Genomic DNA, 57,671 nt, shown 5'->3' on the forward strand with positions numbered 1-57,671 from the left:
GATCTCCAGCTTAAGGATATTTGTCTGAAAATTACCGGTAATTCGGTTGCGAACCTGACCGGATCGGCCAAGTACGGTACGTTGATCGCCACTTCCAAATCGAAGGTGAATGCCCGTCCGCTCACGTGTCAGGATGTACGTGTCGAGGCTACTTCCGGCGCCGAGGTGTATGTCAAGGCCGTCGAACGTATCCAGATCGTTGCGAACACCGGAGGGGCCGTCTATTATCAGGGCGAGCCCGAGATTTTCCGCAGTGCGACGAAAATGATGGGTACGGTCAACAACATCGGTAAATAGCGCTTTTCTCCGGTTTTCTTGCCTCTGTATCGATAGGCTGCATGGTGAATATTGGCCCGACCGGGGGAAGTGTGCGGGAAAATCTAAAGAAAGATCGGGCTGATTCGGAGTGTGTAGGATTGATGCCGATTCCATTTTGGCCGGCGGCGGGGATAAACGGGCTCCGGACCGTAGACGGTTAGCACGGTGGACGGCCCTGCAGCGGGCGATTTATAAAGGAGGGTTATGCGCAGTTTTATCGACGAAGTGGTTTCGTCTTTGTACGGGCGTTACGGCGATGATATTTCATCGCTGAACCTGGTTTTTCCGAGTCGTCGCGCCCGCCTCTTTTTTTCCGACGCCCTTTCGCGTGTTACGCTCCGTCCCGTGTGGCAGCCCCGTTTCGTGGATATCAACGACCTGATGCAGCAAATCTCGGGAATTGCCTGTGGCGATCGCATCGAATTGGTGACCGAACTTTACAAGGTTTACAGCCGGCACCACGACGAAAGTTTCGACGAATTTTATTTTTGGGGCGACATGCTCCTTTCCGACTTCGACCAGATCGATAAATACCTGATCGATGCGGATGTTCTTTTTACCAATATCGGCGATCTGCATGCGCTCGAGGACCATCTTGCCTACCTGACTCCCGAGCAGATCGGCATTGTGTCGCGTTTTTGGCAAAGTTTCGGTGCGGAGAGTAATTTCTCGGACGAAAAAGCACGGTTTATGTCGATCTGGCGCACGTTGGGGACAATCTACCACGAATATCGGGCGGCCCTGTCCGTTCAGGGATTGGCTTACGAGGGGATGGTGCACCGTATCGCGGCCGAACGGATCGCTGCCGACGACCTGCCCGATGAATTTCCCGCGCCCGAGAGCCGTTACGTAATCGTCGGTTTCAACGCGTTGTCCGCTTGCGAGAAGCGCCTGTTTACTTGGTTGCGCAACAGCGGACGGGCCGAATTCTGGTGGGATTACGACGATTATTATGTCGGTAATGCCGATCATGAGGCGGGTTTGTTCCTGCGTTCCAATATCCGGGAATATCCTGCACCGCTGGATACCGGGCCGCACGGCCGTTTCGTACAGGCGAAAGAGGTCTCGGTAGTTTCGGCCCCGTCGGACAGCCTGCAGTGCAAGTATGTGTATACGTTTCTCGAAGGATTGTTGCGACGCGGTCTTAAACCGGACAAAGAGACGGCGATCGTACTGACCGACGAGAGCCTGCTGCTCCCGGTGCTTTATTCTATTCCCGATGAGATCGGTGCGGTCAATGTGACGATGGGTTATCCGTTGCGGCAGACCACGGCCTATTCGTTCGTCGAGCGGCTGTTGGAGTTGCAACGCCGCAAGCGCCGGAAGAAAGACGGCACGCTCCAGTTCTACCACAGCGATGTCGTGGGCATTCTTAACCATCCTTACATACTGGAACAGGATAGTGTCCGCTCCGGGGAGCTGATCGCCGATATCCAACGCAGCCAGCGGGTCTATGTGGAAGCCGGGCGGATTGCCGTTCCCGGGGTTACCGACCGTATTTTTTCCGCTGCGGACGGATGGACGGAGCTTGCCGATTATTTGCAACGGGTACTTGCCTGTATCGGCGGATTGCCGTCAGCCGAAGACGGTCCGCGCCGGCGCGAGTTCTTTTCGGTGATTATCGATAATCTCTGCCAGGTCGGTACGTCGCTTCGGGACAGTGGCCTGGAGGTTACGGTGCCGGTCTTTTCATCGTTGCTGAGAAAAATCCTGCAAGGCGTCCGCATCCCCTACGAAGGGGAACCGCTCAGCGGAATACAGGTGATGGGGATACTCGAAACCCGTAACCTCGATTTCGAGAATGTGCTGATCCTTTCGGCCAACGACGATACGTTCCCGGGCAATTTGGCCGCCGGGGCGTCGTTTATCCCGCATAACCTGCGGCTTGCCTACGGGTTGCCTACGCCGATGCACCATGAAGGAGTTTATGCCTATTACTTTTACCGGTTGTTGCAGCGCGCTTCGGTCGTACACATCGCTTACTGTTCCCGCAGCGACGACAAGCACACTGGCGAACCGAGCCGCTATATCTATCAACTGGATTACGAGTCGCCGCACGATGTGGTGCGGACTCAGGTGCCGCTCAGCGTAAGCCTCGCCCCGCAACACCCGCTCGCAGTGCCCAAAACTGGCGAGGTGGCGGAACGGCTGCATGCATTCCTGGACGGCGGGGGACGTACTTTTTCGCCTACGTCGTTCTATGCCTATATCGAATGTCCCCTCAAATTCTGTTTCCGCAGTATTGAACGGCTCCGGCCCGAGGAGGAGGTCGCCGAGGAGATCGATCTGCCGATGTTCGGGACGATCTTGCACAAAGCGATGGAACTGCTTTACACGCCGCTGTTGAATATTCCGGAACCCGGGCGGCAAATCCGTGCACTGATCGGATCTGCGGCGGTTGCCGATGCGGTTACCCGGGCGGTTAGCGGCGAGTACCTGCGTGATCCGTCGCTCGGCAGCGACGAATACGGCGGGAATGTCTTGCTGGTGCGAGATATCGTCGTACGTTATATCGATCGTTGCATCCTGCCCTATGACGCCGCTCATCCAGGCTTTCGGATTGAAGGTTTGGAACAGTCGGTCACGGCCCCGGTCTCCTTCTGTTGGGGTAGTGAAACACATACCGTGACCTTTGCGGGTACGTCCGACCGGCTCGACCGGTTGACGGACGGACGTGTTCGTGTGGTGGATTACAAAACGGGAGCGCCGAAAACCGAATTTCGGGATCTCGACGCGCTTTTTTCGGCCGACAGCCGGCAGCGCAATGCTGCCGCTTTGCAGACACTGCTCTATTCGATGATGGTAAGCCGCACGACCGGCAGTGACGTACAACCGGCGCTTTACTATGTTCGCCGGATGAACGATCCCGATTACTCGCCGTTGCTGGTCGAAGGTAAGCGGGAAGTATTTTCGTTCGCTCCGTACCGGGATCCCTTGCAGGCGTATTTGCAGACGACGCTCGCTTCGCTGTTCGATTTCTCGGAACCGTTCCGCCAGTGCGACGATCGCTCGGTTTGCGAATACTGCGATTTCCGCGAAATCTGCCGGAGATAGCTTTTAAGTACACCGGATTTCCCTATTGGTATTTGATTCTGTTCGTATTTAAACTTGCAGATTTATAGGTGATAATAAGGATTGTCAGTGCCGTAGACTGTTGATTCCGTGTCCGCTTTGGATTGCCGTTTCCGCGTATCTGCAAGCAAACCGATTGTGTTATTGGCGAGCAGGATGCCGAACGGGTAGGAGAAACAGATCCGGACGTTGTTCAGAAATGTTTTTCGGTTAGCGGGTACTCGATGGCTAGATGCGGAAAAAACGGAGCGGACCCAATCGGGTCCGCTCCGTTTCAAGAGTTTGTATCGGTCGTTAGTTGATCGACATCATTTCCCGGTATTTCGGCAACGGCCACAGTTCGTCGTCGACGATCAGTTCCAGTTTGTCGATATCCTGCCGGATGACCGACATGATCGGACGTACCACGTCCCAGTAACCGTTGGCCCGTTCGATGATATTCTCCGTATTGTTGTATTTCTTGCGTGCGTCGATCATCTGGCGGTTGTGTTCGCGGATCGACTTGACGTATTTCGCGATCTTGGTGATCGCACGAATCTCTTCCGAAGCGAGTTCCATGTATTCGTCTGGCATGATATCTTTGAGCCCCTGCACGTTTTGGATCAGCACATTTTGGTACTTGATCGCCGTCGGCACGATGTGGTTCGCAGCCATATCGGCCAGTACGCGCGATTCGATCTGGATCTTTTTGATCAGAATCTCCAGGTTGATTTCGTACCGTGCGCAGATTTCCGATTCGCTGTAAACGCCGTGTTTCGTCAGCAGTTCTTTGTATTGCGGACGGTTGAACACCGTGAATGCTTCCGGAATGCTGCCGATGCTTTCCAGTCCGCGTTTACCGGCCTCGTCGAGCCATGCCTGACTGTAACCGTTGCCTTCGAAACGGATTTTTTTCGATGCGATAATGTATTTGCGGATTACCTGCAGGATAGCTTCATCCTTTTTGACTCCTTTATCGATCAGTGCATCGACCTCTTTTTTGAATTGGATCAGCTCTTCGGCGATAGCCGTATTGATGACCGTCAGCGGCGCCGCGCAAGTGTGCGACGATCCCGTGGCGCGGAATTCGAACCGGTTGCCGGTAAAGGCGAACGGCGAGGTGCGGTTGCGGTCGGTGTTGTCGAGCAGGATGTCGGGAATTTTACCGATGTCGAGCTTGATGTCGGTCTTTTCATCGGGCGTCATCTTCTTGTCGCTGACCCTCTCTTCGATCGAGTCGAGCATGTCCGACAGGGTCGAACCGGCGAAAACCGACATCACGGCCGGTGGTGCTTCGTGTGCGCCGAGGCGGTGCGAATTGGACTGGGTGGCGATCGAGGCCATAAACAGCGTGCCGTAGTCGTGTGCGGCCTTGATCGCGTTGACGAAGAAGGTGAGGAACTGGATGTTGTTCTTCGGGGTTTTGCCCGGGGCCAATAGGTTCACACCCGTGTCGGTCATCATCGACCAGTTGCAGTGTTTGCCCGATCCGTTCACCCCGGCGAACGGCTTTTCGTGAAACAGCACCCGCAGTTTGTGTTTCAGCGCCACTTTGCGCATAACGGTCATCAGCAGCGTGTTGTGGTCGACCGCGATGTTGGCCTCTTCGAACATCGGAGCACATTCGAACTGGTTGGGTGCCACTTCGTTGTGGCGGGTTTTGATCGGAATGCCGAGCCGGTAAGCCTGTTCTTCGAACTCCTTCATATATTCCAGTACGCGGCTCGGGATCGCTCCGAAATAGTGGTCGTCGAGCTGCTGGTCTTTTGCCGCGATGTGCCCCATCAGCGTCCTTCCGGTTTGCATCAGGTCGGGACGTGCGAGGAAGAGCGCTTCGTCTACCAGAAAGTACTCCTGCTCCCAGCCCAGCGTGACGTTCACCTTTTTGACATCTTTGTCGAAATACTGGCAGACATCCTCTGCGGCTTTGCAAACCACTTGCAGCGATTTGAGCAGCGGGGTCTTGAAGTCGAGCGCTTCGCCCGTATAAGCGATAAAAATGCTTGGGATGCAGAGGGTTTTGTCGATGATAAAGGCCGGAGACGACGGATCCCAGGCTGAATAGCCGCGCGCTTCGAACGTGTTGCGCAATCCTCCGTTGGGAAAACTCGACGCGTCGGGTTCCTGCTGTACGAGCAGTTCGCCTTTGAAGGTTTCGAACGAACCACCGCCCTGCATCGGTTCGAAGAAAGCGTCGTGTTTTTCTGCGGTCGAGTCGTTCAGCGGCTGGAACCAATGCGAGTAGTGCGTTGCTCCGCGTTCCATCGCCCAGGTTTTCATACCCTGTGCGATCTGGTTTGCGAATTTGCGGTCGATGCGCCGCCCTTCGTCGATCGCATTGCAGAGGCTTTCGTAAGCATCTTTGGCGATATATTGCCGCATGGTTTCGCGGTCGAACACGTCGGCCCCGAAATAACCCGATATTTTTTGATCCGATAGTTTGGTCTCGATCAATTCCCTCCGGGAGATCTCGTCCAGTGCCTTGAAACGGAGTGTAGCCATGAATGGAATGTTAGTTTGACGGTTTCAGTGGCAAAAGTAGATAAAAAACGATATAAAAGACGATCCGGCCCCCTGTTTTTTGGGGGCCGGAATAAAAAAACACCTGTTTTTACTGAAATTAGTCGAACGATTGCATACCGCTCTGGGCGATGCGGATGATTTTGCGGTAATCCTTGTAGTCGAGTTCCATAAAGAAGTAGTGTACCGGATCGATCCGCATGCCGTTATGGATAATTTCGTAGTGCAGGTGCGGGGCGAGCGACAGGCCGCTGTTGCCCGACTGGGCGATGATATCGCCGCGCCGGACGCTTTGGCCCTGTTTGACATAGATTTTGCCCAGGTGGCTGTATGAAGTTTCATACCCGTTGCCGTGATTGATGATTACGGTGTTTCCCGACGAGGTGCGCTGCGTGATGACACGGCTGACCCGTCCGTCGGCGGTGGCGAATACGCGGGACCCTTCGCTGACGGTGTAATCGACGCCCTGATGTGCGGTCAGGGTTTTGTAGAACGGATGGATGCGCATGCCATAAGAAGCGGTCAATAGTGTCAGATCTTTATTGATGACGGGCTGAATGGCCGGAATATAGTTGAGACCGTCTTTGAGAGAATCGGCGTGCTGTTCCATTTCGGCGATCAGGTAGAGCTGGTCGCTGGCTTTCTTTTCAAGGGTATTGAGCTTGCTGAAGAACAGGTCCCCCAGTTCCCGGTTTGTCTTCGACAACAACTCTTCGTGGGCCGCCAGTTCCTTCTCTCCGTAATCGTTGTCGAAACTGTAAGGATCGGATTCGAACAATGTCCGGAAAATGTGCCGGTCGCGCTCGACCACATTGTCTAAGATCCTTTGTATCGTGTCGTAACGCTTGTCCAGTTTCTTGTATTCGTTGCGTAGCAGTCTCGTCGAGGATTTCATCCGGTATTCGACCGGTGTGTCGAAAAAGAACGAGAAGGCTATATAATAAAGGATAGCCATCCCGGTCCATGCGAACACATGGATGACTGCACGCCAGAACTTTTTCCTGAACGCGACCTGCTGTTCGTGCCGGTGCGGCACGAGCTCTTTGAAGCGGATGAGTCGGGGTTTGTCCATGGGTTATTCCGTTTCGTATGTAGTGGCCTGTGCCGACTCGACGATTTTGGCGAACTCTTCTTCGCTCATGTCTCGGCTGAAGTAGTTGAGCGGATCGACGTGCAGCCCGCGGTAGATCACTTCGTAATGGAGATGCGGTCCCGTCGAGCGTCCCGTACTGCCTACTTCGCCGATCAGCTCACCGCGGCGGACATACTGGCCCGGCGCGACGAGGATTTTGCTCAAGTGCGCATAACGGGTTTTGTAACCGAAACCGTGGTTGATCAATACCTGTTTGCCGTAACCGCGTTCGCCCTCGTTATTGAAAGCTACTCGGCCGTTGCCCGTGGCATAAACGGGGTCTCCGACCCGTCCGCCCAGGTCGATTCCCTGGTGGCCGGCGATACGTCCGGTGACCGGATGGCGCCGGGTACCGAATGCACCGATGTGTCCGCGCAGGTTGCGTTTGTTGACCGGCCAGATGGCGGGAATCGCTTCGGCCATCATCTCCTTGTTTTTGCTGAGTTCCTCCAGCTCGTCGAGCGATTTGGACTCGAGGTACAGCAGTCGGCTCATTCCGTCCAGCTCTTTCCAGGTCGAAACCATCAGGGGCGTGTAGAGGTCGTTGTTCAGGTGTTTGTATTTGCTGTCCGGGTAGGGGGTATAGATTCCCTGCATATTCAGCGAATCGGTGCCGAACAGCGAACGATAGACGCTGTTGTCGCGGTGGCGGATCTCCTGCAGCCGGGCCGTAGCGGCGCGCAGTTTGTCGTTCAGCATGTTGTATTTGATCAGCAGTTCGTTGTTGTCACGACTGATGCGGTACATTTTGGGCGTGTAGAAAAAGAACGAAAAAAGCACGTTTACGATCGAAGCGAGGATGAATCCGATCAGCACTTTTCGCAAAGCCCGGTAGAATTTGATCCGAAAAGGGATGGTGATGACCTCGTAAGTGAGGGTCTGCGGGTTGAATTTATAGCGTTTTTTTGCCATCGGATCATTTTATGTGCGCTGGGCACAACAAAATTAGACGAATTTATGTAATTTTACAACCTCTTTTGTGATTGCATTATTAACGCTCCCCAATCGAAGGATAGTATACCTCAATTATGGATTCGAATCAAATCAGAACGACATTTCTCGAATTTTTCAAGGGCAAGGAACACCTGATCGTGCCGTCGGCCCCGATGATCGTAAAGAACGACCCTACGCTGATGTTCACCAACGCGGGGATGAACCAGTTCAAGGATCTTTTCCTCGGCAACTCGCCGGTCCGCCACAAGCGTGTGGCCGATTCGCAGAAATGCCTGCGCGTATCCGGCAAACACAACGACCTCGAGGAGGTAGGCCACGATACTTACCACCATACGATGTTCGAAATGTTGGGCAACTGGTCTTTCGGCGATTACTTCAAGAAAGAGGCGATCTCATGGGCCTGGGAACTTTTGGTTGAGGTGTACGGCCTGCCCAAGGACCGCATTTATGCCACGATATTCGAAGGTAGTCCGGAGGAGGGGATCGACCGGGACAATGAGGCTTATACCTACTGGAAGCAATTTTTGCCCGAGGATCATATCCTGCTGGGCAACAAACATGATAATTTCTGGGAGATGGGGGACACCGGTCCCTGCGGCCCTTGCAGCGAAATTCATTTCGATTTGCGTGACGACGCCGAACGGGCGAAACTCGACGGACGTGAATTGGTCAATGCCGGACACCACCTGGTGATCGAAATCTGGAACCTGGTGTTCATGCAGTTCAACCGCAAGGCTAACGGCCAGCTCGAACCGCTGCCCGCACAGCATGTCGATACCGGAATGGGCTTTGAGCGTCTCTGTATGGTGTTGCAAGGTAAGCAGAGCAACTACGATACGGATGTATTCCAGCCTACGATCCAGCGTTTGGCGGCGATGGCCGGTAAAACATACGGTAAGGATGCCAAAGCCGATATAGCTATGCGGGTAATCGCCGACCACCTGCGTGCGATCGCTTTCTCGATCGCTGACGGCCAGTTGCCGTCGAATGTCAAGGCGGGTTATGTGATCCGCCGTATCCTACGTCGCGCTGTACGATATGGTTACACCTACCTCGGTTTCAACGAGCCGTTTATCTGTAAGCTGGTCGAAGGTCTGGTGCAGCAGATGGGCGACCAGTTTCCCGAACTGAGGGCGCAGCAGGATTTGATCACCAAAGTGATTGCCGAAGAGGAGAGCGCATTCCTGCGCACGTTGGCTACCGGGATCAACCTGATGGACGGTGTGATCGCGAAAGCCAAGGAGGCCGGAAAGGATACGATCAGCGGCAGCGACGCGTTCTTGCTGTACGATACCTACGGTTTCCCGATCGACCTGATCGAGTTGATCGCGCATGAGAACGGCATGAAAGTCGACGGAGACGCTTTCAGTAAGGAGTTGCAGAAACAGAAGGAACGCTCGCGCAATGCGGCTGCCGTAGATACCGACGATTGGGTGGAACTGTTCCCGATCTCCGAGAGTAAATTCGTAGGTTACGACTCCCTGGAAGCCGATGTCCGTATTTCGCGCTACCGCCGGGTGAAGACCAAGAATAAGACCTATTACCAATTGGTATTCGATCAAACCCCGTTTTACGGGAACTCCGGCGGACAGGTAGGTGATCAGGGCATCCTCGAAAGCGACGGTGGAACGGTTCGGGTTACCGATACCCAGAAAGAGAATAACCTGACCGTGCATATCGTCGAAAACCTGCCGGAAGATATTACCGCCACTTTCCATGCCGTGGTCGACAAGCAGCTGCGCGATGCGAGCGCGAATAATCACTCAGCTACACACTTGATGCATAAAGCTTTGCGTACGGTATTGGGTACGCATGTCGAGCAGAAGGGTTCGTTGGTGACGCCCGAATACCTGCGTTTCGACTTTTCGCATTTCCAGAAGGTGACCGATGAGCAAATCCGGGAGGTAGAGCGACTCGTGAACCACGATATTCGCGCGAATTTTCCGTTGGAAGAGCGCCGCGACTGTCCGATAGACGAGGCCCGCACGCTCGGTGCGATGATGCTTTTCGGTGAAAAGTACGGCGACCGGGTGCGCGTGGTCAAATACGGCGATTCGGTCGAGCTGTGCGGGGGAACGCATGTCTCCGCCACCGGTAATATCGGGTTGTTCAAGATTGTCGGCGAAAGTGCCATCTCGGCCGGTGTCCGGCGGATCGAAGCCGTGACGGGGCTTGCGGCGGAACAGTTTGTATATGGTCTCGAAGATTTGCTCCGGGCTGTTCAGAAGCATCTGAATAATCCGTCGATCGAGCAGGCCGTCCGGCGTCTGATCGAAGAGAATGCCGAAATGAGCCACCAGATCGAGCAGGTTACCCAGGAACGTATTGCGGCATTGACACAGGCATTTGCCAAAGCGGTCGTCGAGGAGGAAGGAATGCATCTGATTGCACGTCAGATAAGCGCGAATTCCGATGTAATCAAAGGTATTGCTTTCGGTCTGCGGCCGATGTTTGCGGATTTAGTCTTTGTCGGGGGCACGACCGTCGGCGAGAAAGTATCGCTCACGGTTATGCTCGGGGAGGAAATCGTAGCCCAGGGGATCAATGCTTCGCAAGTAATCCGCGAAGCGGCCAAAGAGATCAACGGGGGCGGCGGCGGCCAACCCTTCTTTGCTACGGCGGGCGGTAAGAATGCCGACGGACTCGACAACGCGATTCTCAAGGCTGTCGAATTGATCCGGGCCGGAATATCCGCAGACGGGGAATAACCGTTTCCGGGGAGTGATCCCACGCGGGGCGTTCGTTCTGGATGAACAGAAAAACGAAATTAAACAGATAAGATTATACAAGTATGTCGAATAAAGTATTGCTGATGATTTTGGATGGCTGGGGCAAAGGCGACCACGGCCATGACGATGTAGTTTACTGCGCCCGTCCCGAATATATTATGGGATTGGAGAAAAAGTATCCCAATGCCGAGCTGCGTACCGACGGAGAGAATGTCGGACTGCCCGACGGCCAGATGGGCAATTCGGAGGTAGGACACCTCAATATCGGTGCGGGCCGCGTGGTCTATCAGGACCTCGTGAAGATCAATATCGCCTGTCGCGACAACTCGATCCTGAAGAACCCGGAGGTCGTGAAGGCATTTACTTATGCTAAGGAGAACGGCAAGCAGGTGCATTTCATGGGGCTGTTGTCGGACGGAGGGGTGCACAGCTCGCTGGACCACCTGCTCAAATTGTGCGATATCTCCAAGGAGTACGGTGTCAGTGACAAGACTTTCGTCCACTGCTTCATGGACGGCCGCGACACCGATCCGCGCAGCGGTAAGGGTTTCATCGAGAGTTTGCGGGACCATTTGAAGGTTTCCGGGGGCAAGATCGCTTCGATCATCGGCCGTTACTATGCGATGGATCGCGATAAACGCTGGGAGCGTGTCAAGGAAGCATACGACCTGTTGGTGAACGGCACGGGCGAGAAAGCGTCCGATCCGGTTGCCGCCGTGCAAAAATCCTATGACGAAGGTGTGACCGACGAGTTTATCAAGCCGATCGCCTGTGTCGGTGCGGATGACCAACCGTTGGGGCTGATTCGGCCGGATGATATGGTTATTTTCTTCAATTTCCGCAATGACCGGGCGAAAGAGCTGACGATCGTGCTGACCCAGGAGGATATGCCCGAATACGGCATGAAAAAATTGCCGCTTTACTACTGCTGTATGACGCCTTACGATGCGAAATTCCAGGGGTTGCATATTCTTTTCGACAAGGAAAATGTCAACAACACCATCGGTGAATACGTTTCGTCGAAGGGACTTAAACAATTGCGTATCGCCGAAACGGAGAAGTATGCGCACGTTACTTTCTTCCTCAATGGCGGCCGTGAAGAGAAATTCGATCATGAGGAGCGGATCCTGGTTGCATCGCCTAAGGTGGCTACCTACGACCTGAAGCCGGAGATGAGTGCCTACGAGGTGAAAGATGCCTTGGTCGCCGAACTGAACAAAGGTACGTTCGACTTCATTTGCTTGAACTTTGCCAACGGTGATATGGTGGGCCATACCGGTGTTTACGAGGCGATTGCCAAGGCTGTGAAAGCAGTGGATGCCTGTGTGCACGATGTCGTTGAGGCGGCCAAAGCCAATGGCTATGAGGTGGTGCTTATCGCAGACCACGGCAATGCGGACCATGCCGAAAATGAGGACGGTTCACCCAATACGGCCCATTCGCTCAATCCCGTTCCGATTATCGTGGTTTCGGACCGGGTGAAAAGTGTGCACAATGGCGTGTTAGCCGATGTGGCTCCTACCGTACTGAAACTGATGGGGCTTCCTCAGCCTGCCGAGATGACTGGCAAGGCATTGGCGGAACTGTAATCGGAGTTTTTTTGTTATCGGGCCGGAACAGCACAGCTGTTCCGGCCCGATTGTTTTGGACGTGTTCGGTATGTCCTAAATAAAGTCTGGATTGTTTAGCTTTTACTCTTAACGGGTAAATCTGTGTTGTCCGTTTTTGTTTTCATGAAATTGAAAATCAGGAGTAAAAATCGGAACATGCAAACAGCGGCTTGCAGAAACCCGGTCTGTCATGTTAGGGGGACAAGCGGCGTTAAAATTCGCCGATCAGGTCCCGGATTACGACCGAAGCGCAATGGCATCCGAATAGAGCCGGCATGTAGGAGATCGTGCCGACATTCGATTTTTTGTTCGTCTCCTCGCACAGGACCATCGATCCTTCGCGGACCGGTTCCGGGGAGAAAACCACTTTAAATCCTTTACGAATGCCCAGTTTGTGCAGTCTTTTGCGCAGCATGTGTGCGAGCGGACAGTGGTGCGATTTTGAAATATCCTTTATTTCCAGTAAAGTAGGGTCTGTTTTTGCTCCGGCACCCATCGAACTGACCAACGGAATGCCGCGCTCCAGGGCTCCTTTGATCAGGTTGACTTTCGGCGCGAGCGTATCGATGGCATCGATCACATAGTCGAACCGCTCCCGGTCGAGCAGGGCGTCGGTCGCATCGTCCTTGATAAATTCCCGGACCACGTCGAGTGTGATCTGCGGATTGATGTCGCACAACCGTTCCGCGAGTACTTCGGCTTTCGGCCTGCCAATCGTGCTGTGCAGGGCTACCAGTTGCCGGTTGAGGTTCGAAGGCGAAACGCAGTCGGCGTCTACGATCGTCAGTCGCCCGATTCCGCTGCGGGTGAGCATCTCGGCTGCATAAGCTCCCACGCCGCCTAAACCTACCACCAATACATGGGCCTGTCGGACCAGTGCCAGTTTCTGCCCGCCGAGTAACAATTCCGTCCGTTCGAGCCAATCGTTCGTCATATTCTGTTTTGTCATCTGTTGTGTGATTGCGTTGCCGGGTGCCCTCAGGGAGTTTTAAATAGGCGCCGGTAGTTGTCGTAAACCGTCTCTTTCCACTCTGCTACGGTTTTGCCGGTGATCGCTGCGGCCGTCGCATAGGTTGCGGCGATCGGCAATGGGCTTTCATCCGTTTCGAAGAAAACCCGGTCGACCGGTACGGCAGCCAGTGCCTGCCGTGTTTTGGGCGATGCGGCCGTTCGGTGTCCGAACGATAGGTAACCGCCGGCTTGCAACAGCCGCTCGGCCAATTCCGGCGAACCTGTAAAACCGTGGATCACCGGTGTTACGTGAGGATAGTGGCGCAGGATCGGAATCAGGTCGTTATAGGCCCGTACGCAATGGATGATTACCGGCAGGCTGCGGTCCGCTGCCAGCTCCATTTGTTGTTCGAACCAATGCCGCTGTGCCGTTCTGAGGACTGAATCTCCCGTAACTGCATAATCCAGCCCGATCTCCCCGACTGCAATGCAGCGCGGTGTGAGAGCATCGAGTAGGTCCTGTCTGTATCGGGATGTGTTGTCCGGTGTAATCCGCTGCACTTCCCACGGATGTATTCCTGCCGAGTACGGGCCTGCGGGCAGCGACCCGTCGCTACCGACCGCATAAGCGTCAATCACATAGGGGTCGTTCGAGCGGCGGTGCGTGTGAATATCGATGTAAGGAGTCGGTTGCATGCCAGAGGTTGGGAACGGTGGAGCGGTTATCGGTACAAAGGTAGCAAAACGGGTGAAAATGTCCGGTTTCCCTTTCGTTTTTCCCAAACGGATTGCTTATATTTGTTACGCTTAATTTTAACCGATAGCTTTTGAAGATAGTTATGATGAGGAAATATGTACTGCTGGCAGCTTTGGTCTGCCTGTCGGCCGGAACGGTAGTGGCCCGGAATCCGAAATCCGCAGATACTAAAACGGCTCCGCAACCTGAAAAATATGTGTTTACCGACCTGAAGACCGTGTCGGCCACTTCGGTCAAGGATCAGTCCCGCTCGGGGACCTGCTGGTGCTTTTCGGGCGTTGCGTTGCTTGAGAGCGACTTATTGCGTCGGAGCGGCGATACGGTAGACCTCTCCGAGATGTGGATCGTCCGCCATGCTTATTATGACAAGGCGCTACGGTATGCACGCATGCACGGCAAGACCAATCTCGATGCCGGCGGTATTTCCTATGACGTACCGTATATGATGAGTTTGTACGGGATCGTGCCCGACAGCGTTTACCGGGGACTGAACTACGGAACGCCCAACCATGTGCACGGCGAGCTCAATGCGGTGATAAAAGCCTATATGGACGCGGTGATCGCGGCTCCTAACAAAACGCTTTCGACAGCTTGGAAAGAGGGGCTGAACGGGATACTCGACGCATACTTCGGCCAGATGCCCGAAACCTTTACCGTTAATGGCAAGAGTTATACGCCGCAGAGTTGGATGGAGGCCCTGAAGATCGATCCGCAGGATTATGTACAACTCACCTCGTTTACGCATCATCCTTTTTACCAGTCGTTTGTGCTTGAAATTCCGGATAACTGGACTGCTTCGCAGGTATACAACATTCCCCTCGAGGAGTTGCAGATGGTGATCGACAGTTCGTTAGAGGCCGGTTATGCGGTCAACTGGGCGGCCGACGTGAGTGAGAAAGGATTTGCTTTTGACAAAGGATTTGCTATAGTTCCGGTAACCGAAGCCGAGGAGGTAAGCGGTTCGGACAGGGCCCGATGGACGAAGTTGACCGACGAAGAACTGAAGAAAATGGCTCAGTCGCCTGTCGGTCCGACTCCCGAAAAGACGATTACCCAGCAAATGCGCCAGGATGCATTCGATAATTACGAAACTACGGACGATCACGGCATGCTGATTGTGGGATTAGCGAAAGATCAGGAGGGACATCCGTTTTACAAGGTAAAAAACTCCTGGGGCGAGCGCGGAACCTATAAAGGCTATTTCTATGCTTCGGCACCCTACGTATTGTATAAAACGACCGCTATTCTGGTCAATAAGAACTCCATTCCCCAATCCGTCCGGGCCAAGCTCGGACTGTAACGGCGTTGAGCCGTACCGCTTTTTGCAGCCGTTTGTAACCGCAATATAAAACCTGTGACATGCCGAAAGTCATCAAACTGAAAAAAGGCCTCGATATTTCGCTGGTGGGCGAAGCCTTGAGCGAGTTGAACGAACTTCCGTTGCAGCGCGAATATGCGCTGGTACCCGATAATTTCCGGGGCGTCGTCCCGAAAATGCTGGTCAAGGAGGGCGAGGAGGTGAAGGCCGGAACGCCGCTGTTTTTCGATAAATATCACCCCGAAGTGCTTTTCTGTTCGCCCGTAAGCGGTACGCTCGCGGGGGTCGTCCGCGGAGCGAAGCGCAAGATACTGAAGGTCGTCGTCCAGGCCGCTCAGGAGCAGCGTTACGAGACGTTCGACCTTCCGGCATTGGAGCAGGCGGATAAAGAAGTGGTTTCAGCAGCTTTGCTTAAGGCCGGTTTTTGGCCGATGGTTCTTCAACGTCCTTATGGCATTATCGCCGATGCGCTGACTACTCCGAAGGCAATTTTCGTTTCCGGTTTCGATTCGGCGCCGTTGGCCCCGGATATGGATTATCTGTTGGCTGGCCGGCAAGATGACTTGCAAATGGGATTTCGTGTGTTGGCGAAACTGACCGACGGTAAGGTGCATTTGGGTTTGAAAAGCGGTCGGGAGGGAGTACTGGACAAGATCGAAGGCGTTGAAAAACACTATTTTTCAGGGCCGCATCCGGCGGGTAATGTCGGCGTGCAAATCCACCATATAGACCCGATCAATAAAGGTGAGCTGGTTTGGACGGTCGGGGTGCAGGAGGTGGCGATGATCGGACGCTTTTTCCGCACCGGTCGGCCCGACTATTCCAAAATAATTGCACTCACTGGTTCCGAGGTGGCTCATCCGCAATACCTTCGTGTAATTTCCGGGGCTCCGATCGGCGGGATTATTCCGGCCGAAAAATTGCGCCCGGGGGACGACGGGGCGAAACTGAGGTATATCAGCGGAAACGTGCTGACCGGTGCAGGCGTGGAACCCGACGGTTTCCTGGGCTATTACAGCAATCAGGTTACGGTGATTCCTGAAGGAGACCGCTATGAATTCCTGGGCTGGGGTATGCCGCGTCTGGGTAAATTCTCGGTGTCGCACAGCTATTTTTCGTGGTTGATGCCGCGAAAGAAGTACGTGCTCGATGCAAACATGAACGGCGGCGAGCGGGCGTTCGTCGTTACGGGCCTGTATGATAAATACCTGCCGATGGATATCTATCCGCTTTACCTGATTAAAGCGATCCTTGCAGGCGATATCGACAAGATGGAGAATCTCGGCATCTATGAGGTGATTGAGGAGGATTTGGCGCTGTGCGAATTCGTTGATCCGTCGAAGAACGAGATACAGGCGATCGTACGTAAGGGGATCGATTTGATGATTAAGGAGTTGAACTAACCAGGCTGAAATGAAAGGACTGAGAAGATTTTTAGACCGGATAAAACCCGATTTCGAACCGGGCGGCCGCTTCGGCAGGCTGCATTCGACGTTCGATGCGTTCGAGACGTTCCTTTTCGTCCCGGACAAGACTACCCACAGCGGCAGTCATATCCGCGATGCGATGGACCTCAAACGGACGATGATCATTGTCGTCTTGGCCCTGATGCCCTGTCTTTTGTTCGGGATGTATAACGTGGGATTACAGCATTTCCGCGCGATCGGGGTGGCTGATGCCGCATTGTGGAGCTGTTTCTGGTTCGGTTTCCTGAAAGTATTGCCGATCATTATCGTCTCTTATGTGGTCGGGTTGGGGATCGAATTTATTTCGGCGCAAATCCGCGGCCACGAGGTCAATGAAGGTTTCCTCGTGACAGGTATGCTGATCCCGTTGGTGATGCCGGTCGATATCCCGTTGTGGATGGTGGCTGTCGCGACCGCCTTTTCTGTCATTATCGGCAAGGAGGTATTCGGGGGGACAGGCATGAACATTTTCAACCCGGCGCTGTTGGCGCGGGCTTTTGTCTTTTTCGCTTACACGCCTTATATTTCCGGGGAGAAAGTCTGGATTGCAGGGCTGACCAAGGGCGAAGGCATTGTAGACGGATTTTCCGGTGCTACGCCGCTGGGCGATGCGGCTTCGGCGGTATTGAACCATACCAAAGAGATTATTTGGACGCAGGGAGGACCGCTCGAATGGTTTCTCGGTACGATGCCCGGTTCGATCGGCGAAACGTCGAAGCTGGCGATCCTGATCGGTGCGGTAATCCTGCTCTGGACGGGGATAGCCTCGTGGCGTATTATGCTGAGCGTCTTTGCCGGAGGTTACCTGATGGGCCTGCTGTTCAACCTGATCGGGCTGAACGCTTATATGGACATCCCGGCTTACTACCACCTGCTGATGGGTGGTTTCGCGTTCGGCGCCGTATTTATGGCCACCGACCCGGTAACCGGTAGCCAGACCAACACCGGCAAGTATATTTACGGACTGCTGATCGGCGTGATGGCCGTACTGATCCGGGTAGTCAATCCGGGTTATCCGGAGGGTATGATGCTGTCGATCCTGCTGATGAATGCAGTGGCCCCGCTGATCGACTATTATGTCGTGCAGGCCAATATCCGCAGGCGTACCCGGAGGCTCAAAACAGTAAAGTAAAAGAGACTGCCATGAATAAGAACAGCAACAGCTATATTATCCTTTATGCCTCGGTGATGGTCGTCATCGTCGCGGCTGTGCTCTCGTTCGTCTCCTTGTCACTCGGCGGTATACAGGCCGAGAACGTGCGGATCGAGAAGATGGGGGACATTCTCCGTTCGGTGGGCCAGGGCGGTGATGCGGATCATGTAGCGGATAAATCGGCTTACATTACCGAACAATATCGGAAATATATCGTTGACAGCTATGCGGTCAATGCGGCGGGCGACCGGGTCGAAGGTGCAGACGCTTTCAACCTGTTGATCAACCTGAAGGCCGAATACGACAAACCGTTGCAGGATCGTGTGTTGCCGGTTTTCGTCAGCCGGGACGATCACGGAATCGTCAGTTACGTGATTCCGGTCTGGGGTACCGGACTTTGGGGGCCTGTGTGGGGCTATATTGCTTTGGGCGACAATTGGGATACGGTGGACGGGGCGGTCTTCGACCACAAAAGCGAGACGCCCGGTCTGGGAGCAGAGATTGCTACACCGGCTTTTCAGGCACAATTCAAAGGCAAGCAGATTTTAGGCCCGCAGGGCAATGTGGTTGCGATTACCTTACAGAAGGGAGGTGCCGATCCGAACGATCCCTATGCCGTGGATGCGCTCTCGGGTGGCACGCTGACTTCGCGCGGTGTGGAGAATATGCTGAAGAACTGTCTGAGTGATTACGATGCCTATATTCGCAAGCAGCGTGCGGCAGCCGGTGATATAGCCTCTTCTTCCAGCGCGGCGGATTCAGTCTCTGCCGGTGGCATACCGGTTGGAACGGGTCATGAGGAAAGCGCTTTGCAGGACGGTACTGCAACCGGGGCAATACCCTCGGATACAACAGCCGGAACATCAACCGATAAATCCGATGGACATGAGTGATAAAAAGGAAAAAGCGCCGTTTTTTTCGGCTAAAAACCTCAAATTGCTGACCTCTCCGTTCGGTCAGAATAACCCGGTTACGGTACAGATTCTGGGTATCTGCTCGGCATTGGCCGTGACGGCGAAGCTCAAGCCCGCTTTCGTGATGGCGCTTTCGGTGATCGTCGTGACAGGCTTTTCGAGCATGATTATCTCACTGATACGCAAAGGTATTCCCGACCGTATCCGCATTATCGTACAATTGGTGGTCGTTGCCGCGCTCGTCATTCTGGTCGACCAGGTGCTAAAGGCTTTCGTTTACGATGTCAGCAAACAGCTTTCGGTATTTGTCGGGTTGATCATTACCAACTGTATCATCATGGGGCGTATCGAGGCATTCGCGTTGGGCAATAAGCCGTGGCCTTCGTTCCTGGACGGTGTCGGCAATGGTGTCGGTTACGGGATTATCCTGTTGATCCTCGGGTTTTTCCGCGAACTGTTCGGGGCCGGAACCTTGTGGGGGTATCAGGTTGTTCCTGCGAGCTGGTACATCAAAAACGGCGGTTTTTACGAGAACAACGGCCTGATGTTGCTGCCGCCGATGGCACTGATCGGGGTCGGACTGATTATCTGGGTGCAGCGCAGCCGCAACAAGAACTTGATTGAAAAATAAACCCGCATCCGCTAAAAAATCCACGATATGGAAAACATACTGAGCATATTCGTCAAGGCGATTTTTGTCGAAAACATGGTTTTCGCCTTCTTTTTCGGCATGTGCTCCTACATTGCAGTCAGCAAGAGCGTCAAGACGGCGATGGGACTCGGGATTGCCGTCACGTTCGTGATGGTGATGACCGTACCGCTGAACTACCTGCTCAACGAATATGTCCTTTCGCCCGGAGCGCTTGGTTGGGTCGATCCGAAATACGGGGTAGGTGGAAGCCAAATGATCGACCTGAGTTTCCTCAGCTTTATCGTTTTTATCGCAGTGATCGCTTCGTTCGTACAGCTCGTCGAAATGGTGGTCGAGAAATTCACGCCGACGCTCTACAACCAGCTGGGGATTTTCCTGCCGCTCATTGCCGTGAACTGTGCGATTATGGGTGGTTCGCTGTTTATGCAGGAACGCGATTACGCTACGCTGGGTGAAGCGTCTGCTTTTGCGCTCGGATCGGGTATCGGGTGGTGGCTGGCGATTATCCTGATGGCAGCCATCCGTGAGAAACTGGCCTATTCGAATGTGCCTGCGCCGCTGCGCGGTGCCGGGATCACCTTCATACTGACCGGACTGATGGGAATCGCTTTCATGACTTTCCTCGGGATCCAGTTGTAACGGGAAAAAATGTAAAATAACGCGAAAACCATAAAATAATGGGTTTGTCAATTATTGTAGCCATTGCAGCCTTTCTGGTGGTGACGCTTATTCTGGTGGCGCTGCTGCTCTATGCCAAAGCGAAACTGATGCCTTCGGGCGAAGTCCGGATCGATATTAACGAGGGGGAGAAGGTATTGACCGTTTCGCCGGGAAGCACGTTGCTCAGTACGCTCGGTAATAACGGTATTTTTTTGCCGTCGGCCTGCGGAGGCGGCGGATCGTGCGGGATGTGCAAGTGTCAGGTGCTAGACGGAGGCGGTGAGATACTTCCTACCGAGGTGAACTTTTTTACCCGGCGCCAGCAGGCTGAAAAATGGCGTTTGGGCTGTCAGGTCAAAGTGAAGGAGGACCTGAAGATCCGGGTCGGAGATGCGGTGCTTGGGGTCAAGAAGTGGGAATGCGAGGTGGTTTCGAACAATAACGTCGCGACTTTTATCAAGGAATTCGTTGTGAAACTGCCGGTGGGCGAGACACTGAAGTTCCGTTCCGGACAGTACATCCAGATCGATGTTCCGAAGTACGATGAGATCAGATTCAGCGACTTCGACATCGCGCCCGAATATCGTGAAGACTGGGACCAGATGAAAATGTGGGGACTCGTGACGCGCAATCCGGAGCCGACGTTCCGGGCCTATTCGATGGCGAACCATCCGGCCGAAGGCAATATCATTATGCTGAATATCCGTATCGCCACACCGCCCTGGGACAGGACTGCAGGGAGCTTTATGAAGGTCAATCCGGGCATTTGCTCGTCGTATATCTTCTCGCTTAAACCGGGCGACAAAGTGACTATATCAGGGCCTTACGGCGAATTTTTCGTCAAGGATACACCCAACGAAAAGATGTTTATCGGTGGCGGAGCCGGTATGGCGCCGATGCGCTCGCACATTTTCCATTTGTTCAAAACCCAAAAGGTTACCGCTCCTGTCACGTATTGGTACGGAGCGCGCTCGAAACGCGAGATTTTCTACGAATCCGATTTCGAAGAGATCGAAAAGCAGTTCCCGAACTTCCATTTCCATATCGCGCTTTCCGACCCGAAGGAAGAGGACAATTGGAGCGGCTATGTGGGCTTTATCCACAAAGTCGTATTTGAAAACTACCTCAAAAACCATGAAGCGCCCGAAGATATCGAATACTATCTTTGCGGGCCGCCGATGATGAATGCGGCGGTCAACCAGATGCTCGATGAGTTGGGCGTACCGGGAGAGAACATCATGTACGACGATTTCGGATCGTAGGTAGGAATCAGGAGAATATAAGCAGTTTTTCTGTTCCGGAGAGTTTGCTTGAAAGTCGCTTAGGACTGATTTTTTGATTAACGAAGACTTGACCTCATGAAACGATGGCTCTCCAGACGGTTGAACGAACTGTTGCAGTATCAGCGTAAATACAGGATACGCAGGCTGATCCGAAAGGGAATGATCTCCGTAGGTGATTATACTTACGGCGTCTATAATTTGAATGTCAAGGAATTCAGGGGGAATGTCGTTGACCTGGAGATAGGCAAGTTTTGTTCGATAGCCGAGAACGTCACCGTGATTACGGGTGGCATCCATCCGGTTGAATGGGTTTCTACTTTTCCGTTGAGCGAACGTTTCTTGAGCAAGAAAGAGAGGTATTTTACCCGGGAGATGCCCTCTTCGCATGGGAAGATCACCATCGGTAATGATGTATGGATAGCCTCTTCGGTGACGATTCTCAGCGGTGTGACGATCGGGGACGGTGCGATTATCGCCGCAGGGTCCATCGTTGTCAGGGATGTGCCCCCGTATGCCCTGTATGGAGGGATTCCTGCCAAGGTGATCCGGTTCCGGTTCGATCAGGAACAGATCGGTGCCTTATTGAAAATACGGTGGTGGGATTGGAGTCCGGAACGGATTCGAACGAACATTCCGTATTTGTCCTCGGCTGATATATCCGGATTTATCCACCGGACGAATGCATTTCAAAATCCCGTTGATTGATCCGTTCCGTTGGGATGAGGATGTGGCCGCCGAAGAAGAGCGTACCCGACAGTGGAATGGCCTGAGGAACGGTGATTTTCGGCAGCAAGCAACGGGGATATTCCGTTATAAAATATACGTATCGACATGAAGATTTTAACCGGGACAGCTATTCGGGAGGCAGACCGCTTTACGATTGAGCATGAACCGATCGAAAGCCTTGCGTTAATGGAACGAGCATCGGAGGCTATTGCGCAATGGATATGCAATCATATTTCGCAGGATGTGCCGTTGCTGTTCGTTGTGGGTAAGGGGAATAACGGCGGCGACGGCCTGGCTGTTGCGCGGATGTTGCACAAGGTAGGATACCTTTGTGAGGCGGTTGTGGTCTTCGGCAGGGATCAATTGTCAACGGAATGCCGGACGAACCTGGGACGTTTGCCCAAAGGGGTGCGTGTGTCTACCCGGTTTGACACTCTGCCTGATTCCGGAACCGTGATTGTGGATGCATTGCTGGGTACTGGGGTGCGGGGCGAGGTAACGGGTCTGGCCGCCGATGCGATTCGGCAGATCAATGCTTCCGGTTGCCGGGTACTGTCGATCGATGTTCCTTCGGGAATGGTGACCGAATATGGCAATCTGCCGGGCCGTTTGATCGTGCATGCCGATGTGACGCTTACTCTTGAATTTCCGAAATTATCGCTGTTGCTTCCCGAAGCGGGGGAGTGCGCCGGTGTGGTGACTGTGTTGCCGATTGGCCTGTCTGAGGCATATATGGAACAGGTCGGTACGCCGTATTTTTATGTAGATGAGGAATTAATCCGCAAAATGTTATTGCCGCGCCCTCGCTTCGGGCATAAAGGATGTTTCGGCCACGCTTTGTTGGTTTGTGGTTCGGAGGGGATGGTCGGTGCTGCGGTATTGGCTGCCGGTGCCGCGCTCCGTTCCGGATGCGGACTGGTAACCGTACACCTTCCCCGGGAAGAGCGTGTTGCACTGCAGGCCAACCATCCTGCGGCAATGGTCAGTGGGGATGAACAACCCTGTTTTTCGCATTTACCCCAACAGCCCCAGCGGTTTACAGCAATCGGTGTCGGACCGGGATTAGGGCAGCGACTCCAGACCGCTCGGGCTTTGGAAGCTCTGCTGCAATGCGGCAGGCCGATGGTGATCGATGCGGATGCACTGAATTTGTTGGCTGCCGATCCCGGTTTGCAGGAACTGGTGCCTGCCGGTTCTATATTGACGCCGCATCCGGGCGAATTACGGAGATTGGTCGGGGAGTGGGAAGATGATGCAGACCGCAACGAACGAGTACGGCAACTGGCCCGTCGGCTGTCGGCTTATGTAGTGGTGAAAGGGGCGCATACGATGGTTTGTACTCCCGAGGGAATTTGTTATTTCAATCCTACCGGCAATGCGGGTATGGCCAAAGGGGGGAGTGGCGATGTGCTCACAGGATTGATTACCGGCCTACTGGCACGCGGTTATCCTCCATTGCCGGCGGCGCTTGTCGGGGTATACCTGCACGGAAAAGCGGGAGACAAAGCGACGCAGTATTATGGACAGGAGGGAGTGAACGCGGGTGATTTGGCCGATTTTATCGGGGAAACGTGGGCCGAATGGGAAACCGGGAATACTGAAAATCCGCTTTAACCGCTCATTTTCCGATAGTTTTTACTATCTTTGTCTGCAAATCAAATTCAAATAGTTATGGCAAGTATCAGAGGCATTAAGAACGAGATAGATTATCTGGTCAGCGAAGTGATTTCGGATGGCTATATGGCGCTTTATTTCAACGTGGAGAAGCGTGATGCGATCGTATCGGTGATCGAAGAGGCCGTTGCGATGCGTAATAATTTGTACGAGAAAGTGAATAATCCGGCAGACAAGCAGAACAAAAGCCTGGTACGCAAACATTATGCGCAGATCCGCCGGGATATGATCAGCGGAACGGATGATTTGTTCCGGAAACTGAGCGATATCTGCAAATAACTTTGTTTTATTTACGGGGAAACGACGGGAGCCGGAGCGATTATCGCTCCGGCTCCCGTCGTTTTGTTGTCGAATGATTCGAAATACTACGCTCGTTTAACGTTTAATCCGCGTGCTCTTCGAGTACGGTATGCGGAACCGTGCCGTGTGAAACGATCTGGATGGGACAGTCGTAGTTGTGCAGTTGCTCGGGTGTGATGACGTTTGAGTTGTGCCGGTGCACATGCCGGTTGACACAGACGATCGATTTGACATGAGAGGTGATCGTTCCCAGATCGTGCGACACCATAATGATTGCCATCCGGTCGTTGAGTTGCCGCAGAATTGCGTACAACTCCTTTTCAAATTTATTGTCCACGAAATTTGCCGGCTCGTCGAGGATCAGCACTTTCGGGTCGGAGATCAGCGCACGGCAAAGCAACGTACGTTGCAACTGGCCGCCCGAGAGCTCTCCGATAGGGCGCCGGGCGATCGACTCGATACCGCACAGGTCAAGCAGTTGCAAAGCTTTGGCTTTATCGGCTGCGGAGTAACGGCCAAACAACCGCTTACGGGCCTGCAACCCGGAAAGCACCACTTCACAGACCGATATTGGAAAGGATTTGTCTATGTCGGATACCTGTGGCAGGTAGCCGATAGCCCTGTAACCGTCGCTACCGATCACTGGTGAGTACTGTACTTCACCGGAATAGGGGAGTGCCTTGAGGATCGTTTTTACCAATGTCGTCTTGCCACCTCCATTCGGACCGATCACACCGATAAAATCATTCGGGAGTATGTCCAGATTGACATGATCCAGTACTTTTTGCCGGTCATCATAGCCGACCGAGACATCCTTTAGAGAGATCAGACTCATGGTTGAGCAATTAGTTTGCTTATTTCTAATGTGTTATTAATCACATCCGGAGCCAATGGGTCAATTGGGACGGCAGGAATATTCAACTCTCTTGCCAGTGCATCCACCGTACTTTTGCTGAATTGCCGCTGATAAAAAAGTTTGGTCAGATTCAGGTTGCGTGCCGTGTCGATAATCCGGCGCATGTGTTCGGCCGATGGTTCCTTCCCTTCGTTTTCCAGTGCGATTTGTTGCAATCCGTAATCCCGGGCCAGATAGGTAAGTGCCGGATGATAGATGATAAAGGCATGGTGGGTATGGGGGCCGAACAGGGCGGTCAATTGGCTGTCGAGCGAATCCAGGCGTGAAATGAACCGGTGATAATTATCCTTGTATCGGGCCGAATCCGGGTATTGCCGTGCCAATGCTTCGTAAATAGTCGCAGCGATTTGCTTGACTGTCCTGGGCGAATTCCAAATGTGGGGATCGACGCCTTGGACGTGAGTATGTCCGTGCGTGGCGGCGACCTCATGATCGTGTACGATCTTTTCGCTGTTATTCTGATGATTGTGTTCGCAGTCACCGGCAATTAGTTCGACTCCTTCTGAGACGTTGATTTGTTGAACATCAGGCATATTATTCCGAATAGCCTGTTGGAGGTTTCGTTCGAAATCGATTAATCCGGTATGAATATAAAATTGGGATTGAGCGACTTGTTGCATTTGTGCCGGAGAGGGTTCATAGGTTTCCGGACTGGCACCCGAAGGAACCAAGACATTGATACGAAAATCGGAATCGGCGATCTGTTCCGTGATATATTGCAACGGCGCGATACTGACAGCAATAGAAGGCTGGTTGCTTTGCGGTTTGGTGCACATGGTTACAATCAAGCCACACAAAACTATTGTAATAAGTGGTATTCGGAGTTTCATACGATGATGTGATCGGGCATTGAATCGGATGATAAAGGTAGTCAATGCAAAGCAGAACAGCAAAAACTATGCAAACGGACCTGAGATTATAGTATTAAGGATATCCGCGTCACATTATTTAACATAATATAAATTATAATTCATTGGTTATTCGTCCGGAGTATAAGAGATGAAAGTTTTGTCCTTAAAGAAAATAATGATTCGCTCGATTCCGGATGTTTGCCGGACATCATTCATGATTCTAGTGTGATTCTGGGAGTCGCTCTGAGATTTTGACCCGGTTCCTGCTCGTGTAGTTGTACCTATTTTAGACTGTGTCGAATGATTCGGAGCAATTTCCGGAGTCTGATGTGTTGAAGGATTAGTTTCTTGAAAATCGATTTTTCCAAGGGACTGTCCATGTTGATTCATTTTATGCGATTCTCGCGGAGTTAAATTGTCGGTAAAATCAAATAACGATCCCGCCGCTTTTTGTTGATTATTTTCGGTTATCGTGGTTGTTCCCATTGAGTCTCCCGAAGATGATGCCCGATTCGTATTCGATGCATCATTCGTTTCTGTCGCAGCGGGGATGATCGTCGCCTGTGACGACGAAGTTGTGATCGGTGTGACCGTATTGTCGGAAATTGAACGGTATATGTTGCCTTTACCTAGAAGCAACCAATCTGGATTGAGTTTCGGGAAACGCTGCAGCATTTTCTCAATGAAGTCGAAGCTGGGTTTATTCCGGCCACCTAGGATGTGTGAGATGCTCGATGGTTGTACGCCCATTATTTCTGCAAAACGTGAAGGAGTCAAACCTTCCGTTTTTATGAATTTTTCCAGCCGATCTTTCATGTTTCTCGTTTTTTACAAAGTTAACATATTTATGCAAATAAATTCGAAGGTTGCATACAAAAGGAAACAAATAAAATGCGACAATGTTTGGTTACAAATGTAAATAGCAATATTTAATCCGCAGTATTGATAGCAATCAAATTGATTAAAGTGTATTATTGGTTTATGTAAATATGTTTAAATATTTGACTATTAGTATATTTGTGCGATATTAAATATGGATAAAGCCCCCGCGTATGCATTAGGTCGTATTTAAGTCAGTCGGTATATTAAATGTAAACATGATGTAATTTAAATCAATTAATTGATTATAATGCACTTAAATATAATATGTAAAATGATTTAATCGCCAGGTAAAGTAAAGCGATAAATTTCGGCAAAAGAATGTGGTTACAGATGTAATCCAGTAGCTACGCCCCCACTTTTACGTTTTCGTGGTTACAAATGTGATACATATGGGAGACCTTGCACTAACCTGAATTACAAATGTAATCCATGAATTGTGTAATTGCTGAAAAGTTAATTACATTAGACTCTGCCCTATTTCGGTGTTTGTCTGGGATTTTATATCTGTAATCCAAGCGTTTAATTATGTTAAATAAAAAAGCACCCTGTAATAGGGTGCTTTACATGGAGTGTAAGTTGTTTATTTACAATGCGATCATTGTCGATATGCGCTTGAACTCCTCCGGTGAAAGTTTTAGTTTCTCCCGATGGAAATCGACATCTTTTTCGTTATTGATTGGAATCAGGTGGATATGTGCATGTGGAACTTCCAGTCCAAGCACGACCACGGCAACTCTTTTACAAGCTATTTTCTCCCCTATTCGTTTTGCGATTCGCTTTGCAAAAAGCACCATGCCTGCCAGTGTGTCGTCGTCCAGATCGAACAGGTAGTCGGTCTCCTTTTTCGGGACGACCAGCGTATGGCCTTCGGTGAGCGGGTTGATGTCCAGAAATGCAAAATAGCGGTCGTCTTCGGCCACTTTGTAGCAGGGAATTTCACCCTGTATGATACGTGTGAATATAGAAGCCATAAATTTGTGTGAATTTTTAGTCCAGATTCAGTTCGGTCTCGAGTTCTTTTAGTCGTTTGTCCAGTTTCTGCTGCACGGCATCGAATTGTTCTTTCGACGGCAGTTTTTCACAGATGCCGAAATAGTATTTGATCTTCGGCTCTGTTCCGGAAGGCCGGATGGAGACGATCGTGTTGTTTTCGGTGGAAAATTGCAGTACGTTGGATTTCTCCATACCGATCGTCGAACGTTTTCCGTCGCGGACATCCAGTGATTCGGATGAAAGGTAATCTTTGATAGTAATAACAGGAGAACCGCCTATGGTTTTGGGCGGATTGGCCCTGTAGTCATCCATCATCTTCTTGATCTCGTCTGCACCTTCCTTGCCTTTACGGACGATGTAAACCATCGCTTCCTTGTAGAAGCCGTATTTGACATATATATCTTTAAGCAGATCGTACAGTGTCATGCCTTGGGTTCTGGCCCAAGCTGCCGCTTCGGCTGCCAGTGAGCAGGCGCTCACCGCATCTTTATCACGGACGAAATCGCCGGCCAAGAAGCCGAAACTCTCCTCGCCTCCCCCTATGTATTGCATTTTGCCTTCGTGTTCGCGGATGATTTCGGCGATGTATTTGAAGCCGGTCAGGCACTCGAAGCATTTAACTCCGAATGCTTCCGCGATTCGGTTGATCAGTCCGGTCGTTACGATGGTTTTGATGATGTATTGCTTGCCGTCGAGCCGTCCCAAATCGCTCCAGCGCTTGATCAGGTAATAGGTCAACAATGCGCAGGTTTGATTGCCGTTAAGCAGTATATACTCCCCGTTTTCATTTGGAATCGCCACTCCGATGCGGTCGGCATCGGGATCTGTTGCCAATACCAGGTCGGCTTTCTCTTTGGCAGCCAAATCGAGCGCCATCTTCATTGTGGCGCGTTCTTCCGGATTCGGCGAAACGACTGTCGGGAAGTTGCCGTCGGGAATGTTTTGCTCCTTGACCGTAATGATGTTGCGGAATCCGAATTTGCGGAGGGATGCGGGAACGAGGATAACTCCCGTGCCGTGCAGCGGCGTGTAGACGATTTTCATGTCCCGGTTCGCTGCAATGGCTTCGGGCGAAAGCGATAGGCCGTGGACGGCGTCCAGGTAGATTTCGTCGAAAGTCTCGTCCAGAATAGTAATGTTGTCTTTGCTCTGGGTGGTGAGTACTTCGTCGGGGGAAGTGATCTTCTCTACTTCTGCGATAATGTTTTTATCGTGCGGAGGGGTTACCTGCGCTCCGTCGGCCCAGTATGCCTTGTAGCCGTTGTATTCCTTGGGGTTGTGCGATGCCGTGATTACTACCCCGCTCTGGCATCCCAACCGCCGGATCGCGAAACTGAGTTCCGGGGTCGGACGTAGCGAATCGAACAGGTATACCTTGAATCCGTTGGCTGCGAAAATCGATGCGACCTGTTCGGAAAAGAGCCGGCTGTTGTTGCGGCTGTCGTGTCCGATTGCCACTTTGATGTGTTCGTGCGGAAAGGCTTTTTTCAGGTAGTTCGCCAACCCCTGGGTGGCCATTCCGACCGTGTAGACATTCATGCGGTTGGTGCCGACCCCCATGATGCCGCGCAAGCCGCCTGTGCCGAATTCCAGATCTTTATAAAAACTTTCGGTAAGCTCTTTTTTGTCGTTTTCCATCAGGTATTTAACCTGATCTTTTGTCTTTGAGTCATAGTTGCCGTCCAGCCATTTTTGGGCTTTCCCCTGCACGATTTGGTCCAGATTTTCACTCATGATTTTATGTGTTTTATTTGTAATTACGGAACATTCAGGTCGAAAAAACTTATAAACAAAAATACGAATTATTTTCTGAATACTCTATATCAAACGGTTAAATTTAGACCCTCGGAAAGCCCTTATTCTTCTATATAAATATTTGTTAAACAAACAATATGATACCCCGTTTTTTTTTCATATTGTTATTTACAATTTTGTCCTACGGAAATCAGAAATAACCCACCTTAATACGATGATCGTTAAAAATCGGACATACGGAGACGTGTGGCAAATGTGCTTGTCCCAGATAAAGGAGCAGACCTCTGACGAAGAGTTCTCCAAATGGTTCAAGCCGATCGTGCCGCTCGATTTCGACGGAACGACCCTGAAGCTGCGCGTTCCGAACGAAAGCTATGTGTATCACATTGAGAAGCACTTCATTCCGTTGTTGACCCCGATCATCCATCAGCAATTCGGGCTGAAAACCAAGTTGCGCTATGCGGTGCCCCAGGCCGAGCAGCCGGCTTCCACCGTGGTTTCCGATGCCGATATGACGGCTATCAATACGTTTGCCACGCAGACGAACACGACAAATATAAAGAATCCGTTCGTGATTCCGGGTATCCGCAAGCTGGTAATCGACCCGCAACTGAATCCGAATTATACGTTCGATACCTTCGTCGAGGGCGATTGTAATCGCTTGTGCCGTTCGGCAGGTTTTTCGGTGGCTGTCGATCCGGGTGCAACCCCTTTTAATCCTTTATATATATATGGGGATTCGGGGCTTGGCAAGACGCATATCGCGCAGGCGATCGGCATGGAAGCTAAACAACGCCGTCCGTCGATGCAGGTACTTTATGTGTCGATGAACAAATTCCAGGCCCAGTTTACCAATGCGGTGCGGTCGGGTGAGATCAATGATTTCATCCACTTCTACCAGATGCTCGACATGTTGATTATCGACGATATTCAGGAACTGGCCGGTAAGGAGAAGACGCAGAACGCTTTTTTCAATATCTTCAATCATCTGCACCTGTCGGGCAAGCAGCTCGTGCTGACGTCGGATAAGTCGCCCGTTGAACTGAAAGACATCGAGCAGCGGTTGCTGACCCGTTTCAAATGGGGGTTGTCGGCGCAGTTGCAGTTGCCGGACCTGGATACGAAGGTCAAGATTATCCGTAACAAAGCGCTTCGTCTCGGGGCCGATGTGCCGGACGAGGTGGTCGATTTCCTGGCCGATAATATCAATGCGAATGTCCGTGAGATAGAGGGAGCTCTCTCGTCGTTGGTGGCGAATGCATCGTTCCTCGGCAAAAAGATTACGGTCACGCTGGCCAAGGAGATACTGAAAGTGTACGTACAGTTTACGCAGAAGGAGATTACGATCGATCACATTCAGAAAGTGGTGTGTGAATACCTGGGATTGCCGGAGGAGAAGTTCAAGTCGCCGCGTCGTACGCGTGAGATCGCACAGGCGCGCCAGATCGCGATGTACCTGAGCAAACAGCATACGAAAGCGCCGCTGACTATTATCGGGGCTTCGATCGGCGGAAAGAACCATGCGACGGTACTCCATGCCTGCAAGGCGATTTCGAACCTGATGGAGACAGACAAAGTGTTCCGTCACCAGATCGAGGAGATCGAGAAGCGCGTGTTGGCGAAATAGTCTCTTCGGAGCCAGGTGAATGAGAAAAGGAAAGTTTTCCAGTGTTTTTCCGTTGCTGTATTTGGTCTTAGGATTATTATCGGATTGCTGCGTTAAAGAGCGTTTAACCATTGGCTCAATTCGTTAGTCCATAGGTTTTTGTATATAAAGCTGTCGCAAAACCCAAAGCTGTGTCCTCCTTGGGGGTAAATATGCAATTCGGCAGAGACCCCATGTTTCAACAATGCCGTGTAATAGGCGAGACTGTTAAGCGGTGACACGGTCTGATCATCTTCTGCCAAGACAATAAATGCAGAAGAGGTTTCTTTGGTAACATGCAGTTCAAGCGAGAGCGCCTTTTTTTCTGCTTCGGGAATATTCTCTCCTAACATTCTGCATCGCGAGGGCAAATGTGTCAGTTGGTCCGTCATGCTGATCACCGGATAAAGCAGAATCTGGAAATCGGCGCGGTCCGTTCCATGGTACAAAGTTGCAGCCGTAGCGGCAATATACCCTCCGATAGAAGCCCCCATCACTCCTACCTGTTGAATCCCCCATTCCGCGGACCGGGCGCGTATCAGGCGAATCGCTTCACGGATATCTTCCCGAATAATTTCGACATGCCCATGAGGCATACGATATTTCAATACGGCATAAGTGATCCCCTGTTGATGAAACCAATCGGCGAAAGCATATCCTTCATGATCCATAGTCACTAGATTGAAACCGCCGCCTGGACACATAATCACAGCGTTGCTACGAGTCTGGTTGGCCCGATATATTGAGAGAGTGGCGCCCTGGTCGGTACTGCCCAATGGCCATTCGGTAAAATTACGTTCCATAGTTTTATATTTTATTGGGTTGCCTTGATCATTTTTTTTACGATAGCCGGTCCCTCATAAATCAAGGAGGAGTAAATTTGTATCATGTCGGCTCCTGCATCCAGCATTGTCCGAGCATCGTGCGGAGTCATCACTCCTCCTGCCCCTACGATCAGTACATTCTTTCCGACGTGGCCCCGCAGAAATTTCACTATTCTAAACGATTTATCTCCGATACCTTTTCCACTGATGCTTCCTGTCCCAATTTTTTGCAACCGGTTGAGTGAAGCAGTCAGGTAGGTTCGGTCCATCGTCGGGCCCGTAGCGATCACACCATCTATTTTATAGTTGTCGATGCACGCTGTAACGACATTCAGCGCCTCTTCTGTAAGGTCGGCCGGTAATTTCAGCAACAATGGAACATGTTTTGTTCGTGTTGCCCGAAAAGCTGCCAGAGCAGTAAGCGCCTGTTCCATTACTTCCGTTTCCACTGAATTCCAATTGATGGTAAAGTAATCGGCTGTATCATACAATTCTCTGTATAAAGATAAGAAATCGCCTATGGCCTGTTTGCCTTCCGAGGACGGATTCTTATTAATATTAATGCCTAACACGTAGGAGTTGCGCCGTTGTGCAATCCGCAATTTTATCATGTCCAGACCGGGATTGTTGAATCCGGTACGCGAGATCAGTGAGTCACACTCAACAAGGCGGAAAATACGTGGCCGGGGATTTCCCTTCTGGGGAGAAGGGGTGACGGTTCCAATCTCGATAAATCCGAACCCTAAATCGGCAAGTTCATCAAAAGCCTCGGCCGTTTTATCAAAACCGGCCGATAACCCGATGCGGTTTTTAAAAACAAGATCATTCCATATCCATTGTTTATCGGGATAAGCGTAAAAACGACGCACCCAATACCTGCACCAGGGCAGATGCCGGTAACCTTTGAGGCAGGACACCAACAAGGAATGTGCCTTTTCGGGATCCATTAAAAATAAAAGAGGCCGGATAATTTGTTTATACATGATCTTGCTATTCTTTTGAAATGCGATATAAAAATAGAAACTTCTTTGCGGAGATGTCATTCAATCTTTTTTATCTGTTATAATCAAAAGTTATAGGCTTCCGTTTTTTGTCCTGTCGGTGCTTTTTTTGTACCATATCGGTTGTACGCTGCAAAGACCGTTACAGGGAGCCGTACAACGCTGGAGTGTATGACTCTTCCGACAAAAATAACGGGAAAATAATGCAACTCCCGTTTAAATCGGCTTTTAGCGGTCTGACAGGGAGTTCTCGTTCATAACCTTCTTTGCTTTTCTGCTTTAAATTTCACTTTTATTTCGTACCTTTAAACCGTATATTCACGAAAAGAGGCATAGTATGACCCAGTTGAAAATCGGCGATAAAGCCCCTCTGTTTACCGGTACCGATCAGGACGGTAAAAGCATTTCACTGTCGGATTTCCGAGGCAGGAAGGTGATTCTCTATTTTTACCCGAAAGACAACACCCCCGGATGTACCGCCGAGGCCTGCAGTCTGCGTGACGGCCGGGCCGAGTTGCAGCGAATGGGCTTTGAGGTAATCGGTGTGAGTCCCGACAGCGTGAAGTCGCACCAGGGCTTTATCGCAAAACATGGACTTAATTTCCCGCTGATCGCCGATGCGGATAAAAGTATTGCGGCCGCTTACGGAGTATGGGGTGAAAAGAAGTTTATGGGGCGTACCTATATGGGTATTTTGCGTACGACGTTTGTGATCGGCCCCGATGGCACGATAGAGAAGATTTTCGACAAGGTAAATACCAAGGACCACTTTACACAGATCGTGGAAGCGTATCAATAGAAAATATCACAGAGATAATTATATGGCAGACAAAACCCAGGTAAATCCCGAGAAACTGAAAGTTCTCAGCGCCGTAATGGACAAAATCGAGAAGGATTTTGGCAAAGGCGCTATTATGAAAATGAGCAGCAAGGCGGTGGAGATCGTTCCGGTTATCCGGTCAGGTTCGATTACACTCGACCAGGCGCTCGGTATCGGCGGTTATCCGAAAGGCCGCGTGATCGAAATCTACGGTCCCGAATCGTCGGGTAAAACGACCCTTGCGATCCATGCGATCGCCGAGGCGCAAAAGGCGGGCGGCATTGCCGCGTTTATCGATGCCGAACATGCGTTCGACAGCACTTATGCCCAGAAACTGGGAGTGGACATCGATGAGTTGCTGATCTCGCAGCCTGACAACGGCGAGCAGGCGCTCGAAATCGCCGATCACCTGATTCGTTCCAGTGCGATCGATATCGTGGTGATCGACTCGGTGGCAGCCCTGACACCCAAGGCCGAAATCGAAGGCGAAATGGGTGAAGCGAAAATGGGTTTGCAGGCCCGCCTGATGTCGCAGGCATTGCGTAAACTGACCGCCAGCATCAGCAAAACCGGTACCGTCTGCATCTTTATCAACCAGTTGCGCGACAAGATCGGTGTAGTGTACGGCAACCCCGAAACCACTACCGGCGGTAATGCGTTGAAGTTCTATGCCAGCGTCCGGGTCGATATCCGCAAAGCATCGGTGATCAAGGACGGCGAGGAGCAGATGGGAGCCCGTGCGAAAGTCAAGATCGTGAAGAATAAACTCGCTCCCCCATTCCGTCGCGCCGAATTCGACATTATGTACGGCGAAGGGATTTCGAAACTGGGCGAGATTATCGACCTAGGTGTCGATAACGGAATTATCAAGAAGAGCGGGTCCTGGTTCTCATACGGGGATCAGAAGCTCGGACAGGGCCGTGATGCCGTGAAGGAGGCGTTGAAAAACAACGATGCGCTCCGCGACGAGATCGAAACCAAGGTGCGCGCAGCGCTGACGGCCAATTAACACGAACGGGTTGAAGGAGTATCGGATATGGGATATAGTCCGGAAGACGAGAGGCTGATCGATACGGCGTTCGACCGCCTGATGGAGCATTGTACGAAGATTTGCAAGACTGAAAAGGATGCCGATCTGATCAAGCGTGCTTTTTTTCTGGCGAAAGAGGCCCACGAGGGTGTGCGGCGTCGTTCGGGTGAACCCTATATCCTGCATCCGTTGGCCGTGGCGATGATCGTAGTCGATGAAATCGGCCTCGGGGTCAAGTCGGTTGTGGCGGCTTTGTTGCACGATGTGGTCGAGGATACCGATTATACGGTCGATGATATCGAGTCGATGTTCGGCCCGAAAATCGCGCAGATGGTAGACGGCCTGACCAAAATGTCGGGGGTATTCAAGACCGAGACATCGGAGCAGGCCGAGAATTTCCGCAAGGTACTGCTTACCCTATCGGACGATGTACGCGTGATCTTAATAAAAATCGCCGATCGGTTGCACAACATGCGGACACTGGGCAGCATGCCGCCCCACAAGCAGATGAAAATCACAAGCGAGACGATCTATCTGTTCGCTCCGTTGGCCCATCGGCTTGGTCTGTATGCGATTAAGAGCGAGCTGGAAGATTTAACGCTCAAGTACCGTTTTCCCGAAGAATACCGCCAGATCGAGCAGAAGATTCACGAAACCGAACCGGACCGAGTCCGGTTTATCGAGAAATTCAATGCTCCGCTGATCGAAGTGCTGAAAGCGAACCGGATCGATTTCGAGATTTCGGGTCGCGTCAAGTCGGTCTATTCGATCTGGTCCAAAATGCAGCGTAAGCAGATTCCTTTTGAGGAGGTGTACGACCTGTTTGCGATCCGTATCGTGTTCAAACCTTCACCGCTGATCCCGGAAAAATCGCAGTGCTGGCATATCTATTCGTTGGTTACGGATATTTACAAACCGAAACCGGACCGGTTACGCGATTGGGTCAATATTCCGAAGGCCAACGGTTACGAGGCGCTCCACTCCACCGTTATGGGACCCGACGGCGTCTGGGTCGAGGTGCAAATCCGTTCGCAAAGGATGGAAGAGATTGCCGAGCGTGGTTTCGCTGCGCACTGGAAATATAAGAGCACCGATGCGGAGGGACGCGATGAAGGTGAATTCGACCGTTGGATCAAGCAGGTGCGCGAGGCGTTGAACAGTCCGACCGAAAATGCAGTCGAGTTTCTCGATAACTTCAAATTAAGCCTTTACACCAACGAAATCGTTGTTTTTACACCCAAAGGCGAATCCCGGACGCTGCCGCAGGGAGCGACGGCCCTGGATTTTGCCTACGACATTCATACCAATATCGGTAACAGTGCCATCGGGGCGAAGATCAACCATAAAATCGAATCGATTTTTACACCGATCCAGAGCGGCGACCAGATTGAGATTATCACTTCGCAGAATGTCAAACCGAAGACCGACTGGCTCGATCATGTGGCCACGACGAAAGCGAAGCAGTGCATCATCAGTTTTCTCAAAAAGGAGAAGATCAATAACATCAACCGGGGACGCGAGGTATTCGAGGCCCGGTTGCACGAATTCGGTATACCCCCCAGTGCCCGTGCCCGCGTATTTCGTAAAGTACTCCCTGCGTACGAGTGTACCACGAAAGATGAGTTTTACAGTAAGCTCGGCGCCGGGATTATAAACTTGGATGGCCTGGAAAAGGTGCTACGCGAGAATTCAGCTAGTAAAATATTGAAATTTTGGACACTACAGATTCCCAATCCGTTCAAATTTCTCAATGGCGACGACCGTAAAAAGGCCCAAACCCAAAACGGCGGTAAGGATTCCGGCAAAGAGACCGGAGCGCGCGAGGCGACCGATGGAGCGGATGCGGATTTCGAACAGCCGCAATTTGTGATCGCTCCGTGCTGTAACCCGATTCCGGGCGATGAAGTGGTCGGTTACAAAAATCCCGATACGCACAAGGTCGATGTGCATAAAAAAAGTTGCAACGAGCTGATCAAGCTGGCCAGCCAGCACGGCAATAACCTGACGCCGGTTGCATGGTCGAGCCATAAGGCGATGTCCTACCTGACGATTCTTGAATTGCGGGGGATCGACCGGGTGGGTATCCTGATGGAATTGTCGCAGGTGATTACCGGTGAATTGAATACCAATATCCGCGAATTGCGCCTGCAGAGCCATGACGGTATTTTCGAAGGTAGTATCAGCCTGTATGTCAAGGATCTGAAAGACCTAAAGCTGATTATGGAAAAAGTCGGTAAAATTAAGGGTGTCGAAAAAATTACCCGGGTCGAAAATCTTAAAGAGTAGAACAGGATGGAAGGATTGTTGCCGTTATTGATTGCCGTGGGAGCTTCGATCGCTCTTTCTCTGTTGAAAAAGAAGCCTGCGCCGCCGGGCGAGTCGGATCGGTTGCCCCAGGATTCTCCGTGGGACGACCTGTTGCGGGAGATTCAACGCAAAGAGACTGCCCAAGCGGAAGTGGAACCGGAGACGGTTGAAACGGATGAGGTGGAATGGAAACCGGTCCGTCCCATAATTCCTGCGACTACTGACGTGAAACCGCATCCTGATCCTGACACGCAGTTGGAGAAAGCGGCGACTTTTGCCGATTCCCGGCAGTCTGTACCGTTTTCTTACGATGACGGTGCGATTGCCGCAGCATTGGAACGGTTGGAAGATATACAAGAGGAGGATCCTCTTGCTGACATTATGTTGGCAGGTGTGGCGGACCGAGAGATTGCGGCCGGAGAATTGACGGATCCCGTTAAAACCGAGGATGTACAAGATATTTTTGCGGGAGGTTTCGATCCGCGTATGGCCATGCTCTATTCGGAGATTTTACGGCCAAAATATCAGGAGTAACCTTTAGCGGAATTACCAGAGGGCGTCCGGTTTGGGGTATGTGATAAGGTCCGGTTTCGTGCCAGGGGTACTTTGATTATTTCACTCGGATCAGATTCAGCCCGTCACGTAGGGGAAGGATGACGTTCTCTACCCTGTCGTCTTCCGTTACCATGCGGTTGAATTGTTTGATGCCTTCGGTGAAACGGTCGCCCGCAGGAGTCTGTTCCGCCACTTTCCCGTACCAGAGAATGTTGTCGGCCAACAGGTAGCTGCCGCTGTGGACGAGCGAGCGCATCGCCATTTCGTAGTATTGCGGATACTCCCGCTTGTCCCCGTCGATAAAGATCAGGTCGAATATACCTAACCCCGGCGCCAGATCGAGGGCGGAGCCGATGTGCTGAATGATCCGTCCCTGTATGTTCTGTTCCGCTTCCCGGAAATATTTGGCTGCGATCTCCTCCAACTCGTCGTCGATTTCGATTGTGTGGATTTCCCCGCCCGCTTGTAGCCCCCTGGCCATACAAATGGCCGAATAGCCTGTAAATGTGCCGATTTCGAGAATACGTTGCGGCGAGATCATTTGCACGAGCATTTTGAGCAGTTGTCCCTGCAGGTGTCCTGAGATCATCCGCGGCTGGATTACCCGCAGGTGGGTTTCACGGTCCAATGCTGTCAGCAGCGAATCTTCCGGCGGGATGTGATCGGCTATGTAGCGTTCGAGGTCGTCCATTGTCCGTTTACTTATATATCAATGTAGAGAGATTCCCACCGAACACCGTCTGGGCTACTTCGGTCAAATCGTCGAGCGAGACCTCCCGAATTTTCCGGCGGATCGAATCGATTGTCTCGACCCGGTTGTAGTATAGGTAATTGCGGGCTGCGCTGAGCATGTATCCCTCGTTGTTCTCCATGGCTATGGCCATTTGTCCGATAAACTGCTTTTTGGCCATATTCAGCAGCCGGGGACTGATTTCTCCCCGCTTTATTTTTTCCAGTTCGTTGTTGACCAGTTCGATGCACAGATCGACCTTGTCGCGGTCGGTGCCGAAATAGATTGTCGAGATACCCGTATCGCTCAGCGGCGTGAAGCCTGCTTCAATCGTATAGCTCAGTCCGTTGCGTTCGCGAACCACGAGGTTCAGCAGTGAATTGGCCGACGGACCGCCCAGCAGGTTGGTCAGCAACGACAGCGGAATGCGTTTCTCTTCCCTGAGGCTGTAAGCCTGATTGCCGATGATGCAGTGTGCCTGATGGGAACTGCGGTGCAGGGTTCTGGTCATTGGGACATAACGGTCGGTTCGGTCCCGCTCGAATGTGCGCGGATGCGAAGCCGTTTCACCGAGATAGCGGTTGCACAGTTCGGTAAAGCGTTTCTCCGATATGTTGCCGATCATCGAGAAGACCATCTGGTCGGTATTGTAGGTGCGGCCGATAAAACGAAGCAGGTCGTCGCGCGTGAATTTCATCAGCGACCCCTTCTTTCCTAAAATGTTATGCCCCAATGAAGTGCCTGCGAAAACCATATCTTCGAAGTCATCGAAGATTCGTTCCGAGGGGGTGTCTTTGTAGGAGTTGATCTCGTCGATGATAATCGTTTTTTCGCGGTCGATCTCTTTTTGCGGAAAGACCGAGTGGAATACGATATCGGCGATCAGTTCGACCGCTTTGGCCGCATCGCTTTTGAGCGTCGTGGTATGGATTACCGTCTCTTCCTTGGTCGTATAGGCATTCAGTTCCCCGCCGAGGTTTTCGAGACGGCAGTTGATGTGGTAGGATTTGCGGTGTGTCGTGCCTTTGAAAAACGAATGCTCGAGCAGGTGGGCCAAACCATATTCCGACGGCAATTCGTCGCGGCTGCCCGTATTGACTGTCAGTGCGCAATGTGCGACGGCCGAGCGCACCCGCTTGAGGATGCACCGGATGCCGTTGGGAAGCGTATATTGGATTAGGTCCATGCCGGATTATGCTTCGGATTTGGTTGTTTTGACGGTTTTCTGAGAGGGGTACTTTGTTTCGGCTGTTTGCGGTTTATTCCTCTTGGATCGTGTCCTTCCCGTATTTTCCGTCGTATTAGCCCTATTGTCAGCAGGTATTTCCGTTGTCGGCCCGGATGCTGTCGACATCTTGGATGCGACTGCCGACCCGGTTTTCCGGTCGGTGTTGAGAGCCAGAAATTTGCCGGTATAACTCTCTTTGCAATCTTTGAGCTGCGCAGGCGTACCTTCGAAAACCAGGTATCCGCCCCGGTCCCCGGCTTCCGGTCCCAGGTCGATCACCCAGTCGGCCGACTTGATGACATCCATGTTGTGCTCGACAATTACGATCGTATGTCCTTTAGACATCAACGCGTTGAACGATTTGAGCAGCTTGCGGATATCGTGGAAATGCAGGCCGGTGGTCGGCTCGTCGAAGATGAACATGATCGGTCCCTGTGCGTTCTCTTTGGTGAGGAACGATGCGAGTTTCACGCGCTGGCTCTCGCCGCCAGAGAGCGTCGAAGAGGATTGCCCCAGTTTAATATAACCGAGACCCACATCCTGCAAAGTGCTCAGTTTTTCGATGATCTTTTTGTTGACCGGGTCTTTGTCCTGGTATTTACCGAAAAATTCGATCGCATCGTCAACGGTCATCTCCAGAATGTCGTAAATCGAACGGTCGTGGTACTTCACTTCGAGTACGTCGTCTTTGAACCGTTTGCCGCCACAGGATTCGCACACCAACTCGACGTCGGCCATAAACTGCATGCTGACCTTGATCACCCCTTCGCCCTGACACTCCTCGCAGCGCCCGCCCGCGATGTTGAACGAAAAATGCGACGGATTCATGTTGTTGTGTTTCGCATAAGGCTGGTCGGCGAAAAGTTTGCGGATTTCGTCGTACGCTTTGATGTAAGTGACCGGATTCGAGCGTGACGATTTGCCGATCGGATTCTGGTCTATGATTTCGATTGATTTAAGGCGGGTGACGTCGCCCGACAGCCCGGAAAAACTGCCTGGTTTCAGTCCCGTTTCGTACAGTTCGCGCCGCACGGCCGGATAGAGGATACCCTTGACCAGCGACGATTTGCCACTGCCGCTCACTCCGGTGACGCAGGTAATCACACCGAGCGGGAACTTCACGTCAATCCCCTTGAGGTTGTTTTCCCGCGCTCCCAGCACTTCGATATAGCTGTTCCATTTGCGGTAATGCTTCGGTTCTTCGATAGTCTCCCGGCCGGTCAGGTATTTGGCCGTAAGGCTCTTTTCCGAATGGATTAGTTCATCTACAGAGCCCTGGAATACCACTTCCCCGCCCTGGTAGCCGGCCAACGGGCCGATATCGATAATCGTATCTGCTGCACGGATAATCTCTTCTTCATGTTCGACTACGATCACCGTGTTACCCAGGTCGCGCAGTTTTTTCAGAACGCCGATCAGCCGGTACGTGTCGCGCGGATGCAGTCCGATACTCGGCTCGTCGAGGATGTAGAGCGATCCCACAAGGCTGCTGCCCAGTGAAGTGGCCAGGTTTATACGCTGGCTTTCACCGCCCGATAGCGTCGATGAGAGCCGGTCGAGCGTCAGGTAACCCAACCCTACTTCGTTCAGGTATGTGAGTCGCGAAGTGATCTCGGTGAGGATACGCTCGGCCATGTGCCGTTCCCGGTCGTCGAGCGGCAGTGCGGTGAAGAAATCTTGCAGCTCATCGACCGGCATCGTGACCAGTTCGGTGATGTTTTTATCCCCGACCCGGACGTACAGCGCTTCCTTACGCAGGCGTCCCCCTTCGCAGTCGGGACAGATCGTTTTGCCCGTGTAACGCGATAGCATGACCCTGTACTGGATTTTGTAGCGTTCGCTTTCGAGGAACTTGAAAAAACGGTCGAGTCCGTGAAAATATTCGTTGCCTTTCCACAGCAGGTGCTTTTCCTGTTTGGTCAGTTCGTAATAGGGCCGGTGGATCGGAAAGTTGAATTTGGGCGCGTGCTCGATCAACTGTTCTTTCCACCATTTCATCGTTTCGCCGCGCCAGCAGGCAATGGCGCCATCATAAATGCTTTTGGCTTTATCCGGTACCACGAGGTCTTCGTCGATGCCGGTCACTTTGCCGTAACCCTCGCATCGCGGGCAGGCCCCCATCGGATTGTTGAAACTGAACATATGTTCCGAAGGATGCTCGAAGCGGATGCCGTCGAGCTCGAAGCGTGATGAAAAGTGTTCGACACGGTCGCCTTCCGGATTTTGTATGACGATATCGCACATGCCGCCTGCCGTGTTGAACGCGGTGGAGACCGAATCGCCGAGGCGGCTGAGGAGCTCCTCTTCGGCGCTGACCTTCGCACGGTCGATCACGATGCGGATATCCCGGGCTTCGTTGTAGCGTTCGGCTTGTTGCACTACATCTTCGATGAAAAGCACTTCTCCGGCGATATATACACGTTGAAAACCATCTCCCGAAAGCAGGGTAAGCTTTTCGATCAGTCCCTGTCCTTCGCCGAGGATCAGCGGAGCGGTCACGAGGATGCGCGTATGGGGAGGGAGCGCAACGATGTAGTTCACCACGTCGGCTACCGTATGCGATGTGACTTCACGCCCTGAAACAGGCGAATAAGTGTGTCCGATCCGGGCGAAAAGCAGTTTCAGGTAGTCGTAGATTTCGGTCGAGGTGCCGACCGTCGAACGCGGATTACGCGTATTGACCTTCTGTTCGATCGCAATGGCCGGGGCTATGCCGGTGATGAAATCGACCTCGGGCTTGTTGATCTTGCCGAGGAACTGCCGGGCATAGGCCGACAGGCTTTCGACATAACGCCGCTGCCCCTCCGCGAAGATGGTGTCGAAGGCGAGCGTCGATTTACCCGAACCGGAAAGGCCGGTAATCACCACCAGTTCGTTATGCGGAATTTTGACCTCGATATTTTTGAGGTTGTGTACACGGGCTCCCTTGACGTGGATCATCTGCTTGGACGGGTCGTCGACAGGAACACCCCTCCCCTCTGAGGCGGGGACGGTATATTTGGCGGAACGCGGTTTAGGCACGGTTTCTATTTGGTTATCTCGATACTGTTTTGATGCGTGATCTTCTCGCAATATTTGCACCGGAGTGAAATTTCATCGCCGTGGATGACGGTAAACGAAGTGCGCACCGGTTCCATGTTGGTGATGCATTTGGGGTTGGCGCACCGCACGAAACCTTCGATCGTCTCGGGTACTTCTACGGCCCGTTTTTCGACTACATCGTAGTTCTTGATGATGTTCACGGCGGCCATCGGCGCAACGATCGCGATGCGGTTGATCTCCTCCTGCTGGCAGAAACGTTCGTTGATCTTGATGATCGCTTTGGTTCCCATCCGCTTGCTTTCGAGGTTCATGCCGAAGGTAATGCGGTGCGTCTCGGTATCGAGACCCAGTATCTTGATGATTTTGAACAGGCTGTTGGCCGGAATGTGGTCGATCACGGTACCGTTTTCGATTGCCCGGACTTCTAATGTTCCTTCCATGGTCATACGTAACAGAAATGGTTTACTTGGTTGCCCCCAACAGGTAGCTGATGATTGCCATGCGCGTGTAAACGCCGTTTTCGGTCTGCTGGAAATAGTATGCTTTCGGATTCGAGTCCACATCCTCGGCGATTTCGCCCACCCGCGGCAGCGGATGCAGGATGCGCATATTCTCTTTGGTTCCCTCGAGCATGCTGTTTTTGAGTATGTAGACGTGTTTGACGCGTTCGTACTCCATCGGGTCGGAAAAGCGCTCGCGCTGCACGCGCGTCATGTACACGATATCGGCCTCCTTAATGCCCTCTTCGATCCGCTCGGTTTCGGTGTAGGCGATCCCTTTCTCTTTGAGGAAAAGTTTGTATTCGTCGGGCATTCTCAGCTCTTCGGGGGCGACGAATGTAAAGGTAGGGTTGAAGTGCGAGAGGGCCTGCAGCAGCGAATGCACCGTGCGTCCGTACTTCAGGTCGCCTACCATCATGATGTTGATATTGTCGAGCCGTCCCTGCGTCTTTTTGATTGAGAAGAGGTCGAGCAGCGTCTGGCTCGGGTGCTGGTTCGCGCCGTCGCCTGCATTAACGACCGGCACTTTGGAAATTTCACTTGCGTAGCGGGCCGCTCCTTCGATATAGTGGCGCATGACGATCATGTCGCAATAATTCGAAATGACCGTGATCGTGTCGTGGAATGTTTCACCTTTCGATACGCTGGTGTTCGACGTGTCCGAAAATCCGATGACGCGTCCGCCCAGGTGGTTGATCGCACTTTCGAAACTGAGCCGCGTGCGGGTGGACGGTTCAAAGAAGAGCGATGCGATAACTTTGCCGGCAAGCACCTGTTGGTGCGGATCGGCTTCGAAGCCCGCGGCAAGCTCCATGATCTTGAGTATTTCGTCGCGTGAAAAGTCGTTGATCGATACCAGGTTTTTCTTTCCCATAACCCTTATGTTGTTTTATTGATCGTCTGTTTCCAGTTCGAGGCCCTCCACCTTGGAGAGCCGGTCGAGCAACTGTGCTGCAAAGCCCTGCCGGATCGCGAGGGTCATCGTGCAGAGGTTGTCGAATTGTTGTGCGATAATCTGCGGCTGCAATTCCTTGACGATGCGCATCACATCGTTCATGGCCAGATAACTGAACCGGATCGTTGTCTGTACGTCCACCGTGCGCTGTTCGATTTCTGCATTCTCGAGCACCAGCGCTGCCGATCTCCTGTAGGCTTCGATCAGTCCCGGTACGCCCAGTTTCGTTCCGCCGAAGTAGCGTACTACCACGATCAGCGCGTCGGTCACTTCCCGCGAGAGCATCTGTCCGAGGATCGGCCGGCCGGCGGTCGACGAAGGTTCCCCGTCGTCGTTGGCCCGAAAGCTCTCTCCTTTCGGGCCGAGACGCCATGCATAGCAATGATGCGTTGCATCGTAGTAACGTTTGCGCAGCGCATCCAGCCGCCCTTTAATTTCTTCCTCGCAAGTAACCGGATAGCCGTAAGCGAGGAATTTGCTCCCTTTGTCCTTGTACAGAGCTTCGGCTTCGCCGCCCAGAGTGTAGAAGGTGTCGAAGGTCGGTTGCTCCATCTTCTGTTATTTGATCCATGTGAACATGCGGTCCCACCGGATGTTCTTCGGGAATTTTTTCTCCTTGTCGGTCGAAAACAACACGACCGATGCCTTGCCCACGATGTGGTCTTCGGGAACGAAACCCCAGAAGCGCGAGTCGGCCGAGTTGTGCCGGTTGTCCCCCATCATGAAATAGTAATCCATACCAAACGTATATTTACTGGCCGGTTTGCCGTTGATGTAGATCACGCCGTTTTTGACCTCCAGGCTATTGCCTTCGTAAATTTCGATGATGCGGCGATAAAGCGGCAGGTTTTCTTCGGTCAGTTGTACAGTAGCCCCTTTCGAGGGGATCCACAGCGGTCCGAAGTTATCCGCATTCCAGGGATAAGTACCGGGACTTTGCGGAAAAACGTTCGGATCGACCCCTTCGGCCTCGTATTTGACCACGTCGGTCACGTTGCGCATTTTGCTGATACGGGCGAGGTTGTCCTCGGTAAGCGGCATGATGTAGGTCCGTTCGGCGGCATCGTAGTTGATGTCGGCCTGTGCAATACCCATATCCTCGAGGGCTTGCGGGTTGATCATCGTACCGTCCGTCCGGATGAAATAAACATACTGTTTGTTCGGGATGCGGCTTTGCGGCTGGCCGTTCACGAATACGTCCGAATGGATCACCTGAAGCGTGTCGCCGGGCAGCGCTACTGCGCGTTTGATGTAGTTCTCCCGTTTGTCCACCGGCCTGGTGATGATTTCATGCTGTTGCAGCAGTGCTTCGCGTCCGCGGTCGGGTCCGTACCGGAGCTGGTATTGGCGCAGGATATCGTAGTAGTTTGCAGTCGGATCGTCGAGTACGACCGTATCCCCTTCCGGGAAGTTGAATACCACGGCATCGTTGCGCTGGACGTGGCCGAATCCCTTGAGCCGGTGGTAAGGCCAGCTGATCCACTCGACGAATGATTTTTTCGTCTGCGAGAAAGGCATCGTATGGTGTACGAGCGGGAACGAAAGCGGCGTATTGGGCATCGCGGGTCCGTAAGCGACTTTACTTACGTAAAGGTAATCCCCTACGAGCAGCGTTTTTTCCATCGACGAAGTCGGGATGACATACATGCCGAACAGGAATACGCGGATGATCGTCACGGCGATGACCGCGAAGAGGATCGATTCGACCCACTCCATCGTCTTTTTATAGCTTTTCGAACGTTGTTTGAGTGCCCGGTTGCGGCTCCAAACCCAGCGGTCGAGGTATTTGGAGATGTAGTAATCGTAGATGAACGGCAGGCCGATCAGCAGCCACAGATTACCCGTCCACACGACGAAAACCAGCAGGTAGATGACCGATACGGTACCGAACTTCACCCATTTGTTGCTCCAGATTTGTTTGATCTTGTTCACGTTGGTCGTTTTAATGTGATTTGGCCGCAGCGCTCCGGGGTTTCCTGTCCGTCGTTAGGCCCGCATCAGGTCCTCCATCGAATAGACGCCCTTTTTACCCCGCAGGAACTCTGCGGCGAGCACGGCTCCCAGGGCGAATCCCCGGCGACTTTTGGCCGTGTGCGTCATCGTGATTGAATCGACATCGGATTCGTAAGTGACCGTGTGCGTGCCGGGTACGATGCTCCGGCGGATTGCTGCGATTTCCAGCTCTTCGGGGACGGTCGTGGTGCCGCACACCCATTTCCGTTTGCGGCCGAGGTTGCTGAGGATACCTTCGGCCAGCGTTACGGCCGTGCCGCTCGGCGCATCTTTTTTCTGGGTGTGGTGCGTCTCTTCGATCGTCACGTCGTATTCGCCGAAACGGTTCATCAGTTCAGCGAGATAGCGGTTGATCTCAAAAAAGATGTTCACGCCGATGCTGTAGTTCGAGGCATAGAAAAAAGCGCCCTGTTTCGTTTTGCAGAGTTGTTCGACTTCGGGCAGTTTGTCGAGCCATGCCGTCGTGCCGCATACGACGGGCACGCCCGCTTCGATGCATTTGACGATGTTGCCGTAGGCGGTCTGCGGAGTGGTGAATTCGATGGCGACATCGATGTCTCTGAGGTGATCGGCGTCGAGGTCTGCCGTATTGTTAACGTCGATAATCAGGGAAATAGTGTGGCCGCGCGCGATAAGGATCTGTTCGATCTCCTTGCCCATCTTGCCGTAGCCCACGAGAGCGATCTTCATAGGATATGATATATTTGCACAAAAATAGCTTAATTTTCCTGAAATACGAAAAAAATAGCAGCCAACAGACGCGACGTTTACGGTTAATTTAGGACAAAATTTTATCTTTGTATGAAAATTGGTTTCCGTGCGCTATTTTTTGGAACTCTCCTATTCGGGCAAAGCATACAACGGGTGGCAGATACAGAATAATGCCCCTTCGGTGCAACAGACGTTGCAGGAGGCTCTCTCCACGATTTTACGGGTTCCGACGGGAGTGGTCGGTGCGGGACGGACGGATACGGGGGTGCATGCGGCTCGTTATGTGGCTCATTTCGACGCGGAATGTCCGTTGGAAGAGCCTCAGCGGTTTTGTTATCACCTCAATGCGATCCTGCCCTGGGATATTGCCGTTCAGGACGTGCGGCGCGTGCGGGACGATGCACATGCCCGTTTCGATGCCGTTGAGCGGGAGTATAAGTATTATGTTTCTCCCCGTAAAGACCCGTTCCGGCGTGACGTGGCCTACCAGTTGATTATGCCGCTTGATCTGGACCGGATGAACGAAGCGGCGGAGACACTGCTCGGGCGGCAGGACTTCACCAGCTTCAGCAAGCTACATTCCGGCAACAAAACCAATATTTGCCGGGTGACTCGGGCACAGTGGCGGGAGCAGGACGGATGTTACGTTTTTACCGTGGCGGCCGACCGTTTTTTACGCAATATGGTGCGCGCGATTGTCGGTACGTTGCTGGACGTGGGACGCGGCAAACTGTCGGTCGAAGGATTCCGTGCGGTGATCGACGGGCGCGACCGGGCACTGGCGGGAACTTCCGCTCCGCCGCAGGGGTTGTTCCTTACGCGGGTGGACTATCCGGATGACGTATATGTGAAACAGCATTAAATTTACCTACCTAAAACAGGAATAGATCATGAAAACGAAAATCCTCGAGAAATTCAAAGCATTATACGGCGACGGCGCGGTGTGCTACGCATCCCCGGGTCGTGTCAACCTGATCGGCGAACACACCGACTACAACATGGGCTTCGTGATGCCGGGCGCCATCGACAAGGCGATTTATGTGGCGGTTAAACCTAACGGCGGCAAGGTGAGCCATGTCTATTCGATCGATTACGACGAAGCTGTCGAGCTGGACATGACCGGTGACAAACCGGCCCAGCAATGGGCCAGCTATGTGTACGGCGTAGTCAAAGAGATGGAAAAACGCGGAGCGAAGGTGCCTGCTTTCGACATGACGTTCGGGGGGGATGTGCCGCTTGGAGCGGGCCTTTCATCGTCCGCCGCACTGGAAAGCGCCGTAGGTTTTGCGCTGAATGATACGTTCAACCTCGGTTTTTCGCGTGAAGAGCTGGCTAAAATCGGTCAGATGACCGAGCACAACTACATCGGTGTGCGTTGCGGGATTATGGACCAGTTCGCTTCGCTTTTCGGTGAAAAGGGTAAAATCGTCCGGCTCGACTGCCGTTCGCTCGAATACAAACTCGAGCCGTTCAATCCCGAAGCCGCCGGTTGTAAGGTCGTGCTGTTCGACACCCAGGTCAAGCATACGTTGGCGTCATCCGAATACAATGTTCGCCGTGCGCAGTGCGAGGCGGGTGTAGCCGTGGTGGCGAAGCACGAACCGGGCGTGGAATCGCTGCGGGATGTGACCATGGAGATGCTCGACAAGTACAAGGATGAGATGGATGATGTGGTATACCGCCGTTGCAGTTTCGTTATCAATGAGAATCAACGCCTGCTCGACGGATGCGCAGCACTCGAAAAAGGCGATTACGTTACTTTCGGACAGAAGGTGTTCGGTTCACACGAGGGACTCAGCAAATGGTACGAAGTGAGCTGCAAGGAACTCGATTTCCTGGTCGATATTGCCCGTAAGAATCCGGGAGTTTTGGGAGCGCGCATGATGGGCGGCGGCTTCGGCGGTTGCACGATCAATATCGTGAAAACCGAAGCATACGATGCATATGTGGCTGAAATTACCGAAAAGTTCGAGCAGGAGTTCGGGCACAAACCCCGTGTGATCGAAGTGGTGATCTCGCAGGGTGCACATAAGATCGGATAACCGGGTGGGCCCGAGTGCAAACGGTCGCTTCGTTTTGGCGATTACCGGAATGACGGCAACGAAGAGTTCCATACTTCTACCTTCTACTTTCACGCGATCGACTCAGAATGTGATTATGAAAAAGGTTTTATTCATAAGCATCATTGTGCTGCTGGGTACAGGCCTGTTTTCAGGTTGCAAGAATGACAAGGATCAAACTTACCTGTATGCCATCGGGATCGACGGGTATGCGTATGACGGTTCGACGCTGTTGGGACCGATGCTTTACTTGGAATCCCTCGGTATCGCCAAAAGTTTGTCCATTGTTTCGACAGACCAACAGGATGCCGATAAGCAGGCCATTGTCCGGTTCGATGCGGAAATGGGCAAGATCGATGCGGCTACGCTCGCGTCGTACGGCAACACGGTTTATGTCCGTTATGTCCTGCAGACTTTGGGTGAGGAACAAACGACGCTTCAGGAGAAAGAATTCGGGCAAAAATAGAGACGTTTTTTACTGCGGGAGTTCTGCATGGAAAATCAAGATGTTGTTCGATTTTCCTTGCAGAACTCCTGTAATTATTTTATATTACAAACGATAGCTTTCTTTTGAGCCATTGGTATGCCGAATTTCTTCGGCGGAATTGTATTCCGGTATCGGTGAAATCCTGGCTGAACGAATGGACAGGTAACCCGTTACAGATAAGGATAAATGGATGAGTAAATGGATCGTCATAATATCGTTGACCCTATTCTCTTTGAATTGTAGACAGGCGAACGGGAAAGAGTTGACCAGAGTTTCTATGGACAGCATTGCGGATACGGTGGGATTCCGGGCTAACGGTTCTCTGCGCTTGCTGGCTACCCGGGGATTCGAATTTACAATTTCGGACGGGAGCAAAACGCAAAAGGTGGTAGGGAAAGGATTTGATAAAAAGGACATTATCAAATGCAAATTTTCCGCAAATTGCGAACGGATAGTCGCGATTACCGGCCCGATTAGAAATCTGTTGTTTACGTCCCCCCTGAATATATCGTATAAATATCATCTTTCGGCACCTCAAGGAGATCGTGAAACGGTTGTCGTATTTACGGATTCCTTGTTACAGCTCGATATCAGCCAATGTCAATCAGTCCGGAACCTACTATGCAGGGAGTATCAATTAACAGAATTGGATGTGACACACAATCCGGATCTGGAGCAGTTAGACTGTTCGGAAAATAGGCTGCGAACTCTTGATATGAGTCAGAATAGAAATCTGCAAGTGTTGTTTTGTTCAAAAAATCAATTGAAAGATATAGATGTGATCCACAATCAAAAGCTTAGAGAGTTAGTGTGTTTTGATAACGAAAATCTATCATTGGATGTAAGTGCGAACCGGAATTTGGAATTTCTTAGTTGTGACGGTCTATTGCAAGAGCTTGATGTAACCAACAATATAGAATTAAGGACTTTGATATGCCGGTGCAAATTGACAGCACTGGATTTGAGTCAAAATAAAAAGTTAAGAAAATTACTGATCAGCGGCAATAACTTTTCAGCCGAAGAACTTAATGCCGTGTTTAAAACGCTTCCTGTTGTCGATTATTACAATGATGCTCCGCACCCGGAGCTTGAAATGTCCGATATTCCCGGAGCTGAAAATTGTGACCGTTCTCTTTTGCGCCAGAGAGGTTGGTCGCCTCCGGAAAATGGACCCCTTGATGGCGTTGGAGAATTTATGACCCCAGCTCCCCCTGAAATTAATTTTTTTACGATTGGTCATACGGATGATGGTGCTGAACTGCATGATTTGAAAGCATTGCCAATAACAGAAGAGCAATATCTTAGCTGCGATATCAATGGTCAGAAATTGCTGAAGAAGCAAATCAAAGAAGATGAAAAGAGCTATTGTTTGAATATCAACAATGTAGAGGTTGAGTTCCGAAAAGATACCGTGAAAGGATATTATCGTGGCGGAGAGTCATGGTGGGAATATGTGGGTTATTATCCTGATTTGGATATGTATGCATTCCTTTCTTGTTATGTCTCCGGTGATCTAATTACGTTTTCGGATTGTATGCTGATCGACCAGGAAAAAGGTAATGAGTATTTATTATTGGCTTTGGGCGATGCTTTCGGGAGTGCTCCGTTACTTTCGCCGAACAATGATTATTTGCTTGATTATTATAATTCCGGAGATGGGGGTGGCTCGGTCCGTATATTTGAAATAAATGACAAGGAAGTTCCTGCCTCATATATCATTCGGTACGCGGAAGAATCGAAATTTCCATTTTTTATAAAAAATATCATATGGAAATCCGATTCGGAAATTTTTATTAAAGCATACAGTAATGAAGATGAAAAAGAGTATGAATATTATAAAATCCTTTTAAATTGATTTATAGTTGATAGCAGTATTCAGTGCTGTTTATCTATCAATTGAAGCATTAAACCGGTACATTCATAAAAGGCGCACTCACAGGTTATGTGGGTGCGCCTTTTATTTCATTGGATGGCCGCCTATCGGCTTATTCCGGCAGGTTTTTGGTTTTGACAACTTTCAGTTTGTCTCCTGTACTGCCGGCCACGGCTTTCTGCCACTCCTGATTGTAGCCCGGATAGTTGGGCGATGCCGGAATGTTGCGTCCGTTGCCGTTGTCGAGGAACTTGCCCTCCTTCTCCTTTTTGACGTTGCCGTCCATGTATTTTACCAGCAGGTACTGGTCGAGTTGCTGCCAGCGTTCGAACATGTTCTGCGCCGTCGAGACCGAGAAGTTGGTCAAGAAGTCGATTGCCAATTGCGGATTTTGTTCGTACAACAGCATCGCGGCAGCATCTACGGCCGGAATCTCGGTTTCGTTGCGGGTGTCGAGTTCGTCGATCACCTTGATGATATCTTTGCTGATCAGGTCGTAGCGCAGGTAAGCGAAGTTCGCCACACGGTTGAAGAGCCAGAAGGCAGAGGTGGGCGAATATTCCGTCATGTGGCCGTTCCCTTCGCGGAAACATTCGGGTACGCGGGTCGACGAGGTGTAGATCGGCGTGAGGCACGAGGTGCCCGAATCGTCCACGCCGAACCACAGGATGCCGCCCACGGCATCGGGCAGCCAATTGCGGGCCTGTCCCAGCATCCAGAAGCCGGTTTGCTGTGTGGCGATGGCGCGTTCGTTCAGGTACTCTTGTCCGTCTACGCTGAAGTGCATCGGACGCCAGCGGTACGGCAGGTTGTGTCCCCCTGCCCCGATGTCGTTGCGCATATCCATCGGCGTATCCTCGAAGTGGTCGCGCATCAGCCAAGCCACCTCTTTGACGCTCAATTTCTCTGCCGGTTTAACGAACAGCGGCATGCGTTTCGACGCGTCGTAGCCCATCGCATAGTCGAGGTACTTTTCCATCTCCCCTTTGGTGACGCGGTTGAAGGCGCTCCATACGCGGGCCTCGCAGGCGCGCAGTGACCCGAAATCGAGCGGAGCATAAGCGTCGGCGAAATTGAAGTTCTTATCCGGGCCTTTGTAGAATCCCGATTCTTTTGCGAACGAAATTACGTCGGGCGAATAGAGGCAATTTTCAGGATCGTTCAACGGGAAAGTGGTGATGCGTGCCTGGTTCGCATGCATGCCGATATAACCTTCCGGGACGCGGAGTGCTACCCAAACGGCTCCTTTATTCACATTGTTGCCGTTCACCATCTTGACGCCCTTGCCGATCAGCTCCATGTGCCATACCTCGTTCGGATCGGCGATCGAAAACGATTCGCCGCTCGAGCAATAACCGTAGGTGTTCACCAGGTCGCTCATCACCCGGATCGCTTCGCGCGCGGTTTTGGCCCGCTGCAGGGTCGTATAAATCAACGTCCCGTAGTCGATGATTCCCGTCGAGTCCCCCAGTCCGCGACCGCCGAACGTGCTTTCGGTGATAATCAGCTGGTGCTCGTTCATGTTGCCGACGGTCGAATAGGTTTCGGGTACCTGTGCGATTTCACCGAGGTATTTACCGGTATCCCATTCATACACGGGCATCATCGTGCCGGCTGGATATTTTGCTGCCGGATGAAAGTAGAGGCATCCGTACAGCTGGTGCGAGTCGGCTGTGTAAGTAATCATCGTCGAGCCGTCCTTGGTGGCCCCTTTCGATACGAGAATGTTCGTGCAGGCTTCGCTTTCGAAAGCCGTCATGGCAACGGCGGCCAGAAATAAAGCCGTCAGTTTTCTTTTCATATTGTGGGTTTTTGATTAATTTTGGTTCGCTTCGCCTGCGAGCAGGAGTAGCAAAAATAGGCAAATTTCCTTATAAAGCGGCATTCAAGATGGCCATTAAAGACAAATTAGCAGAATTGAAAGCGTCGCTTCCGGCCGGAGTCCGGTTGGTAGCTGTATCCAAAACCTACCCGGCAGAGGTGGTCCGGGAGGCTTATGACGCCGGGCAGCGCCTTTTCGGCGAGAACCGCCCGCAGGAGATGGATGCCAAGCGGCAACAGCTTCCCGCGGATATCGAGTGGCACATGATCGGCCATTTGCAAACGAACAAAGTGAAATTGATCGCACCGTATGTTTCGATGATCCATTCGGTCGATTCGGCAAAACTGCTCGGTGTTATTAATGAACAGGCGTTGAAAAACAATCGGGTCATCGATGTTCTTTTCGAGGTGCATGTGGCACGTGAAGAGAGCAAACACGGCTGGAACGAAGGCGAGTTAATCGCGTACCTGCGCGGTGGCGAGTATCGTCAGATGCAGGGGGTCCGGTTCCGGGGTTTGATGGGAGTGGCGACCTTCACGGACGATGGATCGGTGGTTCGTGACGAATTCATGCGCCTAAACGGGCTTTTCAGCCGATTGAGGCACGATTTTTTCGGTCGGGATTTTGACACGCTGTCGATGGGGATGAGTGGTGATTACCTGCAGGCCATCGCCTGCGGCGGCAATATGGTGCGCATCGGCAGTCTGATTTTCGGAGCCCGAAATTACGTGTGATGCGCGTCGGAATAACAACGGCTCGTTTCGGAGTCCGTATGACGCGGATATGAAAACCATTTGAAATCGAAGGAAGGATGAAACAGTTGAAAACGGAATATCTCGGATTGTCGCTGCGCAATCCATTGATTGTGAGCAGTAGCGGCCTGACCGCTTCGTTGGAAAAATTACAGCGTCTCGAAGCTGCCGGAGCGGGAGCGGTCGTGCTCAAATCGGTCTTCGAAGAACAGATTGTCAATGAGACGGCCCATCTGGAAGTTTACAACGCGTATCCGGAAGCTGCCGATTACCTCCATTTCTATCTGAAGGAGGATTATCTGGAGCAGTATATCGGATTGATCGCCGAAGCGAAAAAGAACCTGTCGATTCCGGTAATCGGCAGCATCTGCTGTGTATCCGAAGGCGGGTGGATCGATTTTGCCCGACGGATCGAGGAGGCCGGAGCGGATGCGTTGGAATTGAATGTTTTCTTCCTGCCTGCGGATCCTATGGTAGCGGGAGCGGAAATTGAGCGCCAATACCTGTCCGTCGTCCGCGACGTCGCAGAGAAGGTGTCGGTGCCGGTTGCCGTCAAAATCAGCACGCATTTCACCAGCCCGCTGAACATGATCCAGGGAATTCGTCAGTGCGGCGCCGAAGGCGTCGTGATGTTCAACCGTTTTTACGAACCCGATATCAATACCGATTCTGTACAGGTGATGGAAGCGGATATTTTCAGCACTTCGGCCGACTTGCGGGGCAGTATCCGTTGGATTGCGATGGCTTCGGCCGCTTTCCCCGATCTGGATATTGCGGCTTCGACCGGAGTCCATACCGGAGCGGATGCCGTCAAAGTGCTGTTGGCGGGCGCTTCGGCGTTTGAGGTTTGTTCGGCTATCTACCACAACGGCCTCGGCGTGATCGACCGGATCAACGGTTACCTCAGCGGTTGGATGACGGAACATCGTTTCACGTCGATCTCCGAATTCTGCGGCAGGCTCAATTACCGTTCGGTGGCCCATCCGCTGGCTTACGAGCGGGCCCAGTTCATGAAATATTTTGCGGCTCGCGGAGAATGATCGGGCTGTGTAGCAGGTGAAATCAGTCTTTAACGGACAGTAATACACAGTAGAAAGTATCAGTAAAATGGACGGAATAAATAAAGAGGCGAACCCCGTATATGCAGGTTCGCCTCTTGTTTTTTGTCGGATGGGGAAAAGAGCGCTATTTGATTCGCAATTTCTTTCCCAATCGGAGTACGGTATTGCGTGTAATGCCGTTCAGCCGGCAGATCTGGTCGATCGTTACGCCGTAGCGGATAGCCAGTTTTCCGAGCATGTCCCCGGACTTGATGGTGTGATAAATTGCTCCGCTGGAACTGATGCCGGCCTGTTTTTGCTGTACGGCCGCTTTTTTCTCTTTCTGCTGGGCTTCGGCGATTTGGTCGAGGATATCCTGCGAGGTGCTGTCGCCGCTGTCGTTGGAGGTCAGCAGGGGCAGGTCGTATTCGTCCTCTTCTTCGAGGATTTCGGATGCGCGTGAATGAATGTTGAAGAACGATTTTTCAAGCGCGAAAGTTTGATATTTGAGCTGTCCTGTTTCAAAATCCACGATAAATTCGGGATCGAAAGTCTGGTCCTGATAGCGCATTTCGTAATGTAGGTGCGGGCCGCGGCTGCGCCCGGTATTACCGCTGAAGCCGATCACCTGCCCCGCTTTCACATAATCATTGGGTTTGACATTCAGCTTCGACAGGTGGGCGTTCCAGGTTTCAAGTCCGTTGCGGTGCCGTACGATCACCAGGTTGCCGTAGCCGCCGGTGTTGTATTTGGCATAGCGTACCCGCCCGTCGAAAGTGGCGTAAACCGGTTCCCCGGGGCGCAGCGGAATATCTACGCCGTTGTGGTTTCTCCGTCGTCGGGGACCGTATTTCGACAATACTTTACCGGTTACAGGGGATTTGAATTGAGTCAGGTCGTCCACCAGTTTCAGTTCCACCACGGGCGGCAGGTCGTTATAGGCGATGTCCCGGTAGGCGAATACCCCGGTCGTATCCCAATGTTGCGTGTAGACGGGCAGCGAATCAAGTCTTTCGAGCGATGGACGGTAGTAGGACCAGGTGTTGTTGCTGAACAGAATTATCTTGGTCTCGGGATCGCTAGTGGGGATTGTGTCCAGCGGGCGTTTGGGCAGGTCTTCCAGTTTCGGGGCCGTCGTACCGGGAGCTGGTGCGCTTCTTCTGCGGGTCTGGGCCGTAAGCGAGACGGTGAAACACGCTAAGGTGATGACAAGCAGGATATGTCGGAGTTTCATGCGGGGAATCGAATTGATTGTTACAAAACTAACAAAAAAACGGGAGTTGACTCCGCTTGAGTCGTTATTGTCGTTATTTTTGTTCGTTAAGATATTGTGCTGCTGAACACAGTGCATCGAAGAACTCTTCCCCGAAACGACGGATCAGAGGAACCTTGAGCATTCGGTACATCGGAAGGCCTTTTTCCCGGCCCAGGGCCAGCGCATCGTGGCAAACGTTCCAACGGTGGTAGTTTAGTCCCACAGAACCGTTGCCGAATGCGATGAGCCGGATCGGATAGAGATGGCACGAAATCGGTTTGATGAACGTCGTTTTGCCCGCGTTGTATGCTCTTTCGATCGCGCAGAAAGTGATGCCGTCCTGTTCGAACGAATAGGCGCATTCCGCTTCTCCGATCAGCGGCGTGGTGTAGTCGCCGTCTTCGTCGATCACCATGAAGCCTTGCCGTTCGACGGCCTCGATACCTTCGGGCTTCATATACGGTTTATAGGTTTCGTATTCCGCTTCGAGCGTGTCCACTTCGTCCGCTTCGAGCGGTGCGCCCGCATTGCCTTCGACGCAGCAAATGCCTTTGCAGCGCGGCAAGTCGCAGCAGAAGCGCGTGGTGAATATTTCGGTGCTGACTATCTTGTCGTCGATCTGGATCATGGAAATGTATCGATAATTCCTGCCGGTCGTCCCGGGGATTGGAAAAAACGTTATGAGTTCATGCCACAAGGAGTGTGGTCATAGAGTGAACAAAGATAGCGCTTCGAGCCGGAAATGCAAAATCCGGGGGCAGGCGGCGGATTCGGCTTTTTTTACTATTTTTAACACTTCGATTGACGAATTATTCACCCAAACATCAGATAACAGTATGAAACTTATGAGATTTATCGGGGTGTGCCTGCTCGGTTGCAGTTTTTCGCTGCTGCAGGCAGCATCCCCGGAGACGATCCGGGTCACTACGGGTAAAACCGACCTGATCCTGAAGGTCGATACCACCGGGCGGTTGTGCCAGTCCTACCTGGGTTCTGTTTGGACCGATGGACGCAATCTGGATGTTTTACCTGCGGGTAAAGATGCTTACCAGCCTTATGATCTGCAAAATTTTTTCGAACCGGCTGTACGCATGACGCATGCCGACGGCAACAACTCGTCCCTGTTCAGGTATGTTTCTCATACGCAGGAAGCGCTCTCCCCCACAGTCACGCGCACGGTGGTGACGTTGCGTGACGATGTGTATCCGGTCGAGGTGAAGCTGTATTACGACGCGTTTTCCGATGCAAACATCATTAAGGCATGGACGGAGATCAGTCATCGGGAGAAGAGACCGGTGCTGTTGCAGGATTTCGCCTCTTCCCTGCTCTATTTTGCCCGTCCGGCCTATTACCTGACCGAGTTTACCGGCAAATGGGGCAATGAAACTACGATGACCGAGCAAAAACTTACGCCCGGGAAGAAGGTGCTCGATACACGGTTGGGCGCCCGGGCGGC

At 52.0% G+C, this 57,671-nt stretch carries 49 protein-coding genes (2 of these 49 cut by a window edge); 26 read left to right on the forward strand and 23 right to left on the reverse strand.

What is annotated here, in order from left to right:
* Positions 1-297, forward strand: the final stretch of a protein-coding gene (locus NQ495_RS00215; protein ID WP_009135012.1) for a GIN domain-containing protein. 387 nt of this gene lie to the left of the window's left edge; the window shows 297 of its 684 coding nt (coding positions 388-684); its start codon lies beyond the left edge, outside the window; the stop codon is at positions 295-297.
* Positions 298-522: 225 nt separating this feature from the next.
* A complete protein-coding gene (locus tag NQ495_RS00220) occupies positions 523-3,372 on the forward strand; it encodes a PD-(D/E)XK nuclease family protein (protein WP_009135011.1) in 2,850 nt (949 codons plus the stop codon).
* A gap of 312 nt (positions 3,373-3,684) precedes the next feature.
* On the opposite strand, the gene NQ495_RS00225 is transcribed toward NQ495_RS00220, so the two are convergent.
* From NQ495_RS00225 to NQ495_RS00235, 3 genes are all read right to left on the reverse strand, one after another.
* The gene (locus NQ495_RS00225; protein WP_009135010.1) at positions 3,685-5,871 is read right to left on the reverse strand and encodes a glutamine synthetase III family protein; all 2,187 of its coding nucleotides are present in this window, start codon (positions 5,869-5,871) and stop codon (positions 3,685-3,687) included.
* A 118-nt stretch (positions 5,872-5,989) separates the two neighbouring features.
* Entirely contained in the window at positions 5,990-6,961 is a 972-nt protein-coding gene (locus tag NQ495_RS00230; protein WP_009135009.1) for a M23 family metallopeptidase, read from the reverse strand.
* A 3-nt stretch (positions 6,962-6,964) separates the two neighbouring features.
* Complete coding sequence (locus NQ495_RS00235) at positions 6,965-7,933, reverse strand: peptidoglycan DD-metalloendopeptidase family protein (RefSeq protein ID WP_009135008.1); 969 nt, start codon at positions 7,931-7,933, stop codon at positions 6,965-6,967.
* Between the two features lie 116 nt (positions 7,934-8,049).
* On the opposite strand from NQ495_RS00235, the gene alaS reads away from it, so the two are divergent.
* Positions 8,050-10,683 (forward strand): alanine--tRNA ligase, encoded by a 2,634-nt coding sequence (alaS, locus tag NQ495_RS00240; RefSeq protein ID WP_009135007.1) that lies wholly within the window; start codon positions 8,050-8,052, stop codon positions 10,681-10,683.
* Positions 10,684-10,766: 83 nt separating this feature from the next.
* Positions 10,767-12,293, forward strand: coding sequence for a 2,3-bisphosphoglycerate-independent phosphoglycerate mutase (gpmI, locus tag NQ495_RS00245; RefSeq protein ID WP_040294629.1), 1,527 nt, complete (start codon positions 10,767-10,769; stop codon positions 12,291-12,293).
* Between the two features lie 232 nt (positions 12,294-12,525).
* Here gpmI and NQ495_RS00250 read toward each other — a convergent pair whose 3' ends face one another.
* Positions 12,526-13,248: a tRNA threonylcarbamoyladenosine dehydratase gene (locus NQ495_RS00250; protein ID WP_009135005.1), complete on the reverse strand. Its 723-nt coding sequence runs from the start codon at positions 13,246-13,248 to the stop codon at positions 12,526-12,528.
* A 44-nt stretch (positions 13,249-13,292) separates the two neighbouring features.
* Positions 13,293-13,961 carry a TatD family hydrolase gene (locus NQ495_RS00255; RefSeq protein ID WP_009135004.1) on the reverse strand — a complete coding sequence of 223 codons (669 nt, stop codon included), beginning with the start codon at positions 13,959-13,961 and terminating at the stop codon, positions 13,293-13,295.
* A gap of 146 nt (positions 13,962-14,107) precedes the next feature.
* On the opposite strand from NQ495_RS00255, the gene NQ495_RS00260 reads away from it, so the two are divergent.
* The 10 genes from NQ495_RS00260 (at position 14,108) to NQ495_RS00305 (ending at position 24,147) form a co-directional block, all read left to right on the forward strand.
* Positions 14,108-15,322, forward strand: a complete 1,215-nt coding sequence (locus NQ495_RS00260) for a C1 family peptidase (protein ID WP_040294785.1) — start codon at positions 14,108-14,110, stop codon at positions 15,320-15,322.
* Positions 15,323-15,381: 59 nt separating this feature from the next.
* Positions 15,382-16,743 carry a Na(+)-translocating NADH-quinone reductase subunit A gene (locus NQ495_RS00265; protein ID WP_009135002.1) on the forward strand — a complete coding sequence of 454 codons (1,362 nt, stop codon included), beginning with the start codon at positions 15,382-15,384 and terminating at the stop codon, positions 16,741-16,743.
* A 10-nt stretch (positions 16,744-16,753) separates the two neighbouring features.
* Complete coding sequence (locus NQ495_RS00270; RefSeq protein ID WP_009135001.1) at positions 16,754-17,938, forward strand: NADH:ubiquinone reductase (Na(+)-transporting) subunit B; 1,185 nt, start codon at positions 16,754-16,756, stop codon at positions 17,936-17,938.
* Positions 17,939-17,949: 11 nt separating this feature from the next.
* Positions 17,950-18,852: an NADH:ubiquinone reductase (Na(+)-transporting) subunit C gene (gene nqrC, locus NQ495_RS00275; RefSeq protein WP_009135000.1), complete on the forward strand. Its 903-nt coding sequence runs from the start codon at positions 17,950-17,952 to the stop codon at positions 18,850-18,852.
* The gene (locus NQ495_RS00280; RefSeq protein WP_009134999.1) at positions 18,845-19,504 is read left to right on the forward strand and encodes an NADH:ubiquinone reductase (Na(+)-transporting) subunit D; all 660 of its coding nucleotides are present in this window, start codon (positions 18,845-18,847) and stop codon (positions 19,502-19,504) included. The genes nqrC and NQ495_RS00280 overlap by 8 nt, the downstream gene beginning before the upstream one ends.
* A 27-nt stretch (positions 19,505-19,531) precedes the next feature.
* Positions 19,532-20,164: an NADH:ubiquinone reductase (Na(+)-transporting) subunit E gene (gene nqrE / locus NQ495_RS00285; RefSeq protein ID WP_009134998.1), complete on the forward strand. Its 633-nt coding sequence runs from the start codon at positions 19,532-19,534 to the stop codon at positions 20,162-20,164.
* Between the two features lie 38 nt (positions 20,165-20,202).
* Positions 20,203-21,447, forward strand: coding sequence for an NADH:ubiquinone reductase (Na(+)-transporting) subunit F (gene nqrF, locus NQ495_RS00290; RefSeq protein ID WP_009134997.1), 1,245 nt, complete (start codon positions 20,203-20,205; stop codon positions 21,445-21,447).
* A 96-nt stretch (positions 21,448-21,543) separates the two neighbouring features.
* Positions 21,544-22,173: a CatB-related O-acetyltransferase gene (locus tag NQ495_RS11775; RefSeq protein WP_009134996.1), complete on the forward strand. Its 630-nt coding sequence runs from the start codon at positions 21,544-21,546 to the stop codon at positions 22,171-22,173.
* A 126-nt stretch (positions 22,174-22,299) separates the two neighbouring features.
* Positions 22,300-23,808: a bifunctional ADP-dependent NAD(P)H-hydrate dehydratase/NAD(P)H-hydrate epimerase gene (locus NQ495_RS00300; RefSeq protein WP_009134995.1), complete on the forward strand. Its 1,509-nt coding sequence runs from the start codon at positions 22,300-22,302 to the stop codon at positions 23,806-23,808.
* 57 nt (positions 23,809-23,865) lie between these two features.
* A complete protein-coding gene (locus NQ495_RS00305) occupies positions 23,866-24,147 on the forward strand; it encodes a hypothetical protein (protein ID WP_009134994.1) in 282 nt (93 codons plus the stop codon).
* Positions 24,148-24,250: 103 nt separating this feature from the next.
* Here NQ495_RS00305 and NQ495_RS00310 read toward each other — a convergent pair whose 3' ends face one another.
* The 5 genes from NQ495_RS00310 to NQ495_RS00330 all read right to left on the reverse strand — a co-directional run bounded on the left by NQ495_RS00310 (position 24,251) and on the right by NQ495_RS00330 (position 29,544).
* Complete coding sequence (locus tag NQ495_RS00310) at positions 24,251-25,003, reverse strand: metal ABC transporter ATP-binding protein (protein WP_009134993.1); 753 nt, start codon at positions 25,001-25,003, stop codon at positions 24,251-24,253.
* Positions 25,000-25,860: a metal ABC transporter solute-binding protein, Zn/Mn family gene (locus NQ495_RS00315; RefSeq protein ID WP_009134992.1), complete on the reverse strand. Its 861-nt coding sequence runs from the start codon at positions 25,858-25,860 to the stop codon at positions 25,000-25,002. Before NQ495_RS00315 ends, NQ495_RS00310 begins: the two co-directional genes overlap by 4 nt.
* 201 nt (positions 25,861-26,061) lie before the next feature.
* Positions 26,062-26,751: a helix-turn-helix domain-containing protein gene (locus tag NQ495_RS00320; RefSeq protein ID WP_009134991.1), complete on the reverse strand. Its 690-nt coding sequence runs from the start codon at positions 26,749-26,751 to the stop codon at positions 26,062-26,064.
* A 650-nt stretch (positions 26,752-27,401) separates the two neighbouring features.
* Positions 27,402-27,788: an HIT family protein gene (locus NQ495_RS00325; protein WP_009134990.1), complete on the reverse strand. Its 387-nt coding sequence runs from the start codon at positions 27,786-27,788 to the stop codon at positions 27,402-27,404.
* Positions 27,789-27,804: 16 nt separating this feature from the next.
* The gene (locus NQ495_RS00330) at positions 27,805-29,544 is read right to left on the reverse strand and encodes a phospho-sugar mutase (RefSeq protein ID WP_009134989.1); all 1,740 of its coding nucleotides are present in this window, start codon (positions 29,542-29,544) and stop codon (positions 27,805-27,807) included.
* A gap of 235 nt (positions 29,545-29,779) precedes the next feature.
* Here NQ495_RS00330 and dnaA point away from each other — a divergent pair, with 235 nt between their 5' ends.
* Complete coding sequence (gene dnaA / locus NQ495_RS00335; protein WP_009134988.1) at positions 29,780-31,192, forward strand: chromosomal replication initiator protein DnaA; 1,413 nt, start codon at positions 29,780-29,782, stop codon at positions 31,190-31,192.
* A gap of 92 nt (positions 31,193-31,284) precedes the next feature.
* On the opposite strand, the gene NQ495_RS00340 is transcribed toward dnaA, so the two are convergent.
* Both NQ495_RS00340 and NQ495_RS00345 read right to left on the reverse strand, forming a co-directional pair.
* Positions 31,285-32,013, reverse strand: a complete 729-nt coding sequence (locus NQ495_RS00340) for an alpha/beta hydrolase (protein ID WP_009134987.1) — start codon at positions 32,011-32,013, stop codon at positions 31,285-31,287.
* Between the two features lie 11 nt (positions 32,014-32,024).
* On the reverse strand, positions 32,025-33,017 hold the full coding sequence (locus tag NQ495_RS00345) for a quinone-dependent dihydroorotate dehydrogenase (protein WP_040294782.1): 993 nt from the start codon (positions 33,015-33,017) through the stop codon (positions 32,025-32,027).
* A gap of 355 nt (positions 33,018-33,372) precedes the next feature.
* Here NQ495_RS00345 and bcp point away from each other — a divergent pair, with 355 nt between their 5' ends.
* The 4 genes from bcp to NQ495_RS00365 are packed head-to-tail and all read left to right on the forward strand — an operon-like array spanning position 33,373 to position 37,726.
* On the forward strand, positions 33,373-33,834 hold the full coding sequence (gene bcp, locus NQ495_RS00350) for a thioredoxin-dependent thiol peroxidase (protein WP_009134985.1): 462 nt from the start codon (positions 33,373-33,375) through the stop codon (positions 33,832-33,834).
* A 22-nt stretch (positions 33,835-33,856) separates the two neighbouring features.
* Positions 33,857-34,864 (forward strand): recombinase RecA, encoded by a 1,008-nt coding sequence (gene recA / locus NQ495_RS00355; RefSeq protein WP_009134984.1) that lies wholly within the window; start codon positions 33,857-33,859, stop codon positions 34,862-34,864.
* 27 nt (positions 34,865-34,891) lie between these two features.
* Positions 34,892-37,171 carry a RelA/SpoT family protein gene (locus NQ495_RS00360; protein WP_009134983.1) on the forward strand — a complete coding sequence of 760 codons (2,280 nt, stop codon included), beginning with the start codon at positions 34,892-34,894 and terminating at the stop codon, positions 37,169-37,171.
* Positions 37,172-37,177: 6 nt separating this feature from the next.
* Positions 37,178-37,726, forward strand: a complete 549-nt coding sequence (locus NQ495_RS00365; protein WP_009134982.1) for a hypothetical protein — start codon at positions 37,178-37,180, stop codon at positions 37,724-37,726.
* A 76-nt stretch (positions 37,727-37,802) separates the two neighbouring features.
* Here the strand turns inward: NQ495_RS00365 and NQ495_RS00370 are convergent, their stop codons facing one another.
* The 8 genes from NQ495_RS00370 to dapB all read right to left on the reverse strand — a co-directional run bounded on the left by NQ495_RS00370 (position 37,803) and on the right by dapB (position 46,905).
* A complete protein-coding gene (locus tag NQ495_RS00370) occupies positions 37,803-38,438 on the reverse strand; it encodes an O-methyltransferase (RefSeq protein ID WP_009134981.1) in 636 nt (211 codons plus the stop codon).
* A gap of 7 nt (positions 38,439-38,445) precedes the next feature.
* Positions 38,446-39,663, reverse strand: a complete 1,218-nt coding sequence (locus NQ495_RS00375) for a M16 family metallopeptidase (protein WP_009134980.1) — start codon at positions 39,661-39,663, stop codon at positions 38,446-38,448.
* Between the two features lie 6 nt (positions 39,664-39,669).
* On the reverse strand, positions 39,670-42,645 hold the full coding sequence (uvrA, locus tag NQ495_RS00380; protein ID WP_147513113.1) for an excinuclease ABC subunit UvrA: 2,976 nt from the start codon (positions 42,643-42,645) through the stop codon (positions 39,670-39,672).
* An 86-nt stretch (positions 42,646-42,731) separates the two neighbouring features.
* Entirely contained in the window at positions 42,732-43,193 is a 462-nt protein-coding gene (pyrI, locus tag NQ495_RS00385) for an aspartate carbamoyltransferase regulatory subunit (protein ID WP_009134978.1), read from the reverse strand.
* Positions 43,194-43,209: 16 nt separating this feature from the next.
* Positions 43,210-44,121, reverse strand: coding sequence for an aspartate carbamoyltransferase (gene pyrB / locus NQ495_RS00390; RefSeq protein ID WP_009134977.1), 912 nt, complete (start codon positions 44,119-44,121; stop codon positions 43,210-43,212).
* A gap of 15 nt (positions 44,122-44,136) precedes the next feature.
* Positions 44,137-44,754: an IMPACT family protein gene (locus tag NQ495_RS00395; protein ID WP_009134976.1), complete on the reverse strand. Its 618-nt coding sequence runs from the start codon at positions 44,752-44,754 to the stop codon at positions 44,137-44,139.
* Between the two features lie 6 nt (positions 44,755-44,760).
* Positions 44,761-46,134: a signal peptidase I gene (lepB, locus tag NQ495_RS00400; protein ID WP_009134975.1), complete on the reverse strand. Its 1,374-nt coding sequence runs from the start codon at positions 46,132-46,134 to the stop codon at positions 44,761-44,763.
* A gap of 54 nt (positions 46,135-46,188) precedes the next feature.
* Positions 46,189-46,905, reverse strand: coding sequence for a 4-hydroxy-tetrahydrodipicolinate reductase (dapB, locus tag NQ495_RS00405; RefSeq protein WP_009134974.1), 717 nt, complete (start codon positions 46,903-46,905; stop codon positions 46,189-46,191).
* A 127-nt stretch (positions 46,906-47,032) separates the two neighbouring features.
* Between dapB and truA the strand changes: the two genes are divergently transcribed.
* The 4 genes from truA (at position 47,033) to NQ495_RS00425 (ending at position 51,328) form a co-directional block, all read left to right on the forward strand.
* Entirely contained in the window at positions 47,033-47,788 is a 756-nt protein-coding gene (truA, locus tag NQ495_RS00410; protein ID WP_009134973.1) for a tRNA pseudouridine(38-40) synthase TruA, read from the forward strand.
* Positions 47,789-47,816: 28 nt separating this feature from the next.
* Positions 47,817-48,968, forward strand: a complete 1,152-nt coding sequence (galK, locus tag NQ495_RS00415; RefSeq protein ID WP_009134972.1) for a galactokinase — start codon at positions 47,817-47,819, stop codon at positions 48,966-48,968.
* 115 nt (positions 48,969-49,083) lie between these two features.
* Positions 49,084-49,452: a hypothetical protein gene (locus NQ495_RS00420; RefSeq protein ID WP_009134971.1), complete on the forward strand. Its 369-nt coding sequence runs from the start codon at positions 49,084-49,086 to the stop codon at positions 49,450-49,452.
* Positions 49,453-49,750: 298 nt separating this feature from the next.
* Positions 49,751-51,328, forward strand: coding sequence for a leucine-rich repeat domain-containing protein (locus NQ495_RS00425; protein WP_147513087.1), 1,578 nt, complete (start codon positions 49,751-49,753; stop codon positions 51,326-51,328).
* A 130-nt stretch (positions 51,329-51,458) separates the two neighbouring features.
* Here NQ495_RS00425 and NQ495_RS00430 read toward each other — a convergent pair whose 3' ends face one another.
* A complete protein-coding gene (locus NQ495_RS00430) occupies positions 51,459-53,147 on the reverse strand; it encodes a dipeptidase (protein ID WP_009134969.1) in 1,689 nt (562 codons plus the stop codon).
* Between the two features lie 89 nt (positions 53,148-53,236).
* Between NQ495_RS00430 and NQ495_RS00435 the strand changes: the two genes are divergently transcribed.
* Together NQ495_RS00435 and NQ495_RS00440 are read left to right on the forward strand one after the other, a co-directional pair.
* On the forward strand, positions 53,237-53,902 hold the full coding sequence (locus NQ495_RS00435) for a YggS family pyridoxal phosphate-dependent enzyme (RefSeq protein WP_009134968.1): 666 nt from the start codon (positions 53,237-53,239) through the stop codon (positions 53,900-53,902).
* A 77-nt stretch (positions 53,903-53,979) separates the two neighbouring features.
* Entirely contained in the window at positions 53,980-54,960 is a 981-nt protein-coding gene (locus NQ495_RS00440) for a dihydroorotate dehydrogenase-like protein (protein ID WP_009134967.1), read from the forward strand.
* 145 nt (positions 54,961-55,105) lie between these two features.
* Here the strand turns inward: NQ495_RS00440 and NQ495_RS00445 are convergent, their stop codons facing one another.
* Positions 55,106-56,194, reverse strand: a complete 1,089-nt coding sequence (locus NQ495_RS00445) for a M23 family metallopeptidase (RefSeq protein WP_009134966.1) — start codon at positions 56,192-56,194, stop codon at positions 55,106-55,108.
* A 73-nt stretch (positions 56,195-56,267) separates the two neighbouring features.
* Positions 56,268-56,843 (reverse strand): DUF3109 family protein, encoded by a 576-nt coding sequence (locus NQ495_RS00450; protein ID WP_009134965.1) that lies wholly within the window; start codon positions 56,841-56,843, stop codon positions 56,268-56,270.
* 208 nt (positions 56,844-57,051) lie between these two features.
* Here NQ495_RS00450 and NQ495_RS00455 point away from each other — a divergent pair, with 208 nt between their 5' ends.
* Positions 57,052-57,671: the 5' portion of an alpha-galactosidase gene (locus NQ495_RS00455; RefSeq protein ID WP_009134964.1), read on the forward strand. Its footprint extends 1,543 nt past the window's final position; the window shows 620 of its 2,163 coding nt (coding positions 1-620); it begins with the start codon at positions 57,052-57,054; the stop codon falls past the right edge of the window.

Source organism: Alistipes indistinctus YIT 12060 (assembly GCF_025144995.1).
GTDB classification, from domain to species: domain Bacteria; phylum Bacteroidota; class Bacteroidia; order Bacteroidales; family Rikenellaceae; genus Alistipes_A; species Alistipes_A indistinctus.

Coding starts and splice junctions, on each gene's coding strand:
- NQ495_RS00395 (WP_009134976.1), bottom strand. CDS start 44,754: ATGGAGCAACCGACCTTCGACACCTTCTACACTCTGGGCGGCGAAGCC.
- pyrB (WP_009134977.1), bottom strand. CDS start 44,121: ATGGGAAAGAAAAACCTGGTATCGATCAACGACTTTTCACGCGACGAA.
- uvrA (WP_147513113.1), bottom strand. CDS start 42,645: ATGATCCACGTCAAGGGAGCCCGTGTACACAACCTCAAAAATATCGAG.
- NQ495_RS00450 (WP_009134965.1), bottom strand. CDS start 56,843: ATGATCCAGATCGACGACAAGATAGTCAGCACCGAAATATTCACCACG.
- NQ495_RS00345 (WP_040294782.1), bottom strand. CDS start 33,017: ATGTATAAACAAATTATCCGGCCTCTTTTATTTTTAATGGATCCCGAA.
- galK (WP_009134972.1), top strand. CDS start 47,817: ATGAAAACGAAAATCCTCGAGAAATTCAAAGCATTATACGGCGACGGC.
- NQ495_RS00325 (WP_009134990.1), bottom strand. CDS start 27,788: ATGGCTTCTATATTCACACGTATCATACAGGGTGAAATTCCCTGCTAC.
- NQ495_RS11775 (WP_009134996.1), top strand. CDS start 21,544: ATGAAACGATGGCTCTCCAGACGGTTGAACGAACTGTTGCAGTATCAG.
- NQ495_RS00220 (WP_009135011.1), top strand. CDS start 523: ATGCGCAGTTTTATCGACGAAGTGGTTTCGTCTTTGTACGGGCGTTAC.
- NQ495_RS00425 (WP_147513087.1), top strand. CDS start 49,751: ATGGACAGCATTGCGGATACGGTGGGATTCCGGGCTAACGGTTCTCTG.
- NQ495_RS00230 (WP_009135009.1), bottom strand. CDS start 6,961: ATGGACAAACCCCGACTCATCCGCTTCAAAGAGCTCGTGCCGCACCGG.
- nqrE (WP_009134998.1), top strand. CDS start 19,532: ATGGAAAACATACTGAGCATATTCGTCAAGGCGATTTTTGTCGAAAAC.
- recA (WP_009134984.1), top strand. CDS start 33,857: ATGGCAGACAAAACCCAGGTAAATCCCGAGAAACTGAAAGTTCTCAGC.
- NQ495_RS00260 (WP_040294785.1), top strand. CDS start 14,108: ATGAGGAAATATGTACTGCTGGCAGCTTTGGTCTGCCTGTCGGCCGGA.
- NQ495_RS00315 (WP_009134992.1), bottom strand. CDS start 25,860: ATGTGCACCAAACCGCAAAGCAACCAGCCTTCTATTGCTGTCAGTATC.
- NQ495_RS00310 (WP_009134993.1), bottom strand. CDS start 25,003: ATGAGTCTGATCTCTCTAAAGGATGTCTCGGTCGGCTATGATGACCGG.
- NQ495_RS00440 (WP_009134967.1), top strand. CDS start 53,980: ATGAAACAGTTGAAAACGGAATATCTCGGATTGTCGCTGCGCAATCCA.
- NQ495_RS00330 (WP_009134989.1), bottom strand. CDS start 29,544: ATGAGTGAAAATCTGGACCAAATCGTGCAGGGGAAAGCCCAAAAATGG.
- gpmI (WP_040294629.1), top strand. CDS start 10,767: ATGTCGAATAAAGTATTGCTGATGATTTTGGATGGCTGGGGCAAAGGC.
- NQ495_RS00235 (WP_009135008.1), bottom strand. CDS start 7,933: ATGGCAAAAAAACGCTATAAATTCAACCCGCAGACCCTCACTTACGAG.
- dnaA (WP_009134988.1), top strand. CDS start 29,780: ATGATCGTTAAAAATCGGACATACGGAGACGTGTGGCAAATGTGCTTG.
- nqrF (WP_009134997.1), top strand. CDS start 20,203: ATGGGTTTGTCAATTATTGTAGCCATTGCAGCCTTTCTGGTGGTGACG.
- NQ495_RS00300 (WP_009134995.1), top strand. CDS start 22,300: ATGAAGATTTTAACCGGGACAGCTATTCGGGAGGCAGACCGCTTTACG.
- bcp (WP_009134985.1), top strand. CDS start 33,373: ATGACCCAGTTGAAAATCGGCGATAAAGCCCCTCTGTTTACCGGTACC.
- NQ495_RS00445 (WP_009134966.1), bottom strand. CDS start 56,194: ATGAAACTCCGACATATCCTGCTTGTCATCACCTTAGCGTGTTTCACC.
- NQ495_RS00320 (WP_009134991.1), bottom strand. CDS start 26,751: ATGAAAGATCGGCTGGAAAAATTCATAAAAACGGAAGGTTTGACTCCT.
- NQ495_RS00280 (WP_009134999.1), top strand. CDS start 18,845: ATGAGTGATAAAAAGGAAAAAGCGCCGTTTTTTTCGGCTAAAAACCTC.
- alaS (WP_009135007.1), top strand. CDS start 8,050: ATGGATTCGAATCAAATCAGAACGACATTTCTCGAATTTTTCAAGGGC.
- NQ495_RS00340 (WP_009134987.1), bottom strand. CDS start 32,013: ATGGAACGTAATTTTACCGAATGGCCATTGGGCAGTACCGACCAGGGC.
- pyrI (WP_009134978.1), bottom strand. CDS start 43,193: ATGACCATGGAAGGAACATTAGAAGTCCGGGCAATCGAAAACGGTACC.
- NQ495_RS00265 (WP_009135002.1), top strand. CDS start 15,382: ATGCCGAAAGTCATCAAACTGAAAAAAGGCCTCGATATTTCGCTGGTG.
- dapB (WP_009134974.1), bottom strand. CDS start 46,905: ATGAAGATCGCTCTCGTGGGCTACGGCAAGATGGGCAAGGAGATCGAA.
- NQ495_RS00375 (WP_009134980.1), bottom strand. CDS start 39,663: ATGGACCTAATCCAATATACGCTTCCCAACGGCATCCGGTGCATCCTC.
- NQ495_RS00250 (WP_009135005.1), bottom strand. CDS start 13,248: ATGACGAACGATTGGCTCGAACGGACGGAATTGTTACTCGGCGGGCAG.
- NQ495_RS00305 (WP_009134994.1), top strand. CDS start 23,866: ATGGCAAGTATCAGAGGCATTAAGAACGAGATAGATTATCTGGTCAGC.
- NQ495_RS00255 (WP_009135004.1), bottom strand. CDS start 13,961: ATGCAACCGACTCCTTACATCGATATTCACACGCACCGCCGCTCGAAC.
- NQ495_RS00430 (WP_009134969.1), bottom strand. CDS start 53,147: ATGAAAAGAAAACTGACGGCTTTATTTCTGGCCGCCGTTGCCATGACG.
- NQ495_RS00420 (WP_009134971.1), top strand. CDS start 49,084: ATGAAAAAGGTTTTATTCATAAGCATCATTGTGCTGCTGGGTACAGGC.
- NQ495_RS00360 (WP_009134983.1), top strand. CDS start 34,892: ATGGGATATAGTCCGGAAGACGAGAGGCTGATCGATACGGCGTTCGAC.
- NQ495_RS00435 (WP_009134968.1), top strand. CDS start 53,237: ATGGCCATTAAAGACAAATTAGCAGAATTGAAAGCGTCGCTTCCGGCC.
- NQ495_RS00270 (WP_009135001.1), top strand. CDS start 16,754: ATGAAAGGACTGAGAAGATTTTTAGACCGGATAAAACCCGATTTCGAA.
- NQ495_RS00370 (WP_009134981.1), bottom strand. CDS start 38,438: ATGGACGACCTCGAACGCTACATAGCCGATCACATCCCGCCGGAAGAT.
- nqrC (WP_009135000.1), top strand. CDS start 17,950: ATGAATAAGAACAGCAACAGCTATATTATCCTTTATGCCTCGGTGATG.
- NQ495_RS00225 (WP_009135010.1), bottom strand. CDS start 5,871: ATGGCTACACTCCGTTTCAAGGCACTGGACGAGATCTCCCGGAGGGAA.
- NQ495_RS00365 (WP_009134982.1), top strand. CDS start 37,178: ATGGAAGGATTGTTGCCGTTATTGATTGCCGTGGGAGCTTCGATCGCT.